Origin of the sequence: Bradyrhizobium sp. 33ap4 (assembly GCF_032654765.1) — a bacterium.
GTDB classification, from domain to species: Bacteria; Pseudomonadota; Alphaproteobacteria; order Rhizobiales; family Xanthobacteraceae; genus Bradyrhizobium; species Bradyrhizobium australafricanum.
In genome coordinates this window covers 1-57,671 of record NZ_JAUMTJ010000054.1, presented here as the reverse complement: position 1 = coordinate 57,671, position 57,671 = coordinate 1, and the positions used below count along the sequence as shown (strand labels likewise).

Here is a 57,671-nt window from a genome sequence, read left to right as displayed (position 1 = left end):
CTCGAGGAAGCCGCGGCGCTCGCCGCTCGCAAGCGCGGCCGGCCTCGATCCTGCGGCGGTGAACTCGAGCATGCTCGAAAGCTGCGCCGGGCTAGGCCCCGAAATGGTGCCAGTGCCGATCAGGTCGCCCGGCAGCAGATTGCAGCCATTGATGCTGTGATGCGCGATCATCTGCGCCGGGGTCCAGTACAGGTATTTGGCATTGGATGTGAGAATCGCCGCGGCGGGCTGGTTCGCGGCGCGCATCTGCGCGGTCGAGAGCAGGACCTCGAGGTGGACATCGAGTCCGCCGTGCGATTGATCGGCCGCGTCGAACAGATATTCGAGCGGACGCGGATCGCCGTCCGGCCGCGCCAGCGCCGCGACGCGGAACGGCGCCAGCGCATCCGACGTGACGACCCACGGTGACACCGAGGTAGCAAAACTCTTGCTGAGGAACGGTCCGAGCGGAAACATCTCCCAGCGCTGGATGTCGCGCGCCGACCAGTCGTTCAGCAGCGAATAGCCGACGATCTGCTGCGATGCTTCGGCGATCGGGACGGGATTGCCGAGCCGGTTGCCGGCAGCGAGGTAGAAGCCCATCTCGAGCTCGAAATCCAGCCGTTCGCACGGGCCAAAGCCCGGCGCTGCGCCCGCCACCGTGGGCGGGCGTTGCCCGAGTGGCCGTCGCACCATCCCGCGCCCCACTTGCACCGACGAGGCACGGCCGTGATAGGCGATGGGCACCCATTTGTAGTTCGCGGGAAGCGGATTTTCCGGCGTCAGCAGCGCGCCCGCCGCCCGCGCATGATAGATGCCGGCGTAGAAGTCCGTGTAGTTCGACAACCGTGTCGGCAGGTGCAACGTTGCATCCGCGATCGACGTCAGCAATTCGGAGGCGCGGCGCCTGGTGTCATTGGCCGCGCTGCCCTGCCCCAGCAGATCGGCGGCGCGGCGGCGCAGCTCCCGCATCGCCATAGGTCCGAGCGCGAACAGCGCATTGAGCGTGCCTTGCTGGAGCGCCTGGCGGATCGGCGCCGCGAGGTGCTCATCGGAACCGAGCGCTCGCTTCAGGTCGAAGACGAAATCTCCGATCGCGGTGCCGATCCGCGGCTGCGTATCGGCCGCGGTGCTGAAGATGCCAAGCGGCAGATTCTGGATCGGGAAGTCGGTCGCGCCGCCGTTAGCCGTCTCGACAAAACTCCGCCGGGCCGGGTCGTGGGTCTCGTCGAGTTGAACTGCGTTGGTCATGCTGTTTTCCAGGTTCCTCGATGTCACGAGGCTGCGGCTGCGAGAGTCGGCCGCTCGCTGGCCAAAGCCGCTCCGATCTCGGATTGGATGAACTGCGCCGCAAACGCCTCGCGTTCGCGCGCAGCGCGCTCGCTGCGATCCGTTACCGAGAACAGCCAGACGAACAGGAAGGCGAGCGGCATCGAGACCAGAGCCGGATTGTCGTAGGGGAACAGCGCCGTCGGAAAGCCGAGGACGGCGACCCAGACCGTCTTGCTCAGCACGACCAGCACGACCGACGCGACGAGGCCCGCGAGACCGCCGGCGACGGCGCCGCGCGTCGTGGTGCCACGCCAGAACATCGCCATCGCCAGCACCGGAAAATTGCAGCTCGCGGCCACCGACAACGCAAGTCCGGCCATGAACGCCACGTTCTGGTTCTCGAAGGCGTAGGCCAGCAGAACCGCAACGACGCCGATGGCCACAGCCGAGACCTTCGAGACCAGCAGTTCGCGCGCTTCGGATGCCTTGCCGCCGGCCAGCACCTGGCCGTAGATGTCATGACTGACGGCGGAGGCGCCGGCGAGCGTCAGGCCGGCGACGACGGCAAGGATGGTCGCGAATGCCACCGCGGAGATGAATCCGAGCAGCAGCGGACCGCCCATCGCGTGGGCGAGATGGATCGACGCCATGTTCGGCCCGCCAACCAGATCGGCGATCTTGTTGAACTGCCCGGATGCCGCGACATTGAAATAGCTCGGATCCGTCATAAGGATCGCTGCGGCGGCAAAGCCCAGCACCGGAATGATCCAGCAGAAATACGCGACGCAGGCCGTCGCATAGAACACCGATTTGCGGGCCGCGGCGGCGTCCTTCACCGTGAAGAACCGCATAAGGATATGCGGCAGGCCGGCAGTGCCGAACACTAGCGCGAGGCCGAGCGAGATGGCGGACACCGGTTCGGCGAACAGTCCGCCGGGGACCAGAATAGCGGCTCCCTTGGGATGGACGTGGCTTGCGGCCTCCAGCAGCCGTCCAAGGCTGAACTCGAAATGCCACAGGGCAGCCAGCGCGAGCAGCGTTCCGCCGCACAGCAGCAGCACTGCCTTGGTGATCTGAACCCAAGTGGTCGCCTGCATGCCGCCCACGATCACATAAAGGATCATCAGCACGCCGACGCCGAGCACGGCGAAGATGTAGTTGATGCCGAAAAGCAGCTGGATCACCTTGCCCGCGCCGATCAGCTGCGCGATCAGGTAGAAAAGCACAACGACGAGACTTCCGGTCGCGGCGACGAGCCGGACCGGCGTCCGCTGCAGGCGAAACGCGGCGGCATCCGCGAAGGTGTAGCTGCCCAGATTGCGCATGCGCTCCGACATCAGGAACAGCACTATCGGCCATCCCGTGAGAAAGCCGAGCGCGTAAATGAAGCCGTCGAAGCCGTTGGCGTAGACCAGCGCGGATATGCCGAGAAATGCGGCCGCCGACAGGAAATCGCCAGCGGTCGCCAGACCGTTCTGCACCGGCGTGATCGCGTGTCCGGCGGTGTAGAAGCCCGCCTTCGATCCGGTGCTGCCGGCCGAGCGCCAGGTGATGACGAGCGTGACGGCGACGATAATCAGGAACATTCCGATCGCGATCCAGTCGGGCCCACGCGCCGCCGCGGCGGACGCGCCCTGGGCCATCGCCGCGAATGGAAACACCACGCAAAGTGCGATCAGCAGCCATCTGGCGATCATCGGCCGAGCTCCCGATTGACTCTGCGCGCGAGTTCGTCGAAGCGCGTGTTCGAGCGCTGAACATAGAAGGCGGTGAAAGCGATGATCGCCGCAACCATGAGAAGGGCGAGCGCGAAGCCGAGCGGCATCGCGCTGCCGGCGAAACTCGCGCCGAGCGCGGCTTTTGCGGTCGAGATCAGCGCAATGAAGCCGAAGAACATGACCAGCGTCAGGATGGAGAGCCACCATCGCAACCTCGCGCGGCCTGAGACGAGCTCTCTGAACGCGCTATCGGCAAGGATTTTTCGCGTGCGCTCGGGCGACAGTTGTGGCATCCGATTCCTCCCTCAGAGACATTTTGCGACCGTCGCGTCCTTCCGCGTGCGTTGCGCCGCAGGGATTCGGGGCTCAGGACGTCTCTGTTCCGAGGCTCCGAGCATTAGAATCCGGACCACATCCGGCAAGGTGATATCCTGCCAAACTCCGGGTGATTTCATGCCATGCTGGGTGCGCCGCGATTGTCGCGCCATCGCCTGTCTCGACATCCCGGGACGATGCACAAGCCGGACAGTCGTAATTCGCCTGTCAGCCGACCTGCGGGCCGTCGTCGATACCTGGGCGGCAAAGCAGGACGATACTCCGGGCCGCTCTGAGGACGTCCGCCGGCTCATCGAGTTCGAGCTAACTGTATCGCCCACGGCGCTGCGCGCTGAACGGCACAGCCCCAGGGAGCGCGCCCGCGAATTGGCAGGCGACGCAATCCACAAGGTGACCGACAGTACAGCCAGCCAAGACGATCAGGCCAGCCGCAAGCGCAAGCTCATCAAAAGGCCGGAGCGGTTTCACAAGGGTACGCCGCGACAGAAATCTAAAATGATCACAGCCTCAAGATCATTGCCCCGTAATAGGATCGAAAGCTTGCTTCGCGCGTTGAATGAGTCAGCCCAAATGGGAGGTCAACAATGATTAAAGAGCGAGACCGACGGGCGCCGACGGCTGCGGAACGCGAAGCAAACAAGGCATTCAAAACTGTCAGGCCGAAGGATGCTATGACGGATTACGCCAAAGCGCAAAAAGCGGTCCATGATAATCGAGAGCGCCTAAAGGCCGAACGGCTGGCGCGGGAGGCAGAAGCGGCCAACCGCACAAAAGCAGACTAAGCGTCCCATGTGGATGATCACGGAGGACCAAAGTTTGTGAGGGTGAAATGGCCCTGCACTTCCGCCGAGTCGATACTGAACTGGAGATTTGGATCGCAAGCAGCGACGACTATTCATTCGTCATCAGCAACGAGAGCCGGAGTGGACCTGGATTGCATGGAGAGCCGGGCTTTGTTGCATCATATCGCCCCGACTTTCTGAATATGCCAGCGGCTCACGTGTCCGGGTCTCCCTTCAGTTCGTTCGCTGAAGCCGAGCGGGCCTGCAATGCGTTCCTGGGGCGCCTCATCATTAAGGGATGACTACCGTTATCCGCCCGCCGCGGCTATGGCTTCTTCTGCGGCATCGCCGTGGCCGGCCGTTGCAGTCTACGCCGGCAAAGCCAAAGAGCAGACCATCGCCGAATTCCTGCTCAACATCATCCCGAAATAATCCTTCGTGCCCGAAGCGTTTATCGGCTCGTTCAAAAGAAAGGCTTGCAGAGCAAATCGAAGTTTATCGATTGCGATACTGGTTCCGTAACTGGGCTCAATGCGCACGAGGTCCGTCATATGGGTCCAAACCGATCTCGGCGGTCCGCTTCGCCTTGGTCGGCTTTCCTCGCGAAGAAACGCGATCGTCGCTCATACGGTCTGGTTGCAGATTCGAGTCCCGCCGGACCCACCAGCAAATCAGTTACTTGTCGGGTGGTGTCCCTTCATCGCCCATTTAGGATCATCCACCCGAAATGCCTCACGCCTTCGCGGTAACCATTCTCCACAGCACCTCGGTCAGCACCGCGTAGCCCTTGTCGAGGGCCGCGGGCGCCGTGAACTCGCGCGGATTGTGGCTGAGCCCGCCCTCGCTCGGGACGAAGATCAGCGAGGACGGAACAGATTTCTGGATGGCCAGCGCGTCGTGGCCGGTGATGGTCTTGAACGTCATGGCCTTGAAACCGAGATCCGCGGCGACAGAAAGAACCAGTGCCACGCCACCGGGATCAAGCACGGTCCCCGCTCGCCTCTCGTCGGCAGCGATCGAGATACCAACGCCGATCTCGCCCGACTCACGCGCGATTCGCTTCAGAAAGCGATCGCTGATCGCCGAGACCACGGCTTCGGCCTCATGCCGGATCTCGAACCAGACCCGAACACGGCCCGCCACGACATTCGGCGAGTTGGGATAAACGCTGATGCGCCCCGCGGAGGCATGGGCGCCCGCAGTCTCCCTCGCGACCTCCTGGTACAGCGCCTCGATAGCCCGGGCCGCTGCGCGCAGTGCGTCGCGGCGGAGCGCCATCGGCATCGGTCCGGTGTGCGAGTAGTCGCCTTCGAACATCACCGATATCTTGCGCGTCATCCACGCGCCGGACACTGCGGCAATGTCGCCAGCCGCCTGCTCCAGGCGATCGCCCTGCTCCACATGCAACTCGACATAGCGCACCGGATTGTGTTCGAGGGGCGTCGTCCCGCAATAGCCGATCGCGGCCAGCGCCTCGCCCAGGGTGACGCCCTCTGCGTCGCTGCACGCATATGCATCCTTCAGGCTCAGGGCGCCGGCGAAAACCGAGCTGCCGGTCAGGCTGGGCTGGAAGCGGGCCCCCTCCTCATTGGTCCAGTTCACGACGGCGAGGTTGCGTCGCGCGGCGCCGGGATTGGCACGGCAACGCTCCCTGACGGCCTCGACCGCGAGGATTCCGGAGAGCACGCCGAAGACCCCGTCATATCGTCCTCCGGTCGGCTGGGAATCGAGGTGCGAGCCGGTCATGACGACGTCCGTGGACGCCGGCGCCAGCATCGCCACGCCAAATAGATTGCCGATCGCGTCGATCCTCGGAACAAGGCCGCGATCGGCGATCTCGTGCAAGAAGAGGTCCCTCGCCTGCTTGTCGCGCGCCGTTCCAGCCAGCCGACACACGCCACCGTCGTCGGTCGCACCGATCCTGGCAAAGCGCGCGATGAGGTCATGCAATGCGGTCATGTCTGCTCCAGCGATGCGATCCAGTTCCTCAGCTCGGTCTGACGGCAATCATGGCTCAGAATGTCGCGGTGAAGTGCCAGTTTCCAGGCGAGATCGCCACGCCGTTCGTCCGCCTCGAGCGCCGAGAGGTCGGCGGCATAACGCGCGAGCGCGTCCAGATCGGCAAAGAAACCCTCGTCAACCAGGAGCTGTCCGTAGCGCTGGATGACGGCGACGACGTCGTGCAGGCGATATTCGGGATGATACTGCACGCCCCAGAATAGCCCGCGACCGAAACGGATCTCCGCCGCCTGAACCTCGCACATGGTATTCCAGGCGGTGACGGTTGCGGACTGCGGAAGGCGGGTGACAATATCGCTGTGGATGGCCGGCGCGTCGAACACCGCCGCACGGCCAGCATGCATGGGATGAGCGCGGCCTTCAGCCGTCAGCATGATCCTTCGCGCGAATCCGACCTCGCGCCCCGCCGGGTTGAGACCGACCTCGCCGCCCGCTGCGACCGTGGCGAGCTGCAAGCCCCAGCACGAGCCGAACATTGGCACTCCGCGAACGAAGATCTCGCGCACGAGGTCGATCTGCCGCAGCGCTTCGACCTCTCGCTGGTAGATATTGAGGGCCGACCCGGTGATCGCGATGCCGTGGTAAGCTTCGAGCGGTTGCGGCAGCGCGAAGCTCGCATCCGCCGGTGTCGCGATGTCGACGACGACGCGAGGTGCAAGCGACCGCAGGACCGCCGCATAGCTCTCGGCAGGCATTGCGCCCGCCGTCTCGGCGATCCGTCGCCGGCCGGCCAGCGTGTTGCCCTCGAGAACGAGCAGCCTCAGCACGGCTCAGCTTCCAAGATCGCCTCGAATGGCGGCCAGCGTCAGCTGCTTGAACTCCGGCTCGGTCAACGGCCGCGGATTGGCACCCGCAGTCGGATCCTTGACGGCATCGGCCGCGATCGTTCCGGCGTCGGTCTCCTTCACCCCGAGCTCGGCGAGCGTATGCGGCACGCCGAGCTTCTTGCGGAAGGCCAGCAGCCAGGACAGCACGGCATCGAAGTCTTGGCTCGGCAGGTTGAGCGCGCGGGCAATGTGCGGAATCTTGTCGGCGATCGCAGCCTTGTTGCAGACCAGGACATAAGGGAAGACCACACCATTGGTCAGCCCGTGATGGGTATCGTATCGGGCGCCGACCGGATGGGATATCGAGTGGATCGCGCCCAACCCCTTCTGGAACGCGGTGGCTCCCATCGAGGCCGCGGCGAACATGTAGGCGCGCGCTTCGAGGTCGCGACCGTTCTCGACCGCGCGCGGCAGATAGTTATCGACGATCTTCATCCCCTCCAGTGCGATGCCGTCGGCAAGCGGGTGAAATGCCTTGACGCAGTAGGCCTCGAAGCAGTGCGACAGCGCATCCATGCCGGTTGCCATGGTGAGAAATGGCGAGAGACCGACCGCGAGCTCGGGATCCTCGATTGCGATCCTGGGCATCATCATGGGATGGAAGATGATCTTCTTCTCATGGGTATCCTCACGAGTGATCACACCGGCGCGGCCGACCTCGGACCCCGTGCCTGCCGTCGTCGGCACCGCAATGATCGGCGCGATGCCCTTGGTGTTGGCGCGCGTCCACCAATCGCCGACGTCCTCGAAATCCCAGACCGGGCGCGACTGCGCCACCATGAACGCCACGCATTTGCCGACGTCCAGCGCCGAACCTCCGCCCACCGCAATCACGCCGTCATGACCGCCGGCCTTGAAGGCTTCGACGCCGGCCGTCAGGTTGGTTTCGGTCGGATTGGTCTTCACGTCGGAAAACACGGCGAGCGGAATGCCCGCCTCGCGCACACGGTCGACGATGCTGGCGATGAGATCGGTCTTGGCAAGCCCGTGATCGGTGACCAGCAATGGCCTGGTGAGGCCGTTGGTCTGGCACGCCTCGGGAAGCTCGGCAATGCGGCCCGCGCCGGTAACGACGCGCGTCGGAAAATTCCAGGCGCCGGTGATCTGAACGTCCATGTGCTGCTCTCAATGCTCGATGCGAAGGTGGAACGATCTTGGGCGGGTCAACGCCTCGAAGCCGAGGCGCGACATGCCGACACCACGTCCGGTGTCCTTGAGGCCGGTCCACGCCAGGGCGGGATCGACATAATCGCAGCGGTTCATGAATACGGTGCCCGTTGCGATGCCGTCACCGATACGTTCGGCTGCGGCGGCGTCCTCGGTCCAGACCGATGCAGTCAGGCCATAGGGGCTGTCGTTCATTAGGCCAACCGCCTCCTGATCGGAGGAGACCTTCATGAGGCCGACCGCAGGCCCGAAGCTCTCCTCCATCATCACCTGCATGGAGTGATCGACGCCGACCAGGACCTGAGGCATCAGATAGGCCGTACCGATCTTGTCCGCCGGGAACCGGGCCGGATCGATCAGAGGCTGCGCGCCTTTTGCGACGGCCTCGCCGATGTGGGCGCGGACGGTATCGGCAAAGCGTGTCGCCGCCATCGGGCCGAGCGTCGTGTCCCGCGACAGCGGGTTGCCGAGCCGGTAGCGCGCGGTCAGGCCGGCAAAGGCGTCTACAAAGGAGTCATAGATCCGCTCATGCACGTAAATCCGCTCGATGCCGCAGCAGCATTGGCCGGAGTTGTAGAAGGCGCCGTCCACGAGCTGCTCGACCGCGAAATCGAAATCGGCATCCGGCCGCACATAGGCCGGATCCTTGCCGCCGAGCTCTAGCCCGAGGCTGATGAATGTCCCGGCCGCCGCTCGCTCGACCGCCCGGCCGCCGGCGACCGAACCGGTGAAGTTCACATGGTCGACCGAGCGCGATGAGATCAGCTCACTGGTCATGACATGGTCGAGCGTGAGCGTCCTGAACACCCCCTTGGGCAGGCCGACCCGGTCCAGTGCCGCCTGGAAGCGCTCACCGACCAGCAGGGTCTGCGCGGCATGCTTCAGGATCACGGCGTTGCCGGCCAGCAGCGCCGGCACGATGGTGTTGGCCGCGGTGAGATAGGGATAGTTCCAGGGCGCGATCACCAGCACGATGCCGGCAGGAACGCGCTTGATCATGCGGCGGAAGCCGGGCTGCCCGGTCGGCACGATCGGCGCCAGCGCTTCATCGCTGAGCTCGACCAGCACGCGGACGCGCTCCTCCAGGCTGCGCAGTTCGCCGCCATAGCGCACCGGCCGGCCCATCTGCATCGCGAGCTCCGGAACGACCTCGTCGTTCTGCGCCCGCATCTCGTGCAGGAAGGCGAGCATCATGGCCTTGCGCTCGGCGAGCGATATGCTCGACCATTCCTGCTGCGCTTTCCGTGCTTGCGCGAGAGCCGCGGCGACCTCGGCACCCGTTGCGACGGGCCGCCGGGCAACCTCGCTGCCGTCGACCGGCGAAATGCAGACGATATCGTTCACGTGATGTCACTCGTTTTTGGAAGGGAGGATCCGTCTCAAATGATCTCGAAGTAGCGAGCGAGCTCCCAGTCGGTGATGGCCTTGCGGAACTCGCGCTCCTCCCACTGCCGCGTCATCGCGTAGTGATCGACGAAGACGTCGCCAAACAGGTTGCGCGCCGCCTGCGAGGCGACCAGCCGGTCGGCCGCCTCCGACAACGTGCGCGGAAACGCGCGCTCGGGCGGATGCTTGCGCTCATAGGCGTTGCCGATGATCGGCTCGTCCGGTTCGATCCTGTGCTCGATTCCCCAGAGGCCCGATCCGAGCGCGGCCGCGATCGCCAGATACGGATTGATGTCGGCGGCAGCGACGCGGTACTCGACGCGCTGGCTGGCCGGCTTGCCGGGAATGACGCGCAACGCGCAGGTCCGGTTCTCGATTCCCCAGGTCGCGTCGGTCGGTGCCCAGAAGCCGGGGATCAGGCGCGAGTAGCTGTTCACGGTCGAGGCCACCATCGCAAGCAGCTCCGGAAGCAGCGCCTGCTGGCCGCCGACGAACCAGCGCATGATGTCGGACATGTCGCCGGGCCTGCCGCTCTGATGAAACACCGGCTTGCCGTCCCGGTCGCGCAGCGACAGATGCAGATGCCCGGATTGTCCGGGATAGGCGTTCGACCATTTGGCCATGAAGGTGAGCATCTTGCCCTGACGCTCGGCCCAGACCTTGGAGAAGGTCTTGAACAGCACGGCGCGGTCGGCGGCCGCGAGCGCATCGGTGTATTGGATCGCGGCCTCCAGCACGCCGGGTCCGGTCTCGGTGTGCAGGCCTTCGACCGGCATGTCCATCTCGTTGCAGAGCTTGAGCAGCGAGCGATGAAATTCGGACTCGACGGAGGCGCGCAGCATGGAATAGCCGAACCAGCCCGGCGTGAGATTCCTCAAGCCGCGAAAGCCCTTCTCGCGCACGCTGTGCGGCGTCTCGTCGAACACGAAGAACTCGAACTCCGCGGCCACGGACGGCGAGAACCCCATGCCCTCGGCGCGGTCAATGACGCGCCGCAGCAGCCGGCGCGGACACACCCCCGCCGCGGCGCCCTCGAATTCACCGAGGAAGAACAGCATATTCTCTTCCGTCGGCACATTGCGGCAGGTCGAAGGATCGATGCGCGCGGTCGCGTCGGGAAAGGCCGTATGCCAGCCGGTGAATGCACAATTGTCGTACATCTGGTCGTTGGAGTCCCAGCCGAACACGATGTCACAGAAGCTGAAGCCGGCCTCCAGCGCGCCGACGAACTTGTCGCGCGCGAGATATTTTCCGCGAATGACGCCGTCGAGATCGACGATGCCGAGCTTGACGTGGGACAGGCCCCGCTCCTCGACAAGGGCCTTCGCCTCGGCGATAGTTCGTACGCTTCTTGCATCCATGATCTTCAAATCTTCGGCTTCTGTGGCATCGCGGGCTATCGGCGATCGCGTCACGACGCGGCCACCTCGCGCAACTCCTCGTCGCACGCGGTGATGAACATGTCGGCGTGGTCCTTGCCGAAGCACAGCGGCGGACGAATCTTGAGCGTGCTGCCGAACGGACCGGCAGCACCGATCAGGATGCCGCGCCGGCGCAGGCGATTGATCAGCAGGCTAGCGAGCTCCGGTGCGGGCTCCTTGCTGTCGCGGTCGCGCACCAGCTCGAGCCCGATGAACAGGCCGGCACCACGAACGTCTCCGATGGTCATGTGGCGATTGCCGATCTCGCGCAATCCATCCATCAGGTGACGGCTGACCTCGCGCGCATTCTGCATCAAGCCCTCGTCCTCGATGACGTCGAGCACGGCAAGGCCTGCGGCCGCGGCCACCGGGTTGCCGCCGAAGGTGTTGAAGTACTTCACTTCCGCGGCAAAGCGATCGAGCAGCGCGGCGCGCATGGCGACGCCTCCCATCGGAAAGCCGTTGCCCATGGGCTTGCCCATCGTGACGATGTCGGGGACGACGCCATGGCGCGCGAAGCCCCACATCGCCGCCCCGGTTCGTCCGAAGCCTGGCTGCACCTCGTCGGCGATGAACAGTCCCTGACGTTCATGCACGAGCTTCACGGTGGGGGCCAGGAAGCCGGCAGGGTCGGCATGGATGCCATCGCTCGAAAAGATCGTGTCCACCAGCAGCGCAGCAAAGCCGAAGCCGCTTCGCTCGAGATCGGTGATCGCTGCGGCAACGCTGTCGGCAAAGCGCTGGCCGGGATCGCCGACCGGATTGCGATACATCTCGGGTGCGGGAACTGCCCGCACGTGGGGCGGCAGCGGCTGACCGGGACGCGAGGACGGCGAGACATCGGTCACTGCGGCGCTATTGCCGTGATAGGCGGTCTCCGTGACAATGAAGCCCATCCGCCCGGTTGTCACTTTCGCGACCCGTAGCGCAAGGTCATTCGCCTCGCTGCCGGTGCAAGTCAGGACCAGATGATCGATCCCGCGCGGAAACGTCGCCAGGAGACGCTCCGCATAGCCATCGACGACGTCGTTGAGATAGCGTGTGTGCGTGCTGAGCAGGCCGGCCTGACGGCTTATCGCCTCGACAACGCGCGGATGCGAATGCCCGACCGACGGCACGTTGTTGTAGAGATCGAGATAGCGCCGACCATCGACGTCGAACATATAGACGCCTTCGGCGCGCGCCATCCTGATCGGCTCCTGATAGAACAGCACCGAGGCTTTTCCGAACGAACGCAGGCGTCGTTGCACCGCCTCGCCGAGCGCTGGGTCGATTGACGACACCCGACTCTGATCGAAGGCGTTCAACGCCAGAATCCCTTTTTCCTGCTGCATCGCCTGCCTTTCCTTTGGCCCGCGGCCTGCGCGGACCAAAGCCGTCCCCTGCGGCGATCATTCCCCAGCCGTTCCACCGCGACCTTGGATCTATGTGCGAATCCCCACAACTGAAAAGCAGATCGCAGGCAAGAGACACCAGAACGTCAGACATGCGCTCCGCATTCCAAAGCCATACCTCATATGTTTCAGTGCCTTATGTGATCGCCATGATTCCTTTGCGAATTCCATAGGCAGCACGGCGCCCAAAAAATGAGGAATATGCCACACAATTGATGTGGACTCACAACATCACTTGGGGAACGATCATGGCACGGACGCTGGAGAGGTTTGCAGCCGGAGAGACAGCGGAATGACGAGTGACGCCCCTGCTGCGGCCGACAAGCGGCCACGAAAGGCCGACGGCGACCGCCTCTCGAAGCTCGCGCGCCACAAGCACATCATCTCGCAACTCACCGCCGCGCCGACGCTGCGGGCTTCCGAGCTCGCCGCCGTGCTCGGCGTCTCCGGCGAGACCATCCGGCGCGATCTGATGGAGCTTCAGGAGCAGAAGCTCATCAACCGCACCTATGGCGGGGCGTCCCGTCCCTTCGCGCTCGAGCCGGCGCTGACCGATCGCAAGGCGATCATGATCGCCGAGCGCGAGGCGATGGCCGCGGTGATCGCCGACCTGATCCTGCCGAACGAGGTGTTGATGCTTGGCGCGGGCGCGACCACGTTTCACATCGCGCGACGGCTGGCCTCACGCGCGCAAGACATCACCGTGATCACCCATGATTACGCCATTGCGGCCGCGCTAGCCGTCAATCCGTCGATCCGCGTGCTCTGCTGTCCCGGCCGCTATCACCCCACCGAAGGTTATGTGTTCGGCACGCAGACGATCGCGAACATCAACAGCTATGAGGCCAACCGCGCCATCGTGAGCGCGACCGGCATCAGCGCGCGCGGCGCGAATGATGCCGACGATGAGGCCGGTGCCATCTATGGCGCGATGGCCAAGCGCGCCGCAGAAGCCATCCTGGTGGCCGATCACGGCAAATTCGACCAGCGTGCGCTCACCGTCTTCGCACATTGGACCGATATCGATCGCCTGGTTACCGATCGGCAGCCAGAGGGAGCTCTGGCAACCGCTCTCCGTGAAGCCGGAACGGAGATCATCGTTGCGCAACCCTGAGAAAGGCCCAGCCATGGCACGCCTGACATCTGTTGCTTCCCGCGAGGAACACACCGGCCTTCATGCTGGCAACGACAAGGGCCCCGGTCCCACGCAGGATTGGCGGACCCGGATCGGACGCCTCGATCTCGAACTCGTCGGGCCGGATCACGCCTTTGCCCGCAACTGGGAACGCGTTGCCTGCATCCACGATGCCGCCTATGTGCTGGTGTTTCCGCAGACTGGATGCGTCGCATTCAGCCAGGACAGCCGCATCGGGATCGCACGTCCCGGCGAATATGTCCTGCTCAGCGAGCTCGCCTTCTACGAATTGTCGTCTGACAAGACCGCGCGCTTCCTGATGTTGCGGATTCCGGCCGCCGAGCTGCGCGGCCGGCTCGTCTCGGTTGAAGATCACATCAGTCGCCGCTTCAAGCCAAACGAACAGATGACGCACCTGCTGGCGGGCATGATCCGCAGCGTGGCCGAACTGTTCGTCGCCTCGCCGCCGCCGAACCCCCAGGCGCTCGCGACCGAAATGATCAGCTTCGTCGCGCTGACCATCGGATCGGAGGATCGCGGCGCCGCAACCGATGTGCGCAACGCGCGCTATCACCTGCGCCGCCGGATCGTCGACTTCATCGAGAGCCATCTCGGTGACCAGTCGTTGTCGCCGAAGAAGATCGCGGCGTCGAGCCGCATCTCGCTCAGTTATTTGTACAGCCTGTTCAACGACAACGAGACCACGGTCAGCCAGTTCGTCCAGACCAAGCGGCTGCAGCGGGCGTATGAAATCCTAGTCGCCGATCCGAAGGGCCGGCGGACCGTCTCGGAGGTCGCCTACGAAGTCGGCTTCAAGAACGTGTCGCATTTCTCCCGCTGCTTCAGCCGGCACTTCAAGGTGGCGCCGCGCGACGTTCGCCAGGCGCCCGTGTCGGCGCCGCAGCCGGCCGCTGGCGTGCCGCAGCCGAGGAGCCCTGCCGCCCGAGTGGCGCGGCGCAACGGATTCGACTCCCCCTATTGGGAGATCGACAAGCAGTCGGTCCACGAGACCGCGTAACGCCCGATCCCAAGGCAAGGCGTCGTGCGTCCCGCGACGTCGGCGCGCCTCCCGCCCGGAGTGACCATTGGACGACATTCAAGACAGATTATCGGCAAGCGAGCTCGCTTCGTTCTTCAACGAGCTTGCCGACGTGGCCGGACGGATCGCCGTGACGCACTTCCGTTCCCGCGTCGATTTCGAGCGCAAGCCGGACCTGACGCCGGTCACGATCGCCGATCGTGCGATCGAAATGGAGCTACGGCAGCTGATCGGTTCGCGCTTCCCCGATCACGGCATCCTCGGCGAGGAGATGGGATCGACGGCCGGGGACCGCTACACATGGTATCTCGATCCGATCGACGGAACGAAGAGCTTTATCTCCGGCATGCCGCTGTTCGGCACGCTCGTCGCGCTCGCCGACGAGAGAGATGGATCGATCACCGCCGGCATGATCGATATGCCCGCGCTGGCCGAGCGGTGGTACGGCACCCGGCAAGGCACCACCTTCAACGGCAAGCTGGCAAGGGTGAGCCGCACCACGCGACTGGAAGACGCGCAGATCTACACGTCATCGCCGGACTTCTTCACGCCGAGCGACTGGGCCCGCTACGATGCGCTCAGCCAGAAGGCCATGTTCCGGCGATTTGGCGGCGACTGCTACCAATATGGCCTGCTCGCATCCGGCCACTGCGATCTCGTGGTCGAAACCTCCCTCAAGTCGTTCGACTTCATGCCGCTGATTCCGGTGGTCGAGGGCGCTGGCGGCATCGTCCGCGACTGGCAGGGGCGGCCGCTGTCGCCGGAATCCGATGGCCGGATCATCGCGGCCGCGAACGACAGCCTGCTCGAGCAGGCGCTCGCGATCCTCAATCAATAACTGCGCAAGCCCTCCTGTCGCGCGGCTCAGACGAGCCGCAACCAGCCATCCCAGCGGGGATCGTACATTACGTCGCGGGCACGCATGTATTTCCAGACGCCGTACTTCTGATAGTCGAAATCCCAGTCCTTGAGCTTCCTGTTCACGACCGCCCATGACGCCCATTTCAGGTCGGCGAGCGCCCGGTTGAGTATCACGCGCGCGACCATCTGCGGCCGCACCTCGCCCAGATATTGCTCGATCAGGGCCTCCGTCAGATGCTCGTCGAAGAACATCTCGGCGAACAGGACGCCGAGCTCATAGCTACGCTCGTTGTTGGAAGCGAACTCATAGTCGATCAGCTTCATCGGCCTTGGGGCGCCTGATTCCGCCGAGATAAGGAAATTGCCCGGCATCGGATCGTTGAAGCACGGCACGAGATCGAGACCCGACGCCAGGAACGCCGACTTGGCCTGATTGTAGCGATGCATCAGCCAGGGCATGTCCTGCGGGAAATGCGCGCCGAGCTCCCTGCCCTGCTCGATATGTTCCTCGATCATGTCGAAGATGGTCTTGGTCTGGCCGAGCTTCGGGCCGGCATGCAGGCGGCGGTAAAGGTCGAGAACGTCGGCCTGGATGGCGGCATCGCCGAAATCGGCATTGGTGCAGGCGCGATAGCCTTCGAGGAACTCGCTGATCTCGAGCCCGTCCGTGGCGTCGAAAAAGATCACCTCGGGCGCAACGCCCATGGCGTGGGCATTGCGCGCAGCCTCGTTGGCGGTCACGCGATCGATGAACATCTCCGAGCCCTCGCCGGGCACCTTGATGAAGTAGCGCCGTCCATCGCCGGATATCTCGACCAGCCAGTTCTGATTCATGAGGCCGCCGACCAGCGGGGTATAGGCCGCCCCCTTGCCGTGCCATTGCGGCACGCGGGCGATCGCTGCCTCGATATTGCGCTCGTGGACTGTCGCTCCCTCGCCGAGCTTCCTGCGGACAGTCATGCGATCCTCCGAAGCATCTCGCCAAAGCGCGGCTCCCGGACCGTCATGCGGCAACGTACGAAGCGCCAGCTGGCGAACTTGTAAAACTCAAAGGTGTTGCGCGCCGACCGCGCGGCGAGCACGGCGCCGATCAGGCCCCAGCGCAGATCATCCGCCATGCCGTAGATGCGGGCGCGGCTGAATGCGCGCTCGTCGAATCCGCCGGCGTTGCGGCTGAAGGCGTCGCGCGCCTCCGGCTCCTGCGCGAAGGCTTCGACGAGGAAGCTGCCGAGGTCCTCCAGGGGGTCGGCCGTCGTGGCGCGATCCCAATCGATCAGGCGAACCTCGCCGGTGTCGCTGATCAGGATGTTCGAGACATTGCCATCGCCATGGATTGGCACCGGTTTGATGTCGAGTTTCCTCAAGGCATCGGCCGCAAAACGCAGCTCCTTGACCAGCCATTCCGCATCAGACGGCAGTTGCGCCTTCGCGGCCTTTGCCGCCTCGTAGAAGTGCTCGATCTCGTCGAAGACTCCCATGCGCCGCGGCAGAGGCGCCCCTGCCTGGAACAGGCGCCGCGCCGCGATGACCGCGTCGACGATCTTCGGCTCCAGCATCCGCTCCAGCGTGCCGACCCGCCAGCCACGGTTGAGATCTTCCATGACCAGAAGTCCCGCGTCCGGATCCGCCGCAAGCACCTTGGGACCGATACCGAGATCGGATGCGCGCCGGGCCGCTTCGAACGCGCAGGCAACGTCGATGTAGAGCTTGGCATCCACATCCATGTTCTTGATGAAGATGCTCTCGCCGCTTCCGTTCCTGGTGGCGCGCCAGGGAGCGCCGTCGACCCCGCGCCAGCTTGGCGAGGCGAGGACCGGAATGGCGGGCTCGATCACGATATCGCCCGTCCCCCATCCCGGGAGCCCGGCAATGTAGTTCCGGACCGTGGCGATTTGCGTTCCAGATTGGCTCATGACGACTTCTGATCTCTCGCGGGTGTCGTTCGGCCCGCCTGTCGCGGGCCTCCCGGTTTGATGACAAATTCGATCAAGACAGATGCAAAAGGGATGCCTCGCACTCCACCAAATCATGCCCTTACGGCAGCGGCACTACCCCGACAGGGGCGACTTTCGCTATCCGGACACTGATCCAGAACGCCATTTGTCGAGGCCAAGATGTCTGCTGCGGAACTGATCGGGATGAGCCTTGCGGGGCTGACGGAGGCCTACGCATCGCGCGCATTGTCGCCGGTGGAGGTGTTGCGAACCGTGCTCGGCCATGCCGAGGCGGTCAATCCCGCGATCAATGCGCTGTTCTGCTTCCGTCCGGAGCAAGCCATCGCAAGCGCGCAAGGCTCGGAAGCGCGATGGAAGGCGGGAACCGCGCTGGGTCCGCTCGACGGCGTCCCCATGACGGTCAAGGACAGCGTCGCCATGATCGGCTGGCCCTATTTTCACGGCATCGGCGCCAACCGTGCCCTGCCGCCGTCCAACTACGATTCGCCGCCGGCGATCGCGCTCCGCGAGGCCGGCGCGGTGATCTTTGCCAAGACCACGATGCCGGATTGCGGCCTGATGGCGTCGGGCATCAGCTCGCTGCACGGCGTTACCCGCAACCCCTGGGGGCTCGCCTGGAATACCGGCGGCTCGTCGGCCGGCGCAGGCGCCTCCGTCGCCGCTGGCGCCGGCTATGTTTCCGTCGGCACGGATATCGCGGGCTCGGTCCGCCTTCCGGCCGCCCATTGCGGACTGGCCGGACTGAAGCCGACCCATGGCCGTGTGCCGCATTTGCCGGCCGACACCATGCGCATGGCAGGCCCGATGGGTCGCAGTGTGGATGATATCGCGCGCATGCTGACCGTGCTGACGCGGCAGGACGAGCGCGACACCTGGAGCCTGCCCGCCGATGGCGTGCGCTATCACGAGCATCTGAAGCGCGACGTGAAGGGACTGAAGATCGGCGTCCTCACCGACATGGGCTTCGGCATGAAGGCCGAAGCTACGGTTCGCAGCGCGGTCGATGCGGCCGGCAAGCTGCTCGCCGGCGCCGGCGCGATCGTCGAGCCGTTCACCTCTCCGCTCACCGACGACGCCTATGCGCCGATCGACCTGTTCCTCCAGGTGCGCGGCTATCTCGAATATGCATCGCTGCCGCCGCATGGCGACACCGCACGCGACATCAATCCCTACGTTCGCGCATGGTGCCTTGGCGGGGCGAAACATTCGGGCGCCGACCTCTACCGGGCGCTGGGCCGGATCGCCAAGATGAAGGCGGCGCTGCTCGCGGCCTTCGAGGGCTGGGACTATGTCATCGCCCCGACGCTGCCGGTGGTGAATTTCCCGGCCGAGGAGCCCGGCGTGTCGCGTGAGACGCCGCTCGCGCACACGCTGTTCACCGCCATGTTCAACCAGACCTGCCAGCCCGCCTCCACCGTCTGCATGGCATTCGATTCCCGCCATCTACCGATCGGCGTCCAAGTGACCGGGCACCGCTTCGACGATCTCGGCGTCCTGCAGGTGACCAAGGCGCTGGAGGACATGCGCTCGTTCGCGATGGACTGGCCCTTCAAGCCACGGCCCTGAGCGCTCAGGCCGCGGCCTGCGCCGGCTCGCCGTCGAGAAGGTGGCAGGCGGCGAAGCGCCCCGGCGCGTGTTCGACCAGCTTCGGCGTCTCCAGCCGGCAGCGGCCGAACGCCTTCGGGCAGCGCGAGGCAAAGCTGCATCCCGCCGGGATATCGATCGGGCTCGGCGGCTCGCCCTCCAGCAAGAAGTCCGCCGGGTTGAACGGCTTCTCCTCCAGCGTCGGGGCGGCCGAGAGCAATGCCTTGGTGTAGGGATGCTGGGGATCGAAGAACAGCTCGCGGTTGTCGGCGATCTCGACCATCTCACCGAGATACATCACGGCAATGCGCGTGCAGACCCTGCGCACCATTGCGAGATCATGGGAGATGAAGACATAGGTGAGGTCGTTCTTCTCCTGCAGCTTCGAGAACAGGTCGATCAGCCTTGACTGCTCGCGTTGATCCAGCGCGGACAAGGTTTCGTCGAGGATCAGCAGCTTGGGATCGAGGATCAGGGCACGCGCGATCGAGATGCGCTGGCGCTCGCCGGTGGAGAGCGTGTTCGGGAGCTGGTCATAGAGCTCGGCGGCAAGACCGACCTCGGCCATCGCTGCGATGACCCGGCTGCGCAGGTCCGCGCGGGCGACATTGCCGCGGATCAGCAGGCTCTCCTCGATCATGCGGCCGACGGTGGTGCGCGGCGGCAGCGCGTTGTACGGATCCTGCAGCAGCAGCTGGAATTCGCTGCGGGTGCGGATCAGCTCGCGCGGCGACAACGCCCCGAGCGACGTGCCGTTGAGGACGATGCTGCCGTTGTCGGGAACCTCCAGCCAGGCCAGCAGGCGCGTGAGGGTCGACTTGCCGCAGCCGGATTCCCCGACGATACCGAAATTCTCGCGCGGCATGATGTCGAGCGTTACGCCGCGCACCGCCTGCACGTTGCTGTAGGTATTGAACGTCCCCCGCTTGCGCGCGCGATAGGTCCGAACAACGTGCTCCACCTTCATCAGCGGCACTTCGTCTTGCGCCTTGCGGCGGGCCAGCGGGCCCTCGGTGGTCGCCCACATGCGCGGCACACTGGCAATGGCCTTGCGCGTGTAGTCGGTCTGTGGCGAGGCGAGCAGGCCGGCAAACGCTTGCTGCTCGACGAACCGGCCCTGATGGAGCACGGCCGTGCGGTCGCCGAACTGGCCGAGCGTGGGCAAGGAAGACGACAGATAGATTGTCGCCATCCTGTGGCGCAGGCACAGGTCGTGGAGCAGCGCCACGATCTGTGCCGCGATGGTGACATCGAGCGGCTGGGTAATGTTGTCGGCGATCAGGACGGCGGGCTCGGCGCAAATCGCGTCCACGATCATCGCGCGCTGCATCATGCCGCCGGAAAATTTTGCCGGGTAGTCCCAATAGCGCTCCTTCGGCGATGGAATCCGGACCTCGCCGAGGAGCTGCACGACCCGCTCGCGGCATTCGCGCGGATTCCATTCGGGCCTGACGCTGTGCAGCTTTTCCGCGATCTGGGTCCCGACCGGTATCGTCGGATCGAGCGAGCTTTGCGGCTTGGAGCCGATATAGGCGATGTCGCGGCCGATCCGCACCTCGCGCGCCCCGGCGCCGAGAATGTCGTGGCCGGCGAACGTGACCCGTCCGGAGCGATACGCCAGACTTTCCGGCAGCCAGTTCGCCAATGCGCGGCTGAGCACGGTTTTGCCGGCGCCGCTTTCGCCATAGATGCCGAAGATCTCCGACGTGTTGAGGCGGAAGGAGATGTGATCGAGGATCGGCGCGGCGCCCGGTGCCGAAGCGCCGACCGTGAGGTCGTCAACCTCCAGAATGAGCGAGAGATCCATCTCAGAGACCCCCATAGATGCGGTTGCGCGCCTTCTCGAGCGCCGACCCCATCAGGTTGATCGAGGTAAGCGCGATAGCCAGGAACACGCCCGGCGTGGTCGCGATCCACCAGGCATTGATCAGGTATTTGCGGGAGTCGGCGATGATGCTGCCGAAGCTCGGCGTCGGCGGCTGGATGCCAAGCCCCAGGAAGCCGAGGATCGCTTCGAAGATCATCATGCGTGCGACGTCGAGCACGGCGACGAATGCGATCGGCGGCAGGATGTTCGGCGCGGCGAACAGAAACAGGATCCGCCAGTCCCCGGCGCCGAGCACGCGCAGGCCGCGGACATATTCCTTGCCGCGCTCGGTGACCGCGGCGCTGCGCGCCACGCGCGCGTAGAGCGGCCAGCCGGACAGCGCCAGCACGCTTATGATGGTCGGCACCGTCGGCCGCGACACGCCGAGAATGGTGATCGCCAGGATGATCATCGGAATCGACAATTGGGCATCGGTGATCCGCATGATGACGGTGTCCCACCATTTGCCCTTGAAGCCGGCGAACAGGCCAAGGCCGCAGCCGATGACAAAGATGAGCAGGACCGTGACGACGCCGACCAGCAGCGAATAGCGCAGGCCGATCAGGCTGCGCATCAGCATGTCGCGGCCGAGCTGATCCGTGCCCAGCGGATGATCCCAGGTCCATTTGTCACCGAGAAAGACCGGCGACATGAACTTGTCCTTCACCACCATCTTGGTCGCACTGATCGAGGACACCTCGGGATAGATGGCCGAGGCCAGCACCAGCGCCATGAAGATGAAGAAACCGATCTTGAAGCTCGGCATGCGCCAGGCGGCGGCCATGATGCGGCGGTTGACGGAACGGATTGGGGCCGCCGGCAAGGCGGGCTCCTCGGCGATGATCGTGGTGGCCGTCATGCTCAGATCTCCACGCGGGGATCGACCAGATAGGCGACCAAATCCACGATGATATTGATGAAGACAAAGACGGCGCTGGTCGTGATGGCGATGCCCTGGATGACCGGAAAGTCGCGCCCGACGACAGAGACCACGGTCAGATTGCCGAGGCCAGGATAGTCGAAAATGTATTCGATCACGAGAACGCCGCCGATCAGCGTCGAAAGCTGGATCCCGAGCAGGTTGACTAGCGGCACTGCCGCGTTGCGCAGGGCGTGCGAATAGACGATGCGGCGGCGAGACAGGCCGCGCACCCGCGCCTCATCGATGAACGGCGCTTGCATGACCTCGCCGAGCGAGGTCGTCAGCGTGCGGATGATGAAGGGGGCGATCTCCACCGCGAGCACGAAGGCCGGCAGGATGACATAGGAAAATCCCTGGTAACCGAGCGCCGGCAGCAGCTTCAGCTTCACCGACAGAAACAGGATCAGAACGATCGCGAGCCAGAAATTCGGAATCGAGACGAACAGCGACTGCATTCCGAACGCCAACGCATTCTGCCAACGATGCTGGTGCAGCCCGCCCGCGATGCCGATCGGAAACGACAGCAGCAGCGCGAACACGAGCGCCATTCCGCCCAGTTGCAGCGTGAACGGCAGGCGTTCGAGGATGAGATCGATCACCGGCGCCATATCCGACTTGGTCGGGTCAACATACTGGCCACCGGTCGCGATCATGCCGCTGCGCGGCCGCAAATAGGATTGCCCGAGATCGCCCTGTACCAGCCCGCGCATGTACCGACCATATTGCACGATGATGGGGTCGCGCAGCCCCATCTTGGTCGCGACCTTCTCGACCACGTCGGCCGGCGCCATGCCGCCGACGATCAGGCGCACGGGGTCGCCCGGCACCACGCGCAGCAGCGTGAAGATGATCAACGACGTGATGAAGACGATCAGGATGCCCTGCGCGATCCGCTTGACCAGGAATTCCAGGATCAACATCGAGAAGAGCTACCCTTGCAATTCATGAGGACCAGACCCGACCAGTCCGGCCTGCGTTCGCGAACCGGCGGGCCGGGCGTACCCGGCCTGCCGAGCAATCATCATGCCAATGTTGCCTTGGTCATGTCCTGCATGCCGTTCGGATAGATGTACAGACCATCCAGCTTCTTGCTGTAGGCATGGATGAACACCGAGGTGAACAACGCGAGCGCCGGGGCCTTCTTGGCGATGGTCGGCAGCGTCTCGGTCTGCAGGATCTTCTTGCGCTCCTCGATTGTCGTGGCGTTGCGCTCCTTGTCCAGCACCGCGTCGATGTCCTTGTCGACGATGCCGGTGATGCGCTTGGAGGAGGAGTGGAAGTGGGTGCGCAGGACGAGATCCGGCTCGGGCGAGCCGGTGCACCAGCCGCAGTCGATCATGTTGCCCTCACCGCCGCCGGGCTTGTCGTAAAGCAAATTGCCCCACGCCGCGACTTCGAGCGTCTGCAGATTGACCTTGAACCCCTGCTCCTGGAGCATGCCGGTAATCAACTCGGCATATTCCTTCGTCTTCGGATAGAAGCCGACCGACGTGTAATAGGTGAGCTCGGGCAGGCCCTGGCCTTTGGGGAAGCCGGCCTCCGCGAGCAGCTTCTGCGCCTTGTCCGGATCGAATTCAGGATAGTCGGCCACCTCGGCATAGCCGAACTTGACCGGCGAGATGTGCGCCTTGGAATAGATGCCGGAGACGCCGAGCACGTCGAGCACCTGCTTGCGGTCGATCGAGTAGCATGCGGCGAGGCGAATGCGCGGATCGTCGAACGGCTTCTTCGAGCAGCGGAAGAACAGGTATTTGTTCTCGACCGAAACCGCCTTGTGGATGCTGAAGCGGGCATCCTTCGAGATGGTCTCGACCTGCTCCTGCTCGAGCCGCTCGATGATGTCGGCCTCGCCGTTCAACAGCGACAGCGTGCGCGTCGTGGTGTCACCGACGAAGTGATACTCGACACCCGGGATCTTCGCTGCGCCGAGGAAGAAGTCGGGATTGGCGGCGAGAACGGTGGTGTCGCCTTTCTGCTCGACATATTTGTAGGGGCCCGTGCCGTTCATGCGCGCCGAGAGCTGCGCCTTATTGGCAACGTCCTTGGCCGACATGATCGGCAGGAAGGACGACAGGTAGTAGTAGAGCGTCGCCGGATAGCCCTGCACCTTCGTGTTGATGTGGCAGGTGTAGTCGTCGACGACGTCGACGGTGACGAGACCGGGGTACCACTGCGCCGGACGATCGGGTTGGCAGCCATATTCATAGGTCGCCTTGACGTCGGCCGCTGTGAACGGGGATCCGTCATGAAATTTGACGCCCTTCCTGAGTTTCACCTCCATCGTATAGGTGTCGATGGGCTTCATCGATTCAGCCAGCTCGAAGATCAGCTCGTCCGGCTTCTCCGGCCGCATCGGCGCCCGCGTCAGGTAGCCGAACACGAAGCCCTCGACGATGAGCTGGCCGAGATTGGTATGGGTGGTTGGGTCCCAGTTGCCGGTCAGCGCTTCCGCGCCGAGAAAGCGCAGTGTCTTGCCTTCGGCGGCAAAGGCGGAATTCACAAGAAAGTCGGGATTGACCCGCCCGAAACCGAACGCCGCGGCCCCGGCCAATCCCCCTAACATCAAGTCTCTGCGGTTGATCATATGGTAATCCCTCGATGATTTCGGCAACGCTGAAACTGCTCTCGAGGCCGCAAGGCACTCAGCCGTTTCGATCGTCTTGCACAAATCGTGGCTTTCACGCCTGCAAAGCCTAGACCAAAGGCCGCAATCGCCCGATTCCTGCTGCTCCACGATTCCGTTGCTGACACTCCCGGGGCGCCGCAGTCGCGCACGGAGATTTTCCGCTCCCGGACGCATGGCGCACACCGGCAAGGCAAGGACGCCTTTCCAATGTGCAGCACACAAATCATGGATGCACAGAGCAGCAACGCCATGCAGACAACCATATGATCACGCTCGCGGAACTGAACGGAATCCCAGCATTGGAACAGCGCATTGCTCCGGCCAACCATCCCATTCGCGGCGTCATCTCGGATCTCGACGGCGTCGCCTATCGCGGCGACACTCCGATCGACGACTCCGTCAAGGCGTTTCGCGGATGGAGCGAGCGGGGCCTGCCCTATGCGTTCGTCACCAACAATTCGACGAAATCCGCCGCGCAATTTGCCGCCAAGCTGAGCCGCATCGGCATTCCGGCCGAACCGTCACAGGTCTTCACGACGATTTCGGCGGTCACGTCCCTGCTCGAACGGCGCTGGCCGCGTACCACGCCCGTGTTTGCGATCGGCGAACGACCACTGCTCGAGGCGATCGAGGACATTGGCTATCACCTGACCGACGTCAAGCCCAAGATCGTCGTGCTCGGCTTCGATGCCACGCTCGACTACGCCAAGCTGCGCACCGCGGTCAGGGCCGCACTCGCCGGCGCAACCGTCATCGCCACCAATCCCGATGTCCTGACGCCGGTTCATGACGGCTACGATCCCTGCGTCGGCGTGATCACGGCCGCGGTTGCAGCGGCCGTTCCCAATACGAAGCCGATCGTGCTAGGCAAGCCGCAACCGTTCCTGATCGAACAGGCGCTGGCGCATCTCGGCACCGCCCGGCATGAGACCGTCATGGTCGGCGACCAGATCGGCACCGATATCGCAGCAGGAAAGGCCGCCGGCATGCGGTCGATCCTGCTCGCCAGCGACGTCCCTTTCAATGCGGTGGCGGACGTCGTTCCCGATCGCATCATCGCGAGCCTTCTTGACCTCGCGGAGCCCGAGACGGTCGGTTGGCCGCGATGATGACTCCCGGCCTCATCGAGAGCATGCAGGCCTCTCTTGCCGCGAGCCTGCCGCGCTGGGGGCTATCATCGCAATCGACGCTCGCCTTTCTCAGCCATTCCGAGAACACCACCTTACTCGCGCAGGATCCGGCCGCTCGGCAAAAACTCGTGTTGCGCGTGCAGCGGCCCGGCTATCACTCACCTGACGAGATTGCGTCCGAGCTCGCCTGGATCGACGCCGTGATCGCAGACAACGTGGTGCTCACGCCGCGCCCGGTCGCCGATCGGGACGGACACCTGTTATGCCCCATTCCCCTGAGTGGTGCGACACGACACGTCGTTGCATTCGAATTCCTCAGCGGCAAGGAGCCGGACGCCTCGGACGATCTGGCCACCTGGTTCGGCAAGCTCGGCGCGACCAGCGCGCGGCTTCACGCGCACAGCCGCCGATGGACATTGCCATCAACGTTCCAGCGCAAGGTCTGGGATTTCGATGCCATGCTGGGCCGCCGGCCACTATGGGGTGACTGGCGCGCCGGTCTTGGCCTGCGCGACGATGGCCGCAGGCTGCTGCAGAGGGTCGCCGACGAACTTGAACGGCGCGTCGAGGCTTACGGAAGGGGCGAGCAGCGGTTTGGCCTCGTTCACGCCGACCTCCGCCTCGCCAACCTGCTCGTCGAAGGCGACCGGCTCGGCGTCATCGACTTCGACGATTGCGGCTTCTCGTGGTTCTTCTATGACTTCGCCGCGGCCGTCAGCTTCATCGAGCACGAGCCGGTGATGGACCTGCTCCAGCAGTCGTGGCTTGCGGGATACCGGACCGTCGCACCGGTCTCGCGCGACGACGAGGCCATGCTGCCTGCGTTCGTGATGCTCAGGCGCATGCTGCTGACGGCCTGGCTCGCTTCGCATTCGGACACCGAAACCGCGCGACGCCTGGGTACGGGCTACACCGACGGAACGGTCGCGCTCGGCGACCGGTTCCTGCGCGGATCGTGACGCGGACTTTCGGGACCAGCCGCGGCGCGCCTGTCCGTTTCTCCAGTGTTGTTGCTCCCGGACTCCAGAATGCCGCAACAGATGTTTCCCCGCCGGCTTTGATCCGCGAATGATGGGCGCGCTCGGACATTGCGCGTCCGAAGCGGACTTAACCAGCGAGCGTGGGCGGCGTCAGATGGATATCCAGGCTTATTTCGAGGAGTGGTCCTGCGAGCCCGGCGATGTCGTCCGGCTCGCGATCAGCACGCCGCACGCCACCGTCCGCGCAAGCCTCGTGCGACTGGTCTCGGGTCCCGGGCGCGACGAAGCGATCGAGGGCAAGGTGGTCGATTTCTCGTCGGTGCTCGACCGCACCGTTTCCGGCGGCGTGCAATCCACGGTGGTCGGCTCGCACGCCGAATTTCCGCTTCCCTCACCGATCAACGATGCGGCGATCAGCGTCCATTGCTGGGCATGGCCGACCGTCCCCGAGCGGAGCGCGCCCCAGGCCATCTGGTCGATTGGCGACGTCGCGCTCGTCATCATCTCAGGCGGTCTTGCGCTTCGAATGGGCAGCGCAACGCTCGCAGTCTTGTCGGATGCGATCATCGCCAAACACTGGTATTCGATCCTGACTACCATCGGCGACGGCGAGGTCTGCATCGACCTCAGGCGTCTTGATGCCAAGGTTGGGGCACAACGCACGCTCCGCGCGGCAACCGGCGCGACGGCAAATGCGGCAACGCTCCTGCTCGCGGCGGCCGGCATCGGCCGGTCCGGGTCGCCGCTGGAGCCATATAATGGCAAGATCGACTCGCCAACGCTGCACCTCGCGAAGCCATCCGCCGAGATGATCGCCGCATGGCACGCGGGGAAGACTCCCACGCAGCCGGCATGGGCAGCATGGAAACTCGGCAGGGACTTCGCGTCGGAGACGATTGAGCCGGACGCTGGAGGCGAACAGGGGCACCTTGTCAACGGCGTCGAGCGCGGTGTGACCGGACGTAACTGGGACGGGCGAAGCGACTCCTTCGTCGAAGTTCCCGAGCAGTACTGTGCGCTGCAATTCCACGACGACGACATGGTGGATGCCGGCTGGAGGTATAATCTCGAATTCCGCCTGCCGGAGGACCTTCAAAGCGGAGTCTACGCAGTTCGGCTCGAGGCCGGCGGACGCCGCAATCATTTTCCGCTGTTTGTCAGACCGGTCCTGGGCACCTCGGCACCCGTGCTGTTCCTGGTGCCGACCAACACCTATCTGGCCTATGCGAACGACCACCTGGCTTCGCTCGATTTCTCATCGGTGATGCCTCATGACAAGGTGGTGCCCGAGGACGAACAGTACCTGTTCTCACATCCCGAGCCGGGCCGCTCCTGCTACGATACCCATGCCGACGGAACGCCGGTTCGCTATTCGGGCCGCAGGCGACCGCTGTTCAACGTCCGCCCTGGTTTTCCGAACTGGCTAACGGGCTCATACCGTCACTTTCCCGTCGACATGTACATCGTCGAATGGCTGGAGCACCTCGGCATCGAATATCATGTCGCAACCGACGAGGATTTCGAACGTGGCGGCCGCAACCTGGCCGACCGGTACGCGGCGATCGTCACGGGCTCGCACCCGGAATACTGGACACGAACCGGCCTCGATATCCTCGACGGATACCTGCATGACGGCGGACGGGTCATGTATCTTGGCGGCAACGGCTTCTACTGGGTAACGAGCCGGCTCGGTGCAAAACCCTGGGTCATCGAGGTGCGCCGCGACAACAGCGGCACGCGCTGCTGGGATGCCCCCTATGGCGAACGGACCCATGTTGCGACGCCTGAAGCCGGCGGCATCTGGCGCACGCGCGGCCGCGCCCCGAACAAGATGCTAGGCGTGGGCTTCGCATCGGAGGGATGGTCGAAGGGCTGCGGCTATCGGCGTCTGGAGGCGAGCTACAATTCGCCCGCCGCGAAATTGTTCGACGGCATCACTGAGGAAATCGTCGGCGATTACGGCTATGTGCTGGGTGGAGCGGTGGGAGACGAGGTCGACAGGTACGACGTTACGCTCGGAAGTCCCGAGCATGCCTATGTGCTCGGGACTTCGACCGGGCTTGGCAACGAGTATCAGCTCGTCATCGAGGATCTCACTCTTTCGCTCCCGGATCAGGGAGGCGCACAGCGGCCTGACGTGGTGAGATCGGACATGGTCCTGTTTCCGATCGATGGAGGCGGCTGGGTGTTTTCGGTCGGCTCCATCGCCTATGCCGGCGCCCTGGCCTGGGACGGCTGCGACAACGGTCTTTCGCGCCTGACGGCGAATATACTCAGGGCCTTCACCGGCAAGGAGCCGGTGCTCGGAGCATGAGACCGTCAGTGCGACTTCGCCCCCGAAACGAAAGGTCAACGACCCTCGTTCGGCCACGCATACGTTCTGGTTGCAGGATTGAGTGCAAGAAGATCAACATCTTACTGGATACTCGTTGTCCCCCAGCGCGGCGACCGCACAGATACGTGCTTCTTTTTCGTTCGCGCGCAAGTTCACAAAGGCGACTAGCATCGCATGGTGAAGCCGATCATCAGGCTCATGCCGCCCTGCAACAGGAAGCCAAAGATCAGCACCCAGGCGGGATCGGTCTGCTGCGAATACGCCAGCGCGAACACGCCACACCATAAGGCCGCAAACATGGTGCCGCGACGGCGTCCAATCCAGTCGGAGGTCAGCATGCCGACCAGCGGCCCGAGCGAACTGCCCAGCGCCATGACGGTCGCAAAGCTGAGCGACTTCGTGACACTCAGTCCCTGTTTGACGAAGAAGGTCGGCACCCAATAGGAGAAGCTGTAGGAACCGACCAGGCAGGTGATGCAAACCGCCATCGCGAGCAAGGTGCGGGTGACGACGCCGCGCGAGAACAGGATGGAGATCGGTACCCAGGCCGGCGCAGGCGCGGCCACTGATATCACCGGCGGGAGAGGCCCCGCCTTCGAGGCCTCAGCTTCGATATCCTGCATGATCTTTTCGGCTTCTTCATAACGGCCGCGCGCTTCGAGCCAGCGCGGCGACTCCGGAAGCTTGCGGCGCAGGAACCAGACCCATAATGCGCCGCAACCGCCGATCAGATACATCGGCCGCCATCCCAGTGCCGGAATGACGAATAGTCCGTATTCACAGCGAATGTCGATGCCATCGACACCACGCTGATCAGGCCAAGCGCCCATCCGCGCCGTTGCGGCGGCACAAACTCGCTGACCATGCCGTAGCCGCAGACATATTCTGCGCCGATCCCTACTCCCATGAAGAAACGCATCGCCATCAGCCAGGTCATCGAGGGCGCGAGCATCGAGAGCAGGCACATGCTGCCGAAAATCAGAAGATTGAACTGATAGGCAAAACGCCGGCCGAACCGGTCACCGACCAACCCCGTCATCAGCGCGCCAATGGCGAGGCCGGCAAAGGTGATGGAAATGTAGTGGGCATTGGTCTCCATGTTCGACCAGCCCTCCTTAACGAGGGCGCCCAACACGCCGGCGGCCATCTGGTTGTCGAAACCGTCGAAGAACATCCCGAGGCCGATCAGGCTGAGAATCCGCCACTGGAATGCGCCCATCGGGAGCCGGTCAAGCCGGCCCGCGGCGTTAACGGGGGTGGTCATAGAAAGCGTTTCTCCCGCAAGTAGTGGCGTTCAGCGCCGCTCATGCGGGCAAAATAAGCGGGATGCTTTGGGCCGAGTATGCTAATTTACTCATCACGACGATGACTTATCTTCAGAGCAACACAGAGAATGCGGCGCGGACGCGATCAGCCCTCAGTGGGAGGCGCTGATGGCCCGAAAATTGCCCCCGCTGAATGCACTTCGCGCCTTCGAGGTCGCCTCCCGCTCCGAGAACTTCACCCACGCCGCCAAAATGCTCAACGTCTCGCAGGGCGCCGTCAGCCGGCATATCGCCCAACTCGAAGCCTTCCTTGGCCTGCGCCTGTTCGTCCGTAATCAACGCGACGTCAAGCTGACGACGCAGGGCGAACAGTACGCGCAGGCCATTGCCGAAGCCTTTGATCGCATCGAACTCGCGACCCAGGTCAGCCGCCGGGACAAGCAGAATCGCGTGGTGCGGATACGGCTGTTTCCCACGGTGGCGATGAAATGGCTGGTCAAGCGGCTCGCGCGCTTCCATACCCTTTACCCAAGCATCAATGTGCAGGTCACGATCGCCAACGATCTCGTCGATGTGAGCGCTGGCGAGGTGGACTTCACCATTCAGACTCCCGCCATTCCAAAGCCCGGCGTGCGTTACGACACGCTGTTTCCGATCGAGCTGCTGCCGGTTTGTAGCCCCGCCGAATTCAACAAGCATCCACCCGTGCACGATTCACGAGAGCTACTCGACCGTACGTTACGTCATTCAATGAAGCGCCCGCACGATTGGCGGATCTGGTTTGAGGCGGCGGACGTCACACCCGGGAGCTTTCGCGAAGGACTGTCGTTCGGCAATTCCTCGCTAGCCTATCAAGCGGCGATCGACGGGCTCGGCATCGCGGTGGCGCATCTGGAACTGGTCCAGGACGATCTCAAAGCGGGACGACTATTGGCGATCCATCCGCTGGTGGTACGAACCGCCGACAGTTACCACCTCGTCGGCCGCGAAACCGACGTTGGCAGGCCGGAGATTGCTGCATTCCGCGACTGGCTGCTGTCCGAAACCAGGACACAGAATTGACGTTTCTCGATCGGCAAGATCTTGCTCTGCTATTGTCAAATCAGCATCGCTGCGAGCTCGCCGACGGCGCTTGGATCGCCATTTGCCTTGGCGACGCACTTCAGGTGTCACGTTGCTCTAGTCTAGGCAGGGATTTCCTCTCGAAATCCCGGCTTATTTTGTTCGTCAGGCCTATACACGTATCGAGCTGGGCATCTGCCAGAAGCGAAGGCGGCTGATCCGCGAAGGTTAGGGGGATCTCGCCACGCCTTGGCGCTGATGTTTTATTGCTTCTACATCAATGGCTAGGTGAATGATCCGGCCGGCCGAGGAATTCGGAGTCACCGGGAACAGTCTGGCCAACGTCTGCGACAGGCTGGACGTGCTTTATCTTCCGCGCGGCCCCTCGGCCAAAGAAGTAAGCCGGAAGCCGGTCGTCATACTTGAGCTTTCACCTCGGCGGGACAGGATCCCAAACACGGCAGATAAGGGAGGTATCTCTTTTTCCCCTGGCGTCGAACCAACCGACCACTGCTTGCTACGCCGAACACGACCCGTCTGTCTGAAGAGATTGAGCTTACTACGTCCGCTTTGCTCCTATAGCGACCAGGTTCGTGCGGCAGCGCAATATGTCGCGATGGGCCAGAAGCGAAAGCCACAATTGGACAACATCTCCCCTACTAACATCAGCGATAAATATCTTCCGTGAATTGGTTCACAAATGGGCGGGCCAGACCGCGATATGCTTGCTCGAGCTCTTGGCCGGCGTGCGCCCAGTGCGATCAGCAGGCTCGAGAAGGCGCCGAACCTCGACGTCCACCGTTCCGTCGCACGTATCGTGTTTCGCAACGCTGCGATCAATGAGTTGTCGAGTTGGATTCAACGGCATTCGGTGCGGCCGAAAGCCCGCGGACCCAGCGAACGACCAGTCTTTTACTTTTACGCGGTTCAGAAACTTGATCAGAGAATAAGCCATGCAAAAAATTTGATGGAGGAACCAATGGTGAAGAGGGCGATTACGCTCGGCGGTGGTGGTCCGGCGGCAGGGCTGCACATTGGAGTTCTGGAAGCTCTTGCCAACGCAGGTGTAACCTTTGACGTGTGGGCATTGTCCTGCATCGGCGCCTGGGTTGGGATCGTCTACAATCAGTTTGACAACGTTGACAATAAAGACAGGGCGAAACAGACCCATCAATTCTTCAAGAATGGCGTGTTTCGAGACGACGAAAGCTATAGGCGCTTTCCCATAAATACGGTGTTCGGCCCGGATTGGGAAAGCATCGGCAAGGCTCTGACCAACTTCGTCGCAGATCCCAATACCTATAAGGATTTGTGGGACCCAAACAGGGTCGCGAATGCCTTCAGGGAATCCATGTCGCTCTGGTTCGCTCAACAGCCCGACACGGACGGCGGGAAGAAGTTCACAAGCCCGGATGAGGGAGACGTAAACAGATGGGTTCTTAATCAGGTGCTGGCCCCAAATCCTTTCGTTCGTTATCTCACGTCAATGATGTATCTGTCCCAAGTCACCGGCCTCTCCAGGATCAACTATCCACACAGCCAGTTTATGAAGAGCATAAATTTCGACGCGCTGGGAAGACCCGAAAAGCCATTCATATTCCACAACGCCTGGAATCTCGATGAGCATAAACTCGCGTTGTTTTCCAACCGCCCGATGCCCAAGAAGGTCGATGAGAACAAGAAGGTCGACGGGAAAGAGTACAAAGTGCCTATCAGCGCATCCAGCTTATGTGCGTGTTCAGCCCTTCCCTTCGTGGAAGAAACCGTAGAGATCGACGGAGTTACCTACTGCGAAGGAGCACTGGTCGATACGGTCAACTTCGAGAGCTTGCTCCAGGAGCATCATAAGCCGGGCGATGAGCTGGACGAGATATGGGTGAGCAGGATCGTCGATTCAAAGCAAGTCCGCAAACCGGAAAACCTTCACGATGCCCTGGCCAATCTCTGCCAATTGTTCGCAGCGACCGTTGGCGAAGATGACGTCAAGCTCTTCAAATACCACGTGCGGTACGACAAGCCAAAATCCGGAGAGCATCCGTGGAAGGGCACAATCGTCGAGATTCATGTGCCGGGGCACATCAGTTTCAAATGGAACCACAGCAACCTGGACAGCGGGAGACAGTTGGGAAGGATCGCTGCTGAACAAGCAATCAAGGCATACTACGACCACGAAAAACGTCCGCCGCATGACGGGCCACATTTCATAAATGAGAATCCTGCGGAAAGCGATGAGGCGGGATGGCGAGAGGTTAAGGAGGCATATCACGAATGTCGAAGGCGGGCTGCGTAACGGCAAGGTAAAGCAGCCTTGAGGCCGACCTGCTGAGCCAAGCTCCAATATCCGCAAGTCGAGGCGCAATTACTGCAGTCGGTCGAGTAATGCCTTTGCCTGCTTCAGATCCTGCGTTTCAAGACCCTCGACGAACCAGCCGTAGATGGGCACGAGCTGGTCGAGCGCTTCGCTGGTTCTGCCCTGATCGATCCACAAGTTGGCGAGGTCAACTGCTACTCGAAGTTCAAGGGCCTTGGCGCGCTGACTTTTCGCAGTTGTCAATGCGTGATCGAGCAGTGATCGTGCATCGGTGCTGGCCTCCGGTGCATCGCGGACGAGCAATACGCGTGCCTTCAATCGATACAGCTCGGCCTCAAATATCCGTTCGCTATTGCGGCCGGTTGTAGCGAGACCCTGCTCAATCAGTTCGAGCGCGGCTTCGCTTTGATGGCTCGACAACAGAGCGGCACTCAGGAGCACATACAGTGCTGTGATGCCAAGCTGATAGCCCGCGCCGCGATATTCGTTCATCGCCGTACGGATTTCCTCGAGCGCGGCGAACGAAGGATCAAGGAAGGTGGCGCTTATCCCCCGGATGGCGCGAGCCAATCCTCGCCACTGCCGGAATCCGAGTTCTTCCGACAAGGCGAGACAACGATCGGCATAACGGTGTGCCTTTCGGAAGTCACCCCGAAGAGCGTGGAGAATGGATGCATAATAGCATCCATAGGCCTGCGAATGCGGATGACTGATGACGTCGGCACGCTGAAGGGCGGCATTTACACGCGCGAGTGCCGTATCAGCACGGCCCTGCAGCCAGAGCGCCCATGACATCAGAGCCAGGTCGGCCACACCCGCATCCTGGCCGGCAGCACGCGCCGCCAATCTATCATGCTCGCTGCTCGCTTCGAACGCTTCGAAGGCCCGTTCGATCACCTCCTGGGCACCTACGAGATTTCCCATGAAAAGGCGTATCATCCCTTGCCCACGCATCGCGTTGAGCAACGTTGGTCGATCACCCCGACCCTCCGCAAGATCGAGCAACACCGAGATCATTTCCTCGGCGACCGGCAACTCGCCGCGAATGACGCTCGCGGTGGTCAACCAAAACATGATTTGTAGTCGCTCGGGGGGATCTCCGAGCCGCTGGCACAGCTCGCGCGCTCGCGCAAAGGTCGCCACCGCCTGGGGCGAGGCCGGCCCCTGGGTGGCAATGAGGCAGGGCCCGAGCGCGTACTGGAAATCAAGCTCCAGCCGGTCTTTAAGCGCACCGTCGGCCAAATGGGCCGAGACCTCAATGCCTTTGCGCAAGTGTGCGATCGCTTCGAGGTTGGCGGAGCGCATGGCCGCTTTCTTGCCTGCCTGGAGCCAATATTCTCCCGCCTTTTCGAACAATCCCGCCTCGGTAAGGTGGAGTGCGAGAGTCTCGGGTTGAGACTCCACAATTTCCGGGAATCGTTGCTCGAAAGCGTTGGCGACGGCGGCATGCAGCGCTGCACGTCGGCTCTTCAGAAGTCCCGCTTCGGCAGCGTCCCGCACGAGCGCATGCTTGAAGGTGTAGACCGCCCGGGGTATCTCGCCTCGGCAGAATATCAACTCCGCCTGAACCAACTGGGCAAGCGCCTCCTCAAGCCGTTGCCTTGGCAGCTTGGCGACCACGCTCAGCAGTTCGTACGAGAACTCGCGCCCCACAACGGCGCCGATCTGAGCAACTTCCTTCACGGGGGCCAATCGGTCGAGCCTAGCCATCAGCGATGCGTTCAATGTCGTTGGAATCGCCAACGAGGGTAGCGGACCGCTGACCACGTAATGGTCGTCTCGCTCCTGCAGCAAGCCGGTTTCGAGCACCGCCTTGGTCAGTTCCTCGACGAACAGGGGCACGCCGTCGGTGCGAGCGAGGATTTGGTCCAAGACCTCCTCCGGGAGCGTCTTGCCTGCCGTGACGCGCTCGATCAAGGCCGCCCCGTTGCGCCGGTTCAGCCGTGTAAGCGAGACGGTCGTCACATGTGCATGACCAGGCCAGGGCGGCGTGAACTCTGGTCTCGCGGTGATGAGCAGCAGCACTCGGAGTCGTGGTACCTTTTCCAGTGTAATCGTGAGCAGCTCCATCGAAGTCGGGTCCGACCAATGGGCATCCTCAAAGATGATGAACACTGGCTGCCGCGCCGCCAACGCTTCGAGCTGAGCCGAGAATGCCGCCAACGTCATCTCCTTGCGTTTCTGCGGACTGAGCTCAGGCAGCTGGTAGCGGTCACTGACCGGTAGCGACAGAAGGTTTGCTAGAGCCGGCACCACACGATCTGCGTCGGCGCCAGACCGCAACAGCAGAGCTTCAAGCTTGGCAAACTTCTCCGTCGGCGCTTCACCTCTTTCGAAACGGGCAGCACGTTCGAGATTGTCGATGAACGGATACAACGCACTGTTGGTATGGTGCGCGGAGCAGAAATGGCGGACCGTAATGTGTGGTTCGGCTTGGAGCCGCTCTTGAAGCGCCAGCGCGATGTGCGACTTACCGATACCTGGCTCTCCAGTTAGAACCACTACGCAACCTTCGCCCGAAGAGGCGTGCTGCCAGCGCCGCAACAGCAGCTCGATCTCCTCGTCTCGCCCGATCAAGGGCGTCAATCGAGTCCTGTGCTGAGCCTCAAAGCGGCTTTCGACTCCAGTCGTCCCGAGCACCTGCCAGGCAGGTATTGGCTCCGCCCATCCTTTCAGCGCGATCGAGCCAAGATCGCAGTATTCGAAATATCCTTCGGTGAGCTGGCGCGTACTCTCGGAGATCAGCACCGTACCGGGCTCGGCGAACTGCTGCAGACGAGCAGCCAGATTCGGTGTCTCACCGATCACCGCCTGCTCCTTGGCGGCGCCTTCGCCGATCAGATCGCCCACGACGACCATACCGGTAGCGATGCCAACGCGAACCTGCAGCTTGGTGGCGATATCTGTCTGAAGGTTGGCCACGGCATCGACCAGTGACAGCCCCGCACGTGTCGCCTGCTCGGCATCGTCCTCGTGCGCCAGGGGGTAGCCGAAATAGGCAAGCACGCCATCCCCCATGTAGCGCGCGATAACGCCCTCACTCCGGGCGATAACCTCAGCGATGCAGGCGTGATAGTCGCCGATTATCGAGCGCAAGTCCTCCGGGTCCAGCCGGGCCGAAAGTGCGGACGAGCCCACCAGATCGCAAAACATGACCGTGATTTGGCGCCGCTCGGCGCCGTCTCGCGGCGCTGGTTTGGCAGCCGCTTGGTCCGATGCAGCGACATCATCCTCAAGTGCCGCAATCGCGCGCAGCATCTTGCGCCGGTGCCCAAGCAGGACGCCGAGGTCCTTGAGGTCCTGCTCCGTGAGATCGCCGACGACCGAGAGGTCGATAGCGTTCTCTGCGAAACGATCGGCGTACTCTCCCAAACCGATCGATGCCAGCCACTCTGCAATACCTGTCATGGTATACCTATGGCCAATAGGGATAAGGGTAGCACATTGCAGAGACCTGCGAAGGCACATCTGCAAATGGAAGCACCGATCGCGAGACATCTCAGCCAGTTTAACACATTGGCTCCGGCGAAAGCTGGGCGCTGCCAAGCGATGCCATGGGGCCCCGATCGCGCGCGCCTTCGACCGTGCATCAGCCAACTCAACGTAAGCGCGAAGCACAGCAATGAACAGAGTTGCCTAGTTGCCCTCGTTCCAGATGTCGGTGGTCAGCTTCCAATCATCGCCGACCTTCTCCCAAACCACGACATACTTTCCAGTCACATCCTTCGGTGTCGGTCCCTTGGTCTTGAGGGCGAACGTCCCAATCTCGCGCGCCGCGGTTGGGCCAAGGGGCTTAACGTCAAGGGTTGCGAGCTTCGGATCGCCAACTTGTTCCGCCATGCTTTTCCACATTGCCTCGATGGCTGATCGGCCGTGAACCATCGCGGTACCTGGCGGGAATGCGGTCGCATCCGTGCTGTAGAGTGACGCAACTCCCGAGAAGTCGCCCTTGTTGAACAATTCAATCCATTTCGCATTGATGGCCTCGATCTCGGCTTTTTGAGCTAACGCCGGTGCGGTAAACGAGATCACGAATGCAATCATCAAGGCTATGCTACGCATGATCATCTCCAAATATGTTCGATGCGAATGCAGGGCGGACGTTGACTTGACAAGAACCGGGTGCGTTGAATGAGGTATCCCAGACCGGGTTTGGCGCGCCAGCAATTCCGGGGAATTACCGTCAGCAACATTGACTAACCAGCGCAACGCGCGCCTTATGGTAGCAAGTGACTTCGCGCAATTTCTCACCAATTCTCAAGCCGGATGCTCGGCCAGTGTGAAGCCAATAGCGACGTCGCATCCCCGCTCTGGAATTATGGTGCGCTCGGAGGGCGTTCGCATTTGCTGCGATTGCAACAGCTTACTTGGAAGGATGAAGGGACAAGGCGCATTTTTCCCGGTCAGAGGTGCCTTTCCCACTGCCGTGCAGGTCCGGCGAGACTGCGCGCAACCGCGCGAATCTTCGCCGGTGTTTCAAGGCAGGCACCACCGTATTTCTGCACGACGATGGGCTGGTTGCGCATCTAACCTCGCTCGGAAGCCTTGTTCGCCTCGCCCATCGAACCAACACCGCCTATCCATGTACCAATGACCTCAAAGTTCGGATTAAAGGCGACAAGATCCGCGCGGTATCCGGGCGCGATCCGTCCAAGCTCGGACCCAAGGCCTAGAAATGCTGCGGGCGTCCGGGAAGCCATGATAAGAGCATCGACAAGGGAGATTCCGATAAGCGCAACAGCGTTGCGCACCGCCTCGATCATGGTGAGGTGAGCGCCCGCGAGCGTGCCATCCCGGTCAGTCAGGCGATTGTCGTGCAACGTGATCTCCCTTCCCTGTAGCAGGAATTGCCGGTCGCTCGTGCCCGCCAATGGCATGGCATCGGTAACCAGCATCAATCGATCGCGTCCCTTGCAGCGCAAGGCAACACGCAAGCCGACGCGGTCAACGTGGATGCCGTCGCAGATGATCCCTGCAAACAACCGGTCATCTCCCAGCGCGGCGCCCACCAAGCCCGGCTCTCGGGCGTTCAACTGCGACATGGCATTGAACAGATGGGTCACCCCCGAGACACCGCGATCGACCGCCTGCCCGATTTCGGCTGCGGTGGCGTCGCTGTGGCCGGCCGCGATACGCAATCCGGCGCCGATCAATTCATCGATCATGGACGCGGGCACGCATTCCGGGGCCAAGGTCACCATGGAGCGACCGCGGTCCCCGAAGCTTTTGATGGCGGCGAGATCGCGCCGATCGGGCACGCGTATCTCGGCTTCCGGATGAATGCCCTTGCGAGACCTGTTGAGGGCCGGACCTTCCAGATGAAAGCCGAGCACGCCAGGAATTTCGAGGCACGCCTGAGCTGCTACAGCCAATCGTTCGATGACCTCGCTTCGATCGGTGATGAGGGTCGGCAAACAGCCCGTGGTGCCGGTCTTGCGGTGCGCCTCGACGATGCGGCGAACGCCGGCCTCCGTTGGCTGGTCGTTGAGAAGAACGCCGCCGCCTCCGTTCACCTGAACATCGACGAATCCGGGTGCAAGTATCGCATCTCGGGGAAGGTGGATCGAGGCGCGCGCTTCCTCGGTAATGCCTTCGATCCGCCCCTGCGATATCCTGACCAACCCCGGCCCGCGCATGTCGGCACCGTCAAAGATGTGCTGCGCAGCAATCGAGAAAACCACGGAAGACCCAGCTTGGCCCATAAGTGCTGATCCGAGAATGGCAATCACGGACTCGTGAGGCGAGTCCCGTGTTGTACAGGTCCCAATATGTACACAACGGGCTTCAGGGACCCGGAGCTAAATCCTTGCGTTAACTTCTCATGGAAACAAAAGGTACCACCTATCTCGGCATCGATGGGGGCGGAACCCGCTGCCGCGCCCGGATCGAGGACGAAAACGGCAGGGTACTCGGTGAAGCAAGCTCGGGGCCTGCCACGACCCGGATTGGCTTCGACAGGGCCTGGCGGTCCATCATGGAGGCCACCGAAGCGGCGGCCGCACAGTCCGAACTGACGCGCGAGGATTTCGCGCGGATGCACGCCGGAATTGGCCTCGCCGGCATTGGTCGCCGGGGCGCGGAAGCGGCGCTCAAAGAGATCCCGCATCCCTTTGCGTCCGTTATCTTCATCAGCGATGGCCTAGCTGCCTGTGTCGGCGCCCATAGCGGCGCGGACGGGGCCATCGTGGTGGCCGGCACGGGCTCGGTGGGTGTTGGCCTGATTGGCGGCAGCGAGATCCGCATCGCCGGTTACGGCTTCCCGGTCTCGGACGAAGGCAGCGGCGCCGACATTGGCCTGCAGGTCGTTCGACTGGCGCTGCGGGCCGCGGATCGCCGCGGCGAGCTGACACCATTGCTTGCAGAGGTGCTGGGCGCATTCGATCAAGATCCTTATCAGGCCGTGGCGTGGTCTGAAGAAGCCCGGGCCACCGACTACGCCGCGTTCGCGCCGACCGTGATGCGGCATGCCAATCAGGGCGATCCGGTCGGCCGCCGCATTGTCGAACGCGCGGCCGATGCCATTGGCGATCTGCTTGATCTGTTCCTGGCTAAAGGAATTGACCGGCTCGCGCTGGTGGGCGGGCTCGCGGATGCGATTACGCCCTGGCTAACGCCTGACCTGCGCGCTCGCCTGAGGCGTCCTGACGCCGACGCAGCGGCCGGCGCGCTGCTTGTGGCCCGAGGGCGGCTCGACCTGCGCAAGCTGGACCCGCCCAAGAGAGAAACTGACCATGAACAGGCTTCGAAGTTCCGCGTTTGATGGTGCTTGGATCACCGATATGGCCACCGAAGAAGTCGATCCCAGATTTGCCGACCTTGATGCATGGTCGCTGACGTCAGCGATGGAAGCGATGTGGGAGGGCCAGCTTGCGGCGGTCGCCGCGATCGGCCATGCCCTTCCCGCGATCACCGCGGCAGCCGAAGCGGCCAAGACGGTGCTGGGCGACCGCGGGCGCATTGTATATATCGGCGCTGGCACGTCAGGCCGCGTGGCGGTCCAGGACGGCGCCGAGCTGACGCCGACCTTCGCTTGGCCCCGCGAGCGCGTCCGCTTCGTCGTTGCCGGCGGTGACAGCGCGTTCGTCACCAGCATCGAGGGCGCGGAGGACGATGTCGATGATGCAGTCACGCAGATCAGCGCCGCACGGCTCACGCCGCACGACGTGGTGATTGCGGTAGCCGCCAGCGGCACAACGCCGTTCACGGTCGCGGCGCTGCAGCAGGCAGGGTCTTTCGATGCGGTAACGATTGGTGTCGCCAACAATCCCGGCACCGCACTGCTGGCATTGGCAAAGTTTCCGATCCTGGTCGAGACCGGCCGAGAGCTGATCGCCGGCTCCACGCGGATGAAGGCGGGCACCGCGCAGAAGGTCGTGCTCAACCTGATCTCCTCAGGGATCATGCTGCGCCTTGGCCGGGTATATCGCGGCATGATGGTGAACATGCCGCCGACCAATGCCAAGCTGAAGCGGCGCGCCGAGGCCATGGTGGCGCAAATCGCGCGCTGTAATCCGTCGCACGCGGCACGCTCGCTCGAGCAGGCCGAGGGAGACATCAAGATTGCAGTCCTTCTGGCGCTCGGTGTCGACAGGGTTGATGCGGAGACCGTTCTGGAGAACTGTGACGGCAATCTTCGGCAAGTGTTTGTCGAGCTTGCCAAGAATCGTGACTCGCATCGTGACCGACTCCCAAAGGGAGCGGCGGGACGCGGGCGAGGCGGAGTGGTTGAGCCGTGACGACATCCGCGATGGCGAGCGAAATCGGGGAAAGCGCGGATGTTGTCGCTAACATTGTTCGCAGCCGACCCGCCATGCGCGACATCGCACAGCGGATTGGGATTGACTCCGCCCCTTTGTGCGTCGTGTGTGGTCGGGGAAGCTCCGGGCATGCCGGGGTTTTCTTGAGGTATCTTGTCGAGACGCGGCTTCGCCTTCCCGTTTCAGCAAGTGCTCCCTCGGTGATCACGGCATTTCGCACACCTTTGATGCTCCGCGATGCGCTGTTCATCGTAATCTCGCAATCGGGGCGCAGCCCGGATCTCGTCGCAGCGACCAGGTCGGCACGAGCCTCGGGCGCACGCACGATTGCCATCGTCAATGCGACGTCGTCGCCGGTGGCTGACGAAGCGGAATTCGTCGTTCCGATCGAAGCCGGCCAAGAACACTCCGTAGCGGCCACGAAGACCGTGATCGGCTCGATGGCCGCCAGTGCCGGACTGGTTGCCGAGCTGGCGCAAGATCGTGCGCTGCGGTCAGCCCTCGACCGGCTGCCCGAGCGCCTGCACCGCGCGCTGGCGCTCGACTGGTCGGAGATTGCCGATGATCTCGTCAAGGCATCAGCTGTGTTTGTGGCGGCTCGGGGCCTGGGCCTGGGCTCGGCGAGGGAGATCGCGCTCAAGCTTTCGGAAATCATGCGCCTGCCCTCCATCGGACTGAGCGCCGCCGAGCTGCAGCATGGGCCACGTGCCGCGCTATCGTCGCGCACGCCAGTTGTCATGATGCGCCTCATGGATGAAACGGCGGCCACGGTGGACGCACTGGCAGAGGAATTGCGCGAGCAAAAGATCGCGCTGCATCTCTGCGGCGGACCGCATGGCTCGCTGCCTTGGTTGGTCGAGGATGACCCCGCCACCGACCCGATCACCATGCTCGTTCCGGCCTACCGGATGATCGAGCAGGCGGCATGCGCGCGCGGATTTGACCCGGATCGTCCCCCTCGCCTGAGCAAGGTTACCGAGACGTTTTGACTGATCGCTGGCTGGCGACCAAAGCGGGAGCGACATCATCAAAACGTAACAAACGCGAGCAGAAGCGACCGAATGCGCGGCAAAGGCGACGAAGCTGATCGCTATTCTGCCGCTCATAACGGTCTGGTTGCAGGTTCGAGTCCTGCCGGACCCACCAAAATCATCAAAGAGAGCCCAATTGAGACCAAATCTGCGGATAGCTTTGCCAACAAATTCGAACCGATGACCTTCAGGTTATAAGCATGACAGTTTCCGAAGCGCTATTCGACACGCTGGCCCGCGCGCCAGCCCATCTCCCAGAAGTCTGCCTCGAGACGAGTAGCTTCCTTGAAGATCGCAATCAGCTCTGCCTCGCGGGCCGGGGTGGCGTAGAGATCAGCGAGACGTTCCAAGTGTGCTCCCGCTTTCGCCGCGACCTCTTGGTATGGCGCACCAGCGTACTCGGCAATCCACACGCGATAGGGGTTCGTCGCAGCGTTCGCATCGGGTTGTGCAGCCAGCCGCTTCGCGATCTCCGCGTACCCGATCACGCATGGGGCCAGCGCCACCTTGAGTGCCAGCAGATCGCCGCGCATTCCAGCATCCAGCACGTAGCGAGTATAGGCTAGCATCTCGGCCGCCGGAGGGGTCTGTTCAAGGTCGCTTGGGGACAGACCCCAACCGGCACAGAGTGTCACATGAAGGTTCATCTCGACATCAAGGATGGCCGAAAGACCGGCCGCTGCTTCACGCATGTCGGCAAGCTTGGGCGATTTGTAGACCGAGAGTGCGTAGGCGCGCGCGAACTCGATGAGGAACAAGTAATCCTGAGCAAGATAATAACGAAATGCCGGTTCGGCGAGCGAGCCGTCTGCCAATCCGTTCGTGAAGGGATGCTCGGTGTAGGCGCGCCACTCAGCAGATGCCTCTGTCTTTAGACGCTCCCAGAAACTCACGTTATGTTTCGCCTGGCTTGTCATGAACCGCTTTTGATTACTTCCCATAGCCTGCATTATGAGGCTGACCTTGGCCGGCCGCGGCGATCTGCCGGCACGCTGCCGTATGGAGGTCGCTTGCCGTCGATCGCTGGGCTTGAGTGCGTTCTCACGTTATCACCTACAGAACGCAACGTCCTGGTCCAAGATTCGACTACAGACAATCCGCACCAGTTTCGCGCCAATAACAACTCGCACGAAGGGCGGCGAACGTGGTCGAATTCGACGAAAAGGCAGGAAACTTAACAGCGGCGACGATTGTCCCACCGCTCATAACGGTCTGGTTGCAGGTTCGAGTCCTGCCGGGCCCACCAATGAGATCAATAGACTCACTTCGTTCTCGTTGCCCGCAGCGCGACGACCGCACCAGAAACCGCACCAGATACGTGCTGTTTTCGTTCACACCAAAGTTCGCAACGGCGTCAGGCAAGCTCACCTGCTGATGAGTGAACGTGACAGTGCCATCCACGATCCTCGCCTTCGGCCGACGGAGAGGCACCGACAGAAGCAGTCTCTCCCTTTGGCGGTGAAGTCGGCTATCTCCGGCAAAGCGGAAGTCAGCCATAACGCCAATCAAGTCCGCTAAGGGGCCCGTAGCAGACATGCGGCGCGATGCGGTGACCAGATCAACATGGACGAGGTTGACGGCACCCACCGGCGCCGGCCGCAAACGCGGCCGGTCCTCAAGGACGCGCAATGAGCAACGGCTGCACGTTTGCGCCGCCTGCCATCAGGGGATTCGACGGCTCGAAGCGAGCGCGCAGTTCTCGCTGCTGGACGAGCGAGCGTGCAACGACAAAGGCGTTCTTCAGGCTTCTGGCTTGCCGGAGTGCGATATTGAAAAAGGCGTTGCCGAAGTAGGTCCACTTGGCTTTGTCCCTACAGCCGAACGATGAATGGTCGGCATCGGCCGCGGTGATGACCAACGTATCGGGGTTCGCGAGACGAGGGATAAAGACCCCGGAATAACAGGCAGAGATGACCACCACCTTGTATCGCATGCCGGTCCGCCCCAACATGGCGGCGAGATGGGACGGCGTGAGCGTTTGCGTAAGCCGCCCGGCTTTGATTGCAAGCCCGTCGGGGGAGCCGTGCGAGGTGAGAATCAAGAACAGAACATCATTCTCGGCGTCCATCCCATTGGCCGCCGCCTGCAAGGACTTAGCCAGGCCTTCAATCGTTGCACCTCCGCCTTTCTTCGAATTGAATTGCACGTTGACTGGGCCGCTCCCGAAACGACCCGCTACGACCTGTGCTGCGCCGGTCGCCTCGCTTCTAAACACGCCCTGATCGCCGAAAAGGCCGAACGACACCACGCTCACCTTGCGAGCGTCCTCAACGGCGTGCACCGGCGAAGCCAGCGGCGCGACGGTCAAAGCAAAAGCGACGAGCGGCGCGCCAAGCCGGCTGATCCAAGAGCCGATCCAAGTGCCGTTCCAAGAACCACTCCAAGACTTGCACGCCATGGCGAACCTCGTTTGGTGATCGCCACCTAGCATATGGCGATTCAAGTTGACGGCATTGCGCCCCGGTTCAGCGATTCCTTACCGCAACCCCGCCTCGGTCGATATTTTTCTCCGATCACGCGAAAAATTGCGATGCCGGCTCAGCGAACGCCGGCAACGATCACGCGCGCTCCCGCGTCAGCGAGACGCTTGCACTGCTCCTCAGATGCGCCGACATCAGTCACCAGAGTCCAGCGCGGCGGCAGCGGCGCCCAGGCCATCTGTTCGGCGCGGCCGAGCTTGCTGGCGTCGGCGAGAACGATGACTTCCTTCGACTGCTGCATCATCAGCGACTTCAGTGCGACCTGTTCGAGATCCGCTTCGCACAGGCCACGGCCATTCACCACGCCGTCGGCGCTCATGACGGCGCGGTCCGCGGTCATGCGCCGCAACGCCTCATTGGCGAGCGGCCCCATGGTGCTCATGCTGGTGGTGCGCAGCGCGCCGCCCAACACCACAAGCTCTATGCTCGGAGCCTTGGCGAAGAAGGGCAGCAGCGCAAGATTGTTGGTGATGATGCGCAGCCGCCGATGCTGCAGCAGTCGGCCGAAGGCTGCGACCGTCGAGCCGGCATCGAGAATCAGCGTGTCGCCATCCTCGATCAGATCGATCGCCGCGCGCGCGATCGCCTGCTTCTGTTTGCCCTGAACCGCGAGGCGCTGCTCGAGCGTCGTCTCGTTCGCGTGGGCGGTGAGAATGGCGCCGCCATAGGTGCGGCGCACGGCATTGTTCTTGGAAAGATGCTGCAAGTCGCGCCGCACGGTGGAAGCGGAAACGTCGAAGCGCCGCGCGAGATCGTCGACATCGATCTCTCCCGCGTTCAGTGCTTCCAACAGACGAGCGTGACGCTCCTTGCTGCGCATCGACATCGAACCTCAGCCCCCGGATTCATTGCCGTCAGCCGAGCTCGACCGTATCGGCTTCGCGGCACGGCCGATGGATACCACGATGCATCGGCCGCGCAATGTCTGCGCTTAACGCGCATCTCGCTCCTCATCCTGAGGAGCCCGGGCAGCCCCCTCAAGCCGCCTTCTTCGGCGCGAGATCGACCGCCTGCCGCAGCGCTTCGATCAGGCTGCGCTCGTCGGCGATGCCCTTGCCCGCGATGTCGAAGGCGGTCCCGTGATCGACCGAGGTGCGGATCACCGGCAGACCAACAGTGATGTTCACACCGGCTTCCAGCCCCAGCACCTTGATGGGTCCATGGCCCTGATCGTGATACATCGCGACCACCATGTCGTAGTCGCCGCGGCCGGCCAGGAAGAACAGCGTGTCGGCAGGCAGGGGGCCGTGCACGTCCCAGCCCTTGCGCTGACAGGCTTCCACGGCCGGCGCGATCTTCGCGGCTTCCTCGCCGCGACCGAACAACCCGTTCTCGCCGGCATGCGGATTGATGGCGCAGACGCCGATCTTCGGATTGGCGACGCCGGCGCGCACCAGCACGTCATGCCCGCGTGCGATGACACGCTCGACGAGGCCGGGCTCGATCTTCTCGATCGCATCGAGCAGGCCGATATGCGTGGTCACGTGAATGACGCGGAGTTTCGGCGACACCAGCATCATCGATACTTCCGGCGTGCCGGTCAGATGCGCCAGGAGCTCGGTATGGCCGGGATATTTGTGGCCGGCCGCATGCAGCGCTTCCTTGGAAAGCGGCGCGGTGCAGATGCCCTGCGCGAGCCCTGCCTGCACCACCTGCACGGCTTTCTCGATGTAGCGATATGCCGCCTCACCTGCCGTCGCCGACACCTTGCCGAACGGCAGATCGTCCGGCACCAGCTTCAGGTCAACGCACTGCACGGCCTTCGACGCAAAATTCGCCTGCTTCGCGTCGCTCAACGCATCGACCTCAAGCGGCACGCCGACGATCTGACCGGCCTTGCGCAGACGGTTGGAGTCGCCGATCACCAGCGCATTGCAGATCGCCCGCACCTGCGGCTGCGCCAGCGCCTTCATGATCACCTCGGGCCCGATACCGGCCGGATCTCCCATGGTGATCGCAATGGTCGGACGAGTCATATGAAACTTCCTCTGGTTCGGACGGCGCGAAGCCGCTCGCTGATGCGGATGAGGCTGTTCTCGTCACCGAACGCGCCCGCTTTGGTGGCGATCGGAACAGACAATCGGCCAAGAGTAAGGCCGAGCGATACGCCCGGCTCGATTTCGTCGGCAAGACGGATACCGTTGACACCGAAGCGCGACAGCATCGCCGCGGCGGTTTCGCCGCCGGTCGCAGCGAAGGCGCCGATCGCGGGTGCGACGGCCTCAAGAGCGTCGGCGAGCCCCTTGGCGAGCTGCGGGCCGAGCGACATGTCGGGGTGATCATCCATCATGATCTCAACCAGTGTATCGCCGCCGCCGGCAAGTCGTTTCATCACGTCCGCGGCGAGCGCCGCCCGGCCGGCACCATCGTTGAGCAGCGTTTCCGGCGCGACCGGGAAATGCGCCACGGTGCCGGTCGCCTCCAGCTCGCGCGCGGCGGCGCGAGATGCGCCGGCGAGCGAGCCCACCACGATCAGGGTGCCGGATGCGCTCGTGGGAATGCGCAGCGGCTCGACGGCATGGCTGACTTCGAGGCCGGCCAGCGCATGCGCGAGGCCGGCGCTGCCGATGAAGAACGTTGCGGGCGATGCATGCAGGCTCGCCTCCGCGATCAAACGCAGATCGTGTTCAGTCTCGGCGTCACAGGCCGCGACCACGTCGCCCTCCCAGGCGAGCCTCGCGAACGTGGCTTTGAGATCGCCACCGCGCACGGCAGCGAGCTTGACCTTCTCACCGCGAACGCCCGCGGTCGCGAGAACGTCGACAAGATCGGCATTCGGGTAGGTGTGGTCGCGGTGCCAGACCTCGGCCTCCTCGAGGGGGCGGCCTCTGACCAGGATACGCCCGTCGATGGTGGTCCGGCCGGTGGCCGGAAAGGCCGGCGCGAACACGCCAAGGGCCGGACCCGACCGTGACTTGAGATGCGCAAGCGCGGCGGCAGTCTCCGCTGCAGGTTGCCCCCGCAGCGTCGAGTCAATCTTCTTGAAAAGAATACGTCCGTCTTCGCAAAGGCGCGCCAGCACATCGGCATGGCGGGCTGCAGCGGCCTCGGCCGAAAGGCCTCGACTCGCGGCATCGTAGGCCAGGACGGGCAGCTGGTAGCCCGACGCGTCGGTCACCTCACCCCACGTCACCGCAGCCGCACGCCCCCTTCTGCCGAAGGCGATCGCACAGTCCGCGGCACCGGTGAGATCGTCAGCGACGATCAGCCAGCTTTGGCTTGACGCGTTTTCTTGACGCGAACCGGTATCCACTTCGCTCGAAAACGCTTTAGGGGCCATCTTCAGCGACCTGCTTCAGTGACTTTGCCTCAGTGACTTGCCTCAGTGACAACCGAGCGCGCCGCGGGGGTCATCTTGCCGGCAGAAGCCACGTTGTTCTCTTCTGCAGGCTCCTCGACGTCGCGACCAACAAAGCGGGCTGTCCAGGCGGTGACGATCGGCACGAGGATTGCGGTAACCACGACGCACGCCGCGACGAGGATAGTCGCCGGCCGCGCCGCGTCCGCATAGGCTGGATTCGCCGCGGCGACAATCGCCGGGACGGCCGCCGCATTACCGGCCGTCGAGGCCGCCGCAACACCCGCGACACCATTCCCGCCAGTGATGCGATCGGCGAGGAACAGCGGAATGCCGGTCACAACCACCACGGCCACTCCCATGCCGAGGCCGAGCAGGCCGGCCTGCCAAACCTTCGACAGATCGAGGCCGGCGCCGAGCGCGAAGGCGAAGAACGGGATCATCACAGGCACCGCGCGGCTCAGGAAGTCGCGCATCTCTCTGTCGAGATTGCCGATGATCATACCCACCACCAGAGGCAGGATAGCGCCCACGAGGGTCTGCCATGGAAATGCCGAGAGGCCGGCGACGCCCAAAGTGATCATGGTGAGGAAAGGACCGCTCTCCAGCGACATGACGGTATAGGCGCCGACGTCACGCGGACGTCCATATTGGCCCATCAACGCCATATAGAGACCGCCATTGGTGTCGTTCATGGCGGCGACGATCGCGAGCGTCGAGACACCCGCGAACATGCCAGCTGCGACCGGAGTCTCTCCCAAAATGCGGCCGAAGATCAGGCCGAGGACAACGGCCACGCCAACCTTCACGATCAGCAGGGTGCCGCCCTTCTTCACAATATAGGGGGTCGCGCGGAAGTCGATGCTCGCGCCCATGCAAACGTAGAACACGGCGAGAATTGTCAGCGCGCCAGAGAACAGTGCGCCGGTGAATGAGCCAAAAAACTTCGGGGTATCGGGAAAGAAGGTCGCAATAAGCGCCCCGACCAACAGAGGGACCACCATCATCCCGCCCGGCACGCTCTCGATCGCCCGCTTAATTGGAACCTGCATTTCTGTTGTCCTCCCGCACACCGCGCACTTCCGATCATTTTGCGCGTTTTGCTATAAAAACGAGCAAACGGTGGCCATATATGCTCATATCGCGCAGTATTCAAGACCTATTGCGCATTTTGCGCAAAACGACCCGATCATTCGCTCCGTCAGATGCGATTGATTTTGCTCGCGGGAGAATGCCAGGGAATTGGGTCATGAGAGGTTGGGCATGGTGCTCATCGCGCAGATGCTCGAAACGCTTACTTGGGGCAACACCCACCGAAGCCCCGACCGTCGCATGCTTCGGCCGCAAGGGTGCCCGGCCGGGCCCTCGCCCGCAGGCGGGACACCGCCTCGGCCAGCGGAACGTCGGCCTGTAAGTCGTCGCGCTCGCGCAGGCTCTCTTCGGGCGCTAGTACGAAACCTCCCAAGACCGCTCTGAGATTGCCTCGGTATTGCAGGCGAAAGCCGTTGCGCAACGGCCGATGGGCCTACTTCTTCGAGCCTCCAACGTGGGCACGTGCGCAAGGGTGTCACGTCAAGGCGAAGGGACTCGGTGAGAACTACAATGCGGCCGTTGAGCGCGCCGAGTACGTTCTTCTGCCGGCCTTCGACAGCTGGCGGTCTCACGGGCTGACGGAGTGGTTGCAGAGCGAGGAGCATGTCGTCGGAGCTTTTGAGATTTCGCACTACCGCCCCAAGGAGCGGCCCAATAGCGTGAAGTTCGTGCATCCGAAGAAACGGCGAGGAAGCCTGGTGGCCGCTTTTCGATGATCGGGCGAATCACTTTTCCCCGAACTGATGGCCGAGCTCAATGCCATCAAGCAGGTCACGGTTTCGGGTCTGGTCTTCAGGCGCGATCACGCGCACCGCAAGTCGCGTACTCCGCCACCGTGGATACTGAGCGCACGGACCTCCGCTACCTGCGCAGCGTCGTGAAGGACATTGTCGCCGCGGCCGGCATTTGATCCGAGCTTTCATTCACCTCGTTCCGCCACGGCGGCTTCACCGAGGGTGCCGACAGCGACCTGACCGACGCGGAACTGCGCGCAGCCGGCCGCCACAGGTCTGCACGGCAATTGCCGATCTATGCAAAGCGGACCCGTAAACAGCTGATCTCGGGGACCCGGAAGCGCCGCGAGAAGCGAACAAAAGCAGCCGGTTTGTCGGAATAGACGCGGCCGTTTGTCGGAATGACAACTACGAGGGCTAACCTAAGCTATTGAAAAGCTTGGTGGGCGCACCAGGGCTCGAACCTGGGACCCGCTGATTAAGAGTCAGCTGCTCTACCAACTGAGCTATGCGCCCGGAACTTGTCCGGAAATGACCCTCGCAAGAGAGCGGTCGTTTAGCAAAGCGATTCCCCGATGTCCAGCAAGCTCAAGCAAGTTTTCCCGACTTTCTGACAACCGAAAGGCCGCCGGAATCCGGCGGCCTTTCATAGACTTGGCGAGGGTGCCGGCGGACAGCGCTCAGAGCCGGCCGGAGCGCTCCTGATCAGGGCCATCGTCGCGGTCGAAACGGTCGTGATCGAAGCCGCGGCCGCCGCGCTCCCAGCGGTCCATGCCGCGCTCTAGGCGGTGGCGGCGCCAGCCTTCGGCGCCGAAGCCGCGCCCTTCCATATGGGTCAGCATGCTCAGCCGCCGCTTCTGGTTGTCGTCGAGCGTCTTGTAGAGCGGGTCGGCGGCATCGGCGATCTTCGTCAGCGACGTCGCGGTCGCCGCCATGTTGCCGGCGCGCTCGCGCAGGCGAGCGACCGGATCATCCGGCTTCTGCGACTTGTCCGCATCGGTCTTCTCGGCGGCCATCCGCGCATTGGCACGATCGAGCCGCATCTTCGCGAAGTCGCGCACCGCGGCCTCAACCGGCGGCCACAGCTTCTCCTGATCGGCGTTGAGCTTCAGCCCGGCGTGGACGGCGGCGATCCGCGCGTCGAGGAAGGCGGCCCGATCCTCGGGGCTCATCCGCATATGGCCGTGGAACCAGGGACGATGCTGGGCATAGACCGCGGTCGAACCGGCAATCGTGAGCGCCGCGATGCCGGCGAGCAGAACTTTCTTCATACGAACCTCCTTTGAAGGTTGCTCGAAGATGATGCCGCCCGCCCGCGCCTTCAACTTACGGATTGGACAGAGAGAGCTCTGTTACCAAGATGTAATCCGCTTTCATTGCACCGCAGAAACATCCAAGGCGCGAGGTCGCGCTTTGGATGTCTGTTGTTTGCGCTAGATCATGCCGAGCAAGCGCGGCAGCCACAGCGAGATCTCCGGCACGTAGGTGATCAGGCCGAGGAACACCAGCATCGCGCACAGCCATGGCAACACCGAGATGGTGATCTCGCTGATGCCCATCTTGGCGATACTGCTCGCAATGTAGAGGTTGAGCCCGACCGGCGGGTGGCACAGCCCGACCTCGGTGTTGACGATCATCAGGATGCCGAGATGCACCGGGTGCACGCCGAGCTTGGTCGCCAGCGGAAACAGGATCGGCGCCATGATCAGGAGGATCGACGACGGATCCATCACGTTGCCGGCGAGCAGCAGGATGATGTTGACGACGAGCAGGAACATCCAGACCGAGAAGTTCTTGTCGATGATCCAGGCCGCCATCTCCTGCGGGATCTGCTCGTGCGTCATCAGGAACGAGAACAGCACCGCGTTGGTGATGATGTAGAGCAGCATCGAGCTCATGCTCGCCGCCTGCAGCAGCACCTTCGGCACCTCGGAGAGCTTCAGCTCCTTGTAGACGAATACGGTGATGAAGAAGGCGTAGGTCGCGGCGACCGCTGCGGCTTCGGTCGGCGTGAAGATGCCGCCATAGATGCCGCCGAGCACGATCACGATCAGCAGCAGGCCCCAGATGCTTTCGCGGAACGCCGTGAACTGCTGGCCGATGGTCGCGCGTGGCATCTTCGGATAGCCGTTGCGCTGTGCGACGAAGAAAGTCACCGCCGCCAGCATCAGCGCGAGCACGACGCCCGGCACGATGCCGGCCATGAACAGCGCGCCGATCGAGGTGTTGGTGGAGACGCCGTAGAGCACCAGGATGATCGAGGGCGGCACCAGGATGCCGAGCGCGCCCGAGGTCGAGATCACGCCGACGCCGAACCGCTTCGGATAGCCGTGATCGACCATCGCCGGCATCATGATCGAGCCGATAGCAACCACGGTGGCGACGCTCGAGCCCGAGATCGCCGCGAACATCGCGCAGGCCGCGACGCCGGCCAGCCCAAGGCCGCCGGGCAGATGTCCGACCAGCGAGGTGGTGAACGCGATCATGCGCCGCGCGACGCCGCCGCGGGTCAGGAAGGTGCCCGCCAGGATGAAGAACGGGATCGCCATGATGCCGAAATTGTCGAGGCCCGAAAACAGCTTCAGGCCGACGCTCTCGATCGGCACCTCGGTCATGGTGAACAGGAAGGTGAGCACGGTAAGGCCGAGCGAAATCGAGATCGGCATGCCCGTCAGCATCAGGGCAAACAGCAGTCCGAAAATAAGTGCGGCGCTCATCACGCTTCTCCAAGCGCGACGGGCGCGGTCTTGCTGGTCTCGACGCCATCGACATGGGAGGCGTCATGGTGCGGCAGGTCGTCGGTCCACCAGTAATTCCAGCACACCTGCAGGAAGCGGAAGCACATCAGATAGGAGCCGAGCGGGATGCAGGCGTAGACGATCCAGCTCGGGATCTCGAGATCCGGCGAGACCTGGTCGGTATGCATCAATTCGAACACGAATTTGGCACCCATGGTGCCGACGATCCCTGTGAATAGCGCGCCGCCGAGCAGGCCGAAGGTGATGGTGCGCTTGCGCCAGAAATCGTTGAGGCGGTTGATCAGGACGTCGACGCCGACATGGACGCCGGCGCGCACGCCATAGGCGGCGCCGAACTTCGCCATCCAGATGAACATGTAGATGCAGAGTTCCTGCGACCAGGCGAGATTGATGCCGAACAGGTACGGATAGAGCACGGGAACGTCGACCAGAAAACGGTGCACGACCGTGACGAAGGTCAGCAGCGTCGCGGCCCCCATCAGGCTCGCGATGATGATTTCCTCGAGCCGGTCCAGAATTTTAAGCAGCATTGATCTCCCCTGTCATGGCCTGATGCGGCAACCGGCCACGGCACCCTGGCCGCGACCTCACGCGGCCGCGGCGTTCACTATGTTTGCGGTTCAAGTCCCGCGTGACTGTTGCCGTCGATCGGAGCTGCCTCCGATCTACCTCGCCCCGCGTGCGGGGAGAGGTCGAAATTCAAGCGCAGCTTGAATTTCCGGTGAGGGGGAGCTTCCGCGAGCACATCTGGAGCCGCGTTCGCGGAGAAGGCCCCTCACCCCAACCCTCTCCCTGCAAGAACCGGGAGAGGGAGCTCGTCTGGCATCGCCTCAGCGGCGAAGCATCGCAGCTAGTTCATCGGGCTGCGGCCGGTTTCCTTGAGGAATTCGTCGATCAGCGGCTGGCCGACGCGCGAGGCAACGTCCTTGTAGACCGGCATCATTGCCTTGCGCATCGCCTCGTCCTGCTCCGGCGTCAACGCGACGATCTCGGTCTTGCCGGCCTTCTTGATCTCGGCGAGCGCGTCGTCGTTTTCCTTGGCCGACTGGCTGTTGCCGAACTCGGTGGCTTCCTTCATTGCCTTGGAGAGCTGCTCGCGGATATCGGCCGGCAGGCCGTCCCAGAACTTCTTGTTCACGACCACGACGTAGCCGATGTAGCCGTGATTAGTGACGGTGGCGTACTTCTGCACCTCATGCATTTTCTGGGTGTAGATGTTCGACCAGGTGTTCTCCTGGCCGTCGACCACGCCGGTCTGCAGCGCCTGGTAGACGTCGGAGAATGCCATCACCTGCGGGATCGCGCCGAGCGCGCGGAACTGGGCTTCCAGCACCTTCGACGACTGGATGCGGAACTTGAGCCCCTTGTAGTCGGCGGGCGCGACCAGCTTCTTGTTCGCGCTCATCTGCTTGAAGCCGTTGTCCCAATAGGCGAGACCGGTCATGCCCTTGGAATCCAGCTTCTTGAGCAGCTGGGCGCCGAGCGGCCCGTCGGTGACCTTCCGCAGCGACTTCAGGTCGGGCAGGATGTAGGGCAGATCGAAGACTTCGAATTCCTTGATGCCGATCGGGCCGAACTTCGAGTTTGACGGCGCCAGCATCTGCACCGCGCCGAGCTGCAGCGCCTCGAGCTCTTCCTTGTCCTTGTAAAGCGTCGAGTTCGGGTAGACCTCGACCTTCACCTTGCCGCCGGTGTACTTCTCGGCGAGTTCCTTGAACTTGTCGGCCGCCTTGCCCTTCGGCGTATCCGAGGCCACCACGTGGCTGAATTTGAGAACGATCGGCGACTGCGCCGCCGCAGGCCCGACAAAGGTCAAAGCCGCGATCGACGCCGCAGCCAATATGAGTTTACGCATGTTTCCTCCCGCGTAATTGCGGAGCGCGAATACCGGCCCCGAGACATCCGGTCGCACCATTACAGACAAGCAAAGACGATTGCCATTGCCCCTTTAGCAGGGGCCAATTGCACCATTGCTGCACTGCAAAATTCGATGCGGCGGTATCCCCTTCGGCTCTTGCGACCGTTCAATGACACCGCCCGCACGCTGTGCCCGGCCAAGGCAATGAGGTCAATGCGAGGTTTGGCAATGGCGGGTTCGCCGGGCGCGAATGCTGCGCGTGTTTCTTGCCGGCTGTCGCCCTGCGAAAACAGAGATCCATACGCCGCGGCAAATCTTGCAGATGTGACTCTTCGTTGTCGTCCTGGCGAAAGCCGGGACCCATCACCACCGCATTTGATTGTGAACGAGGTCGTTGCCCCAGCATCGCGCAACAAGTCTCATTTGGGGTAATGGGTCCTGGCTTTCGCCAAGACGACACTGAATGTGTTGGACCACGTGTGGCTCATGCTTCCGCAGTCTCGCGGCGCATTGCGTCCGAGCTTTGCATCTTGTTCCGCCCTCACCTCAATCAGAGGGCGCAGGGAAAGCCGGGTGCCGATCGCACCCATGGGCCCCGAGCAATGGGTAGAAAGCTCGGGGGTAGGACCACAGGTGTAACCGGAAACAACCCGGCTTTCCCTGCGCGATGGGCTACGGCTTACTTCGTGCTCTCCCCGGCGAGACTGGGCTTGGTTGTCACCGTCTTCGCAACGCGCACTGCGCAATCGGAAAAGACACCTGCCGCTAGGGCGTCAGGACCACACGACTTCACCGTCCGCCTCATGCACGTTCGTCAACTGCGCAATCGGCGTCCACCGCATCTCGACCCACGTTCGTGACGACCGCGAAGCGCCCCTCGTGTCGGGTGAGACGGGCAGACCATACACCGAGCCACGCTTCGGATAAAGCGAAATATTTTTGCTGCGAAGGCTTGCGCCGTCGGGCAACTCAGTGGTAGCGGCCCTCCCCGGTCCTTTCGTCATTGCGGGCGACGCACCAGCGTCCGGTGTCGCCTCGCCGAGCGAACGGAATCCAGTCGATCAGGCGTCATTCCCTCCGCAAAATTTTATCCATGGCCTTTCCACGCGCCAGCTCATCGATCAGTTTATCCAGGTAACGAATTTCCCGCATGGTCGGCTCTTTGATTTCCTCAACCCTGACACCGCACACCATGCCCTTGATCAAGGCCCGCGATGGATTCATTTCAGGCGCCTTTGCGAAGAACGTTTCGAAGTCGGTTTGTTTTTCCAACTGAGCTTCCAGCTCCTTCGAACCGTAGCCGGTCAACCAGGAGATCACCTGATCAACCTCCGCTTTGGTGCGTCCCTTCTTCTCCGCTTTCGCGACATAGAGCGGGTAAACGCTTGCGAAGCTCGTTGTATAGATCCGATGCTTGGCCATGAATTGCTCCGAACGTTCGTATTCCGGGGTCTCGACGAGGAGGTATTAGTCCTGGGTTGAACCGGCTTCGCCAATCCGAAGTCTCGCACGTGGCTAGGGGCATGGCGATGGCCTGCTGCCTCCCGTTTCGTCCCCAGCGCTCGCGTGCGGCGGCCCGCATGCGTTGGCAGCAATCGCTCTACAGCGACGGCAACCGCTCTGGGGCGGCGCCCCACCCGATCCGTTAGATCACCACCATGTCCAATCCACGGGCGGAAACAATGCGGCCCGCCGGGATCGAACATCAGGATCGAACGCAGGAGTTTTCAACGATGAACCAGATGATCCGCAATACTCAGCAAGCATGAACCTCGACAATGTCTCGCACGCCGGTCAGCCGGGGCCAAACGAGTTGGTGCCATCGCGCTACGCGCTGAAGATCGGCGAGATCGACGTGCTGGTCGTCAGCGACGGGGTGCTGCCGCTGCCGACCAAGATGCTGGCGCACAATGCCGAGCCGGCCGTCCGCGCGGCCTGGCTGGACGACATGTTCCTGCCGCCGGACGCGTTCGACTGGGCGCTGAACGTGGTCGTGGTGCGAAGCGGCCGGAAAACCATCCTCGTCGACGCCGGGCTGGGGTCGGACCCGGACCTGCACCTGCCGAAGGCCGGGCAGACGGTCAAGCGACTGGAGGCGGCCGGCATCGATCTTGGGTCCGTGACCGACGTGGTGCTGACCCACATGCACATGGACCACGTTGGCGGGCTGCTCGTCGAGGGCGTGAAGGATCGGCTGCGTCCGGACCTGCGGATCCATGTGGCGGCTGCCGAGGTCAAGTTCTGGGAGGCGCCCGATTTCTCCCGCGTCTCGATGCCGCCGGGTTTCCCCGACGCGCTTCGTGCGACGGCCAAGCGGTTCAGGAAGGAATACCAGAGCCAGCTGCGGCTGTTCGACGAGGAGCACGAGGTGGCGCCCGGAGTGGTCGTCCGTCGCAGCGGCGGCCACACTCCCGGCCACAGCGTCGTTCGTCTGGCGTCCGGCGGCGACCGGCTGACATTCGCCGGTGACCTCGTGTTCGCGGTCGGGTTCGAGCACCCCGAATGGCACAATGGCTTCGAACACGATCCCGAAGAGGCGGCCCGCGCCCGGATCAGTCTGTTGCGGGAACTGGCGGCGAACCGCGAGTTGCTGGTTGCCACGCATATGCCGTTCCCGTCCGTCGGACATGTCGCGGTCGAGGGTGACGCCTTCCGTTGGGTGCCGGTGTTCTGGGACTACTGAGACCTTGTCGAGTTAGAGCCGAACCGGGGCGCGTACTCATATCGATCATGGGGGCGGGCTCCGGCTTCCGCGCGGCCCTTCTGAGCAAAGGTCGGCTACGGTCCACAAGCAGTCATTCAAGCCGGCCGAGAGCGAATTAGCTTGCCTTGCTTTGAGTCCTTTTGCACTCTCAGGCAAAGGAGGCCGATGCATGAAGATAATGACCGTCGCGTGCGCTCTCGGAGCGGCCCTCGTGCTGTGCAACCTCGGGACGTCTGGTGCTGAAGCCCGGGCGCGGAAGGCACAAGTCGTTCATGAACCAAGGAGGGTCATTATCCCGACGCCCGTGATAAGGCCAACTCCGTGGGACTATTATATTGTTCCACGATATCAATATCGCCCTGAAGACGACCGGGTCGATCCATACGCCCCGCCCCTGGTGTCGTCGTGGCGCCTCTATGAGGCGTGGCGGTGGCCATACTGGTGGTGAACAGCGATCGCGCCAAACAGATCGCAATCCGAGTGGTGATCGTCCCCTGACGGACGGGGACTAGTGTGCTGAATGCGAAGTTCGTGCGATTTCGCGGCAGCCACTTTCACGAACTTCGCATTCATAAAGCACACTAG

47 protein-coding genes, 1 tRNA gene and 1 pseudogene (1 of these 49 running past the window's edge) are annotated in these 57,671 nt (G+C 62.9%); 17 read left to right on the top strand and 32 right to left on the bottom strand.

The features are described 5' to 3' along the window. The 3 genes in view from fahA to Q2M23_RS32870 are tightly spaced (at most 23 nt apart) and all read right to left on the bottom strand, a layout consistent with a single transcriptional unit that may run on beyond the window. Positions 1–1,230 carry the 5' portion of a fumarylacetoacetase gene (gene fahA / locus Q2M23_RS32880; protein WP_316398278.1) on the bottom strand. 126 nt of this gene lie to the left of the window's left edge, so only the first 1,230 of its 1,356 coding nucleotides appear in the window; the start codon lies at positions 1,228–1,230; its stop codon lies off the left edge, out of view. A 23-nt stretch (positions 1,231–1,253) separates the two neighbouring features. Further along, on the bottom strand, positions 1,254–2,948 hold the full coding sequence (gene actP, locus Q2M23_RS32875) for a cation/acetate symporter ActP (protein ID WP_316398277.1): 1,695 nt from the start codon (positions 2,946–2,948) through the stop codon (positions 1,254–1,256). Continuing rightward, entirely contained in the window at positions 2,945–3,262 is a 318-nt protein-coding gene (locus Q2M23_RS32870; RefSeq protein ID WP_083715219.1) for a DUF485 domain-containing protein, read from the bottom strand. Before Q2M23_RS32870 ends, actP begins: the two co-directional genes overlap by 4 nt. Positions 3,263–3,889: 627 nt before the next feature. Here Q2M23_RS32870 and Q2M23_RS32865 point away from each other — a divergent pair. Both Q2M23_RS32865 and Q2M23_RS32860 read left to right on the top strand, forming a co-directional pair. After that, on the top strand, positions 3,890–4,087 hold the full coding sequence (locus Q2M23_RS32865; RefSeq protein ID WP_076834229.1) for a hypothetical protein: 198 nt from the start codon (positions 3,890–3,892) through the stop codon (positions 4,085–4,087). Positions 4,088–4,354: 267 nt separating this feature from the next. Further along, a complete protein-coding gene (locus Q2M23_RS32860; RefSeq protein ID WP_158074243.1) occupies positions 4,355–4,519 on the top strand; it encodes a hypothetical protein in 165 nt (54 codons plus the stop codon). Between the two features lie 300 nt (positions 4,520–4,819). Here the strand turns inward: Q2M23_RS32860 and Q2M23_RS32855 are convergent, their stop codons facing one another. From Q2M23_RS32855 to Q2M23_RS32830, 6 genes are read right to left on the bottom strand one after another with little or no spacing between them, the layout of a single operon-like run. Beyond that, a complete protein-coding gene (locus Q2M23_RS32855) occupies positions 4,820–6,046 on the bottom strand; it encodes a Zn-dependent hydrolase (protein WP_316398276.1) in 1,227 nt (408 codons plus the stop codon). Then, positions 6,043–6,873, bottom strand: coding sequence for a type 1 glutamine amidotransferase (locus Q2M23_RS32850; RefSeq protein WP_057020602.1), 831 nt, complete (start codon positions 6,871–6,873; stop codon positions 6,043–6,045). The genes Q2M23_RS32855 and Q2M23_RS32850 overlap by 4 nt, the downstream gene beginning before the upstream one ends. Before the next feature lie 3 nt (positions 6,874–6,876). Continuing rightward, on the bottom strand, positions 6,877–8,049 hold the full coding sequence (locus tag Q2M23_RS32845) for an iron-containing alcohol dehydrogenase (RefSeq protein ID WP_168856093.1): 1,173 nt from the start codon (positions 8,047–8,049) through the stop codon (positions 6,877–6,879). A 9-nt stretch (positions 8,050–8,058) separates the two neighbouring features. After that, complete coding sequence (locus tag Q2M23_RS32840; protein ID WP_057020604.1) at positions 8,059–9,444, bottom strand: aldehyde dehydrogenase family protein; 1,386 nt, start codon at positions 9,442–9,444, stop codon at positions 8,059–8,061. A gap of 35 nt (positions 9,445–9,479) precedes the next feature. Next, entirely contained in the window at positions 9,480–10,847 is a 1,368-nt protein-coding gene (locus Q2M23_RS32835) for a glutamine synthetase family protein (protein WP_076834294.1), read from the bottom strand. 50 nt (positions 10,848–10,897) lie between these two features. Then, positions 10,898–12,241 (bottom strand): aspartate aminotransferase family protein, encoded by a 1,344-nt coding sequence (locus tag Q2M23_RS32830; RefSeq protein WP_253589682.1) that lies wholly within the window; start codon positions 12,239–12,241, stop codon positions 10,898–10,900. Between the two features lie 352 nt (positions 12,242–12,593). Here Q2M23_RS32830 and Q2M23_RS32825 point away from each other — a divergent pair, with 352 nt between their 5' ends. From Q2M23_RS32825 to Q2M23_RS32815, 3 genes are all read left to right on the top strand, one after another. Continuing rightward, positions 12,594–13,415 (top strand): DeoR/GlpR family DNA-binding transcription regulator, encoded by an 822-nt coding sequence (locus Q2M23_RS32825; protein ID WP_253589681.1) that lies wholly within the window; start codon positions 12,594–12,596, stop codon positions 13,413–13,415. A gap of 13 nt (positions 13,416–13,428) precedes the next feature. Beyond that, positions 13,429–14,454, top strand: coding sequence for a helix-turn-helix domain-containing protein (locus Q2M23_RS32820; RefSeq protein WP_310885663.1), 1,026 nt, complete (start codon positions 13,429–13,431; stop codon positions 14,452–14,454). A gap of 67 nt (positions 14,455–14,521) precedes the next feature. Continuing rightward, positions 14,522–15,313 (top strand): inositol monophosphatase family protein, encoded by a 792-nt coding sequence (locus tag Q2M23_RS32815; protein ID WP_168856097.1) that lies wholly within the window; start codon positions 14,522–14,524, stop codon positions 15,311–15,313. Between the two features lie 26 nt (positions 15,314–15,339). Here the strand turns inward: Q2M23_RS32815 and Q2M23_RS32810 are convergent, their stop codons facing one another. Beyond that, positions 15,340–16,296 (bottom strand): choline/ethanolamine kinase family protein, encoded by a 957-nt coding sequence (locus Q2M23_RS32810; RefSeq protein ID WP_168856098.1) that lies wholly within the window; start codon positions 16,294–16,296, stop codon positions 15,340–15,342. Further along, positions 16,293–17,249: a phosphotransferase family protein gene (locus tag Q2M23_RS32805; RefSeq protein ID WP_063790183.1), complete on the bottom strand. Its 957-nt coding sequence runs from the start codon at positions 17,247–17,249 to the stop codon at positions 16,293–16,295. Before Q2M23_RS32805 ends, Q2M23_RS32810 begins: the two co-directional genes overlap by 4 nt. 201 nt (positions 17,250–17,450) lie before the next feature. On the opposite strand from Q2M23_RS32805, the gene Q2M23_RS32800 reads away from it, so the two are divergent. Beyond that, the gene (locus Q2M23_RS32800; RefSeq protein WP_316398275.1) at positions 17,451–18,857 is read left to right on the top strand and encodes an amidase; all 1,407 of its coding nucleotides are present in this window, start codon (positions 17,451–17,453) and stop codon (positions 18,855–18,857) included. 4 nt (positions 18,858–18,861) lie between these two features. Here the strand turns inward: Q2M23_RS32800 and Q2M23_RS32795 are convergent, their stop codons facing one another. The 4 genes from Q2M23_RS32795 to Q2M23_RS32780 form a co-directional block, all read right to left on the bottom strand. Further along, positions 18,862–20,682, bottom strand: coding sequence for an ABC transporter ATP-binding protein (locus Q2M23_RS32795; protein ID WP_229158481.1), 1,821 nt, complete (start codon positions 20,680–20,682; stop codon positions 18,862–18,864). A 1-nt stretch (position 20,683) separates the two neighbouring features. Then, positions 20,684–21,601, bottom strand: coding sequence for an ABC transporter permease (locus tag Q2M23_RS32790; protein ID WP_253607664.1), 918 nt, complete (start codon positions 21,599–21,601; stop codon positions 20,684–20,686). Positions 21,602–21,603: 2 nt separating this feature from the next. Continuing rightward, positions 21,604–22,584: an ABC transporter permease gene (locus tag Q2M23_RS32785; RefSeq protein WP_092083050.1), complete on the bottom strand. Its 981-nt coding sequence runs from the start codon at positions 22,582–22,584 to the stop codon at positions 21,604–21,606. A gap of 101 nt (positions 22,585–22,685) precedes the next feature. After that, entirely contained in the window at positions 22,686–24,248 is a 1,563-nt protein-coding gene (locus tag Q2M23_RS32780; RefSeq protein ID WP_316398274.1) for an ABC transporter substrate-binding protein, read from the bottom strand. Positions 24,249–24,589: 341 nt separating this feature from the next. On the opposite strand from Q2M23_RS32780, the gene Q2M23_RS32775 reads away from it, so the two are divergent. The 3 genes from Q2M23_RS32775 (at position 24,590) to Q2M23_RS32765 (ending at position 28,714) form a co-directional block, all read left to right on the top strand. Beyond that, a complete protein-coding gene (locus Q2M23_RS32775; RefSeq protein ID WP_245311788.1) occupies positions 24,590–25,399 on the top strand; it encodes an HAD-IIA family hydrolase in 810 nt (269 codons plus the stop codon). Beyond that, the gene (locus Q2M23_RS32770) at positions 25,396–26,379 is read left to right on the top strand and encodes a phosphotransferase enzyme family protein (protein WP_316398283.1); all 984 of its coding nucleotides are present in this window, start codon (positions 25,396–25,398) and stop codon (positions 26,377–26,379) included. Before Q2M23_RS32775 ends, Q2M23_RS32770 begins: the two co-directional genes overlap by 4 nt. A gap of 175 nt (positions 26,380–26,554) precedes the next feature. Continuing rightward, complete coding sequence (locus Q2M23_RS32765) at positions 26,555–28,714, top strand: N,N-dimethylformamidase beta subunit family domain-containing protein (RefSeq protein WP_310885658.1); 2,160 nt, start codon at positions 26,555–26,557, stop codon at positions 28,712–28,714. Between the two features lie 185 nt (positions 28,715–28,899). On the opposite strand, the gene Q2M23_RS32760 is transcribed toward Q2M23_RS32765, so the two are convergent. Next, positions 28,900–29,472 (bottom strand): MFS transporter, encoded by a 573-nt coding sequence (locus tag Q2M23_RS32760; protein WP_316398273.1) that lies wholly within the window; start codon positions 29,470–29,472, stop codon positions 28,900–28,902. Continuing rightward, positions 29,463–29,999, bottom strand: coding sequence for an MFS transporter (locus Q2M23_RS32755; RefSeq protein ID WP_316398272.1), 537 nt, complete (start codon positions 29,997–29,999; stop codon positions 29,463–29,465). The genes Q2M23_RS32760 and Q2M23_RS32755 overlap by 10 nt, the downstream gene beginning before the upstream one ends. 169 nt (positions 30,000–30,168) lie before the next feature. Here Q2M23_RS32755 and Q2M23_RS32750 point away from each other — a divergent pair, with 169 nt between their 5' ends. Further along, on the top strand, positions 30,169–31,062 hold the full coding sequence (locus Q2M23_RS32750; protein ID WP_316398271.1) for a LysR substrate-binding domain-containing protein: 894 nt from the start codon (positions 30,169–30,171) through the stop codon (positions 31,060–31,062). A gap of 979 nt (positions 31,063–32,041) precedes the next feature. Next, positions 32,042–33,352 (top strand): patatin-like phospholipase family protein, encoded by a 1,311-nt coding sequence (locus Q2M23_RS32745; RefSeq protein ID WP_316398270.1) that lies wholly within the window; start codon positions 32,042–32,044, stop codon positions 33,350–33,352. 69 nt (positions 33,353–33,421) lie between these two features. On the opposite strand, the gene Q2M23_RS32740 is transcribed toward Q2M23_RS32745, so the two are convergent. The 3 genes from Q2M23_RS32740 to nagA form a co-directional block, all read right to left on the bottom strand. Continuing rightward, a complete protein-coding gene (locus Q2M23_RS32740; protein WP_316398269.1) occupies positions 33,422–36,781 on the bottom strand; it encodes an AAA family ATPase in 3,360 nt (1,119 codons plus the stop codon). A gap of 228 nt (positions 36,782–37,009) precedes the next feature. Then, positions 37,010–37,435: a YybH family protein gene (locus Q2M23_RS32735; protein ID WP_253607656.1), complete on the bottom strand. Its 426-nt coding sequence runs from the start codon at positions 37,433–37,435 to the stop codon at positions 37,010–37,012. Positions 37,436–37,899: 464 nt separating this feature from the next. Further along, entirely contained in the window at positions 37,900–39,075 is a 1,176-nt protein-coding gene (gene nagA / locus Q2M23_RS32730) for an N-acetylglucosamine-6-phosphate deacetylase (RefSeq protein WP_410469801.1), read from the bottom strand. A gap of 119 nt (positions 39,076–39,194) precedes the next feature. Between nagA and Q2M23_RS32725 the strand changes: the two genes are divergently transcribed. From Q2M23_RS32725 to Q2M23_RS32710, 4 genes are all read left to right on the top strand, one after another. Then, a complete protein-coding gene (locus Q2M23_RS32725; RefSeq protein WP_057020622.1) occupies positions 39,195–40,133 on the top strand; it encodes a BadF/BadG/BcrA/BcrD ATPase family protein in 939 nt (312 codons plus the stop codon). 19 nt (positions 40,134–40,152) lie between these two features. Then, positions 40,153–41,109 (top strand): N-acetylmuramic acid 6-phosphate etherase, encoded by a 957-nt coding sequence (locus Q2M23_RS32720; protein ID WP_076834258.1) that lies wholly within the window; start codon positions 40,153–40,155, stop codon positions 41,107–41,109. An 11-nt stretch (positions 41,110–41,120) separates the two neighbouring features. Beyond that, positions 41,121–42,119: an SIS domain-containing protein gene (locus Q2M23_RS32715; RefSeq protein WP_225648897.1), complete on the top strand. Its 999-nt coding sequence runs from the start codon at positions 41,121–41,123 to the stop codon at positions 42,117–42,119. 72 nt (positions 42,120–42,191) lie between these two features. Continuing rightward, a complete protein-coding gene (locus Q2M23_RS32710) occupies positions 42,192–42,359 on the top strand; it encodes a hypothetical protein (protein WP_156436544.1) in 168 nt (55 codons plus the stop codon). 20 nt (positions 42,360–42,379) lie between these two features. Here the strand turns inward: Q2M23_RS32710 and tenA are convergent, their stop codons facing one another. The 6 genes from tenA to Q2M23_RS32680 all read right to left on the bottom strand — a co-directional run bounded on the left by tenA (position 42,380) and on the right by Q2M23_RS32680 (position 48,991). Further along, the gene (tenA, locus tag Q2M23_RS32705) at positions 42,380–43,054 is read right to left on the bottom strand and encodes a thiaminase II (RefSeq protein WP_092083090.1); all 675 of its coding nucleotides are present in this window, start codon (positions 43,052–43,054) and stop codon (positions 42,380–42,382) included. 722 nt (positions 43,055–43,776) lie between these two features. Then, positions 43,777–44,559 carry a C13 family peptidase gene (locus Q2M23_RS32700; protein WP_316398267.1) on the bottom strand — a complete coding sequence of 261 codons (783 nt, stop codon included), beginning with the start codon at positions 44,557–44,559 and terminating at the stop codon, positions 43,777–43,779. A 140-nt stretch (positions 44,560–44,699) separates the two neighbouring features. Further along, positions 44,700–45,467 carry a DeoR/GlpR family DNA-binding transcription regulator gene (locus tag Q2M23_RS32695; protein WP_076834264.1) on the bottom strand — a complete coding sequence of 256 codons (768 nt, stop codon included), beginning with the start codon at positions 45,465–45,467 and terminating at the stop codon, positions 44,700–44,702. A 151-nt stretch (positions 45,468–45,618) separates the two neighbouring features. Continuing rightward, a complete protein-coding gene (gene pdxA, locus Q2M23_RS32690; RefSeq protein WP_057020626.1) occupies positions 45,619–46,617 on the bottom strand; it encodes a 4-hydroxythreonine-4-phosphate dehydrogenase PdxA in 999 nt (332 codons plus the stop codon). Further along, entirely contained in the window at positions 46,614–47,921 is a 1,308-nt protein-coding gene (locus Q2M23_RS32685; RefSeq protein ID WP_168857131.1) for a four-carbon acid sugar kinase family protein, read from the bottom strand. The genes pdxA and Q2M23_RS32685 overlap by 4 nt, the downstream gene beginning before the upstream one ends. Before the next feature lie 29 nt (positions 47,922–47,950). Continuing rightward, positions 47,951–48,991 carry a 2-keto-3-deoxygluconate permease gene (locus Q2M23_RS32680; protein WP_316398266.1) on the bottom strand — a complete coding sequence of 347 codons (1,041 nt, stop codon included), beginning with the start codon at positions 48,989–48,991 and terminating at the stop codon, positions 47,951–47,953. A gap of 453 nt (positions 48,992–49,444) precedes the next feature. On the opposite strand from Q2M23_RS32680, the gene Q2M23_RS32675 reads away from it, so the two are divergent. Next, entirely contained in the window at positions 49,445–49,747 is a 303-nt protein-coding gene (locus tag Q2M23_RS32675) for a hypothetical protein (protein WP_316398265.1), read from the top strand. Between the two features lie 458 nt (positions 49,748–50,205). Here Q2M23_RS32675 and Q2M23_RS32670 read toward each other — a convergent pair. The 6 genes from Q2M23_RS32670 to Q2M23_RS32645 all read right to left on the bottom strand — a co-directional run bounded on the left by Q2M23_RS32670 (position 50,206) and on the right by Q2M23_RS32645 (position 55,804). Next, positions 50,206–50,281: transfer RNA gene (locus Q2M23_RS32670), tRNA-Lys, on the bottom strand. A 164-nt stretch (positions 50,282–50,445) separates the two neighbouring features. Further along, positions 50,446–51,036: a Spy/CpxP family protein refolding chaperone gene (locus Q2M23_RS32665; RefSeq protein WP_028332421.1), complete on the bottom strand. Its 591-nt coding sequence runs from the start codon at positions 51,034–51,036 to the stop codon at positions 50,446–50,448. Positions 51,037–51,198: 162 nt separating this feature from the next. Next, positions 51,199–52,482 (bottom strand): TRAP transporter large permease, encoded by a 1,284-nt coding sequence (locus Q2M23_RS32660; RefSeq protein WP_092090549.1) that lies wholly within the window; start codon positions 52,480–52,482, stop codon positions 51,199–51,201. Then, positions 52,482–53,054, bottom strand: a complete 573-nt coding sequence (locus tag Q2M23_RS32655) for a TRAP transporter small permease (RefSeq protein WP_057020631.1) — start codon at positions 53,052–53,054, stop codon at positions 52,482–52,484. Before Q2M23_RS32655 ends, Q2M23_RS32660 begins: the two co-directional genes overlap by 1 nt. Positions 53,055–53,374: 320 nt before the next feature. Continuing rightward, positions 53,375–54,379 carry a TRAP transporter substrate-binding protein gene (locus tag Q2M23_RS32650; protein WP_028342401.1) on the bottom strand — a complete coding sequence of 335 codons (1,005 nt, stop codon included), beginning with the start codon at positions 54,377–54,379 and terminating at the stop codon, positions 53,375–53,377. A gap of 1,071 nt (positions 54,380–55,450) precedes the next feature. Next, positions 55,451–55,804: a DUF2200 domain-containing protein gene (locus Q2M23_RS32645; protein WP_057020632.1), complete on the bottom strand. Its 354-nt coding sequence runs from the start codon at positions 55,802–55,804 to the stop codon at positions 55,451–55,453. Between the two features lie 311 nt (positions 55,805–56,115). Between Q2M23_RS32645 and Q2M23_RS32640 the strand changes: the two are divergent. After that, positions 56,116–57,065: pseudogene (locus Q2M23_RS32640) on the top strand (MBL fold metallo-hydrolase). Positions 57,066–57,671: the final 606 nt, after the last annotated feature.

Excerpts from the sequence above, each read along its gene's own strand:
- Q2M23_RS32790 (WP_253607664.1), bottom strand. The coding sequence starts at position 21,601 with ATGACGGCCACCACGATCATCGCCGAGGAGCCCGCCTTGCCGGCGGCC.
- Q2M23_RS32740 (WP_316398269.1), bottom strand. The coding sequence starts at position 36,781 with ATGACAGGTATTGCAGAGTGGCTGGCATCGATCGGTTTGGGAGAGTAC.
- Q2M23_RS32810 (WP_168856098.1), bottom strand. The coding sequence starts at position 16,296 with ATGACTGTCCGCAGGAAGCTCGGCGAGGGAGCGACAGTCCACGAGCGC.
- Q2M23_RS32760 (WP_316398273.1), bottom strand. The coding sequence starts at position 29,472 with ATGTATCTGATCGGCGGTTGCGGCGCATTATGGGTCTGGTTCCTGCGC.
- Q2M23_RS32660 (WP_092090549.1), bottom strand. The coding sequence starts at position 52,482 with ATGAGCGCCGCACTTATTTTCGGACTGCTGTTTGCCCTGATGCTGACG.
- Q2M23_RS32820 (WP_310885663.1), top strand. The coding sequence starts at position 13,429 with ATGGCACGCCTGACATCTGTTGCTTCCCGCGAGGAACACACCGGCCTT.
- Q2M23_RS32755 (WP_316398272.1), bottom strand. The coding sequence starts at position 29,999 with ATGACCACCCCCGTTAACGCCGCGGGCCGGCTTGACCGGCTCCCGATG.
- actP (WP_316398277.1), bottom strand. The coding sequence starts at position 2,948 with ATGATCGCCAGATGGCTGCTGATCGCACTTTGCGTGGTGTTTCCATTC.
- Q2M23_RS32645 (WP_057020632.1), bottom strand. The coding sequence starts at position 55,804 with ATGGCCAAGCATCGGATCTATACAACGAGCTTCGCAAGCGTTTACCCG.
- Q2M23_RS32710 (WP_156436544.1), top strand. The coding sequence starts at position 42,192 with ATGCGCGGCAAAGGCGACGAAGCTGATCGCTATTCTGCCGCTCATAAC.
- Q2M23_RS32765 (WP_310885658.1), top strand. The coding sequence starts at position 26,555 with ATGGATATCCAGGCTTATTTCGAGGAGTGGTCCTGCGAGCCCGGCGAT.
- Q2M23_RS32665 (WP_028332421.1), bottom strand. The coding sequence starts at position 51,036 with ATGAAGAAAGTTCTGCTCGCCGGCATCGCGGCGCTCACGATTGCCGGT.
- Q2M23_RS32720 (WP_076834258.1), top strand. The coding sequence starts at position 40,153 with ATGGCCACCGAAGAAGTCGATCCCAGATTTGCCGACCTTGATGCATGG.
- Q2M23_RS32715 (WP_225648897.1), top strand. The coding sequence starts at position 41,121 with ATGGCGAGCGAAATCGGGGAAAGCGCGGATGTTGTCGCTAACATTGTT.
- Q2M23_RS32695 (WP_076834264.1), bottom strand. The coding sequence starts at position 45,467 with ATGTCGATGCGCAGCAAGGAGCGTCACGCTCGTCTGTTGGAAGCACTG.
- Q2M23_RS32770 (WP_316398283.1), top strand. The coding sequence starts at position 25,396 with ATGATGACTCCCGGCCTCATCGAGAGCATGCAGGCCTCTCTTGCCGCG.
- Q2M23_RS32795 (WP_229158481.1), bottom strand. The coding sequence starts at position 20,682 with ATGGATCTCTCGCTCATTCTGGAGGTTGACGACCTCACGGTCGGCGCT.
- Q2M23_RS32860 (WP_158074243.1), top strand. The coding sequence starts at position 4,355 with ATGCGTTCCTGGGGCGCCTCATCATTAAGGGATGACTACCGTTATCCG.
- Q2M23_RS32700 (WP_316398267.1), bottom strand. The coding sequence starts at position 44,559 with ATGGCGTGCAAGTCTTGGAGTGGTTCTTGGAACGGCACTTGGATCGGC.
- Q2M23_RS32845 (WP_168856093.1), bottom strand. The coding sequence starts at position 8,049 with ATGGACGTTCAGATCACCGGCGCCTGGAATTTTCCGACGCGCGTCGTT.
- Q2M23_RS32865 (WP_076834229.1), top strand. The coding sequence starts at position 3,890 with ATGATTAAAGAGCGAGACCGACGGGCGCCGACGGCTGCGGAACGCGAA.
- pdxA (WP_057020626.1), bottom strand. The coding sequence starts at position 46,617 with ATGACTCGTCCGACCATTGCGATCACCATGGGAGATCCGGCCGGTATC.
- Q2M23_RS32785 (WP_092083050.1), bottom strand. The coding sequence starts at position 22,584 with ATGTTGATCCTGGAATTCCTGGTCAAGCGGATCGCGCAGGGCATCCTG.
- Q2M23_RS32680 (WP_316398266.1), bottom strand. The coding sequence starts at position 48,991 with ATGCAGGTTCCAATTAAGCGGGCGATCGAGAGCGTGCCGGGCGGGATG.
- Q2M23_RS32685 (WP_168857131.1), bottom strand. The coding sequence starts at position 47,921 with ATGGCCCCTAAAGCGTTTTCGAGCGAAGTGGATACCGGTTCGCGTCAA.
- Q2M23_RS32855 (WP_316398276.1), bottom strand. The coding sequence starts at position 6,046 with ATGACCGCATTGCATGACCTCATCGCGCGCTTTGCCAGGATCGGTGCG.
- Q2M23_RS32655 (WP_057020631.1), bottom strand. The coding sequence starts at position 53,054 with ATGCTGCTTAAAATTCTGGACCGGCTCGAGGAAATCATCATCGCGAGC.
- Q2M23_RS32750 (WP_316398271.1), top strand. The coding sequence starts at position 30,169 with ATGGCCCGAAAATTGCCCCCGCTGAATGCACTTCGCGCCTTCGAGGTC.
- Q2M23_RS32780 (WP_316398274.1), bottom strand. The coding sequence starts at position 24,248 with ATGATCAACCGCAGAGACTTGATGTTAGGGGGATTGGCCGGGGCCGCG.
- Q2M23_RS32870 (WP_083715219.1), bottom strand. The coding sequence starts at position 3,262 with ATGCCACAACTGTCGCCCGAGCGCACGCGAAAAATCCTTGCCGATAGC.
- Q2M23_RS32800 (WP_316398275.1), top strand. The coding sequence starts at position 17,451 with ATGTCTGCTGCGGAACTGATCGGGATGAGCCTTGCGGGGCTGACGGAG.
- Q2M23_RS32805 (WP_063790183.1), bottom strand. The coding sequence starts at position 17,249 with ATGAGCCAATCTGGAACGCAAATCGCCACGGTCCGGAACTACATTGCC.
- Q2M23_RS32835 (WP_076834294.1), bottom strand. The coding sequence starts at position 10,847 with ATGGATGCAAGAAGCGTACGAACTATCGCCGAGGCGAAGGCCCTTGTC.
- Q2M23_RS32650 (WP_028342401.1), bottom strand. The coding sequence starts at position 54,379 with ATGCGTAAACTCATATTGGCTGCGGCGTCGATCGCGGCTTTGACCTTT.
- Q2M23_RS32725 (WP_057020622.1), top strand. The coding sequence starts at position 39,195 with ATGGAAACAAAAGGTACCACCTATCTCGGCATCGATGGGGGCGGAACC.
- Q2M23_RS32825 (WP_253589681.1), top strand. The coding sequence starts at position 12,594 with ATGACGAGTGACGCCCCTGCTGCGGCCGACAAGCGGCCACGAAAGGCC.
- Q2M23_RS32830 (WP_253589682.1), bottom strand. The coding sequence starts at position 12,241 with ATGCAGCAGGAAAAAGGGATTCTGGCGTTGAACGCCTTCGATCAGAGT.
- Q2M23_RS32735 (WP_253607656.1), bottom strand. The coding sequence starts at position 37,435 with ATGCGTAGCATAGCCTTGATGATTGCATTCGTGATCTCGTTTACCGCA.
- Q2M23_RS32745 (WP_316398270.1), top strand. The coding sequence starts at position 32,042 with ATGGTGAAGAGGGCGATTACGCTCGGCGGTGGTGGTCCGGCGGCAGGG.
- nagA (WP_410469801.1), bottom strand. The coding sequence starts at position 39,075 with ATGGGCCAAGCTGGGTCTTCCGTGGTTTTCTCGATTGCTGCGCAGCAC.